Consider the following 57671-nt stretch of genomic DNA (forward strand, 5'->3'; position numbering starts at 1 on the left):
AAAATTAGATTCCGCTGTGGCTCTGAATACCCATTCTAGGAATATTGGCCCTTCATACCACCAGTGTCCGTATAATTCAGCATCATAAGGCGATACTACAATTGGTTTTCTATATTTCATTTTTGAAGCCAGAAACTCAATTTGTTTTGAACGGTTGAATACAAAGTTGTAGGCGTGCTCTTTGGCTCTGGCCGCTGCCGCTTCTGGATTGTAAACTGCTTTATAAGTTCCTTTTTTATCAGTTATTGCATGATATTTTACTCCAATGTTTCTTCGTACTCCATCACTGTGTAAATATGGTTTTACAAGTTCATAGTCAAGTTCATATCCCGCATCCTTGTGGAATTCTCTATAAACTCCATCTCCTGGATAACCAGACTCTGAACTCCAGACTTGCTCAGATGATTCCAAATCTCTGGCAAACGCAGCTACATAGTTTTTGGTATAAACTGGCGAGTAGATACCGTAAACTGGACGTGGATCACTGTGCATAATCCCATGTGCATCAACTAGGAAATATCTTATTCCATGTTTTTCCAAAAATTTATCCTGTCCTGGATAATAAGCGCACTCTGCTAGCCAAATTCCTTTTGGCTCTCTTCCAAAGTTTTTGATGTAATCTTTTTTAGCCATAAAAACTTGAGCATTCACTGCTTCTGGATAATCTTTCATAACTGGTAAAAATCCATGTGTCGCAGTAACTGGAATGATTTCCAAATTGCCCTGATCTTGGAATTTTCTGAAGGCTCCGACCAAATCTCTATTGTATTTTTCTTCAAATACTCGTTTTGCCCTTGTATTAAACCATAAATTATGTTTTGCAACATTTAGCATATCAGGATATGGACTAAGTCTTTCCACTTCTTTCTCGCAAAATTCAATCAATTTGTCTATGTGACGAACGTATCTTTCCCTTAATAAACTGTCGTTCATCATATTAACAAGTGTCCCAGACATTGTAATGGTCATATTCCAAGGAATATTATCCCTTGTTAAATTTTCAAACATTTCTAGTAGAGGAACATATGTTTCTGTAATTGCTTCGTATAACCAATCTTCTTCTAAAAATTCTTTATATTCCGGGTGTCTTACATAAGGTAAATGTGCATGCAAAACAAGACTCAAATATCCATTCATAATTTTTCCTCCATACTTTATAAATTTTTATATATTATATTTATACCATATTTTCGCAGAAATTCAAAATTTTTTTATAGAAAGTTTACTGAAATTTTAAACTTTCTTTTTTTATTATAACCTGCTATTTCATATTTTAATTTTTAACCTTGTAACAAAATTTTCTCATATCAATCTATTTTATCTCATTAACAGCATAATTTTAAAATTAAAAAAAACCTGCCAGCTAAATTCAACTGGCAGGCAAAAGGTAGGACAATAAGACAAGAATTCAACTGCTATTTTTGACTGCTAAAAATCAAAAACAATATGATTATAACTGTCAAAACAGTCAAATCCCAATTTGCCATTATTACCATCCCCTGTTCAAGAAAGTGTAATCAAGGTTGCGTTCCTTGACAGACAATTATATCACAAAAAAAAGCCCTATTCAATAAAGAATAAAGCCCTTTTCTCGCATTTTTAATTTTACACTAACCTGAACAGGTTTTTTATTCAAAGTTATTATATCATTTTTTCTAAAAAAATTCAATCCCAAAATTTTCAAAAAACAAAAAAAACTTCTTTAATTAAAGTTTTCTTATATTATAAATTTTTTTAACAAAAAACTTTTAATTTCCCACTAATAAACTCAATTGTTACATCCACATTTTCTCCTTCTTCTCCATCAATGCTTACGTCAATTTCTTCTGTAACTTTTTTTATTTCGCATTTTTTGGCTTGTAAAGTTCGGATGTAATCGTTGTTTGTTAGGTTGCTGTTCATTAAATCTATTAGGATTTTTGGAATATCCAGCGGGTTGTCAATGTTTTTTACGATTAGAATATCCATAAATCCATCATTCATACTGGCTTCATCGATTACATTTTCAAATCCGCCAACACTTTTTCCGTTCAGAATTGCGTACAAAATAGCCTTTTCCTTTACTTTCTCATTTCCATCCAGCACAATTTCCAAGTCAAAAGTCTTTATATTTGTAAGTTCTCCAAGTCCATTTATATAATAGGCGACTTTCCCAAACGTTTTTTTCAGTGCCTTATCTGTATTGTAGGAAATTTTAGTAAATAGTCCCCCAGCATACGAAGACAAGAACACAGTTTTTCCATTAATTAATCCAAAATCAATATTTTTGGCAGTTTTATCTGTAATTTTTTCTATCCAGTTCCCAATGTTTTCTTCGATTTTCAATGCTTTTGCAAAATCATTTGATGTTCCTGTCGGAAATATTGCAACTTCTGGAAATTCAATGTTTTTAGAATAAAGTTCGCTCAAGCAACGGCTTAATGTTCCATCTCCACCTGATAAAATCAAAATATCATATTTTTCATTTTTTAAAATTTCTGTAAGCAAATCATAATTCTGATTTATGCTGTAAAGTGTCAATGTAATCCCTTTTTCCAGCAGTTTTGTCGTGATTAAATCAAAATTGCTTAAAATTATATTGGCATTTCCAGATTTTGGATTGTAAACCAAAATAGCCTTTTTTAGTTTTTCCATATTTCCTCCTATTTTTTATATTCTTGTCACATAGATATTATCTCACATCACTTTTTTTATAATTTTTTACAACAAATTAAGATTTTTGCTACTCAAATATTTGTATCATCATTTACTTTTACAAAATCTCATTAACCGAATAATCAGAATAAATCTTTTCTCCATCAGTAAGCAACTTTTTCAATTTAATTTTTTCTTCAATCGGTAAATATTCTACAAAAATATTTTTTGCATTTTTTCTCTCCTTCTTCGTTGAATTTTCTAAAAACATTATATTTTCTGGCACTTCAATTTTCGTATCTATCTCTTCAATATTATTTTTGTCCAAATCATCTGTTTTTACCATAAAATCTTCAGAATTTATTATTATGCAAAATCTGTTCTCTACTTCCTGTTTTCCAGCTTCACTTAACTTTTCAGTATTTTCCTGCTGTTTTTCCACAATACTCTCGGAGTTTTCCACATTTTCATTATTTTTAAACTCTATTTTTTCAATTTTCTTGTATTCCAGCTGTTTTGGCTCTTCATTAACTTCAAGATTTTGGCTGTTTTCCTTAATTTCATAATTGATTTCGTTTTGCATTGAAAAATCTGTTTTTATAATATTTTCCAACCGTTCTATATCTTTGTAATTATAAAATAATGTAAATGGATAGTCATTTTCAGAATATTCTTCATTTATATCAAAATATGATTTTATAAAATTGTTAAAAATTGGCTTTTTATCTGAACTTATTACAATTTGACTTTTTTTATCAGTCATTTTTTTATAATAAATTCCAACTGTCAGTAAAAAGTTTTCAAAATTTGACATTTTGTATTTATATTTTTCATTTTCATCAAAAATATTTTTTATAATCAAGTTTTTATTTTGTTTAAAAAACTGTGCCAGCAATTCTTTAGTCTGTGAATTATACTCCATTTTCCCAATCAAAAATTCTTTTATTTTCTTAAAAATACCAATTTGCGTGTGATCATAACATTTAAAATTATAATCTCTTTTTATCAATATATTTACAATATTATGATTTGAAGCCTGCTTCACATCCTCCATTTTCACAGTAAAATTCCAGTTATAATACTGATTTAAAAGTATTAACAAGTTGGAAATGCTGTAATCAAGCCGTCCAATGAACTTTCTTCCTTGAAAAAGCGAAACCTGGTCAAATTCCATTTTCATTGTAATTTTCTTTTCCGTTTCCAGCTCAATATTTGTATAAAATACCGACTTCATCGGGAAAGATGTGTTAAAAAGCGAATGATAATAAGATAAAGTATCGTCCTTCAACTGCGACACTTTCACATCCTCAACATACACTTTCGTATAATATCTATCTTGAAACATTTCTGTCTTTAATTTATAAACAATGTCGTAAAACAAATTCTCGTTCAGTTCTTTAAAATACTCGCCAGAATTAAACCAGACAGCATTTTTATTAAAAAATCCCTTTTGCTTTATGTCAAACATTATATGATTTTTATTTTCTCCAATGAACTTTATATTTTCAAAAAGTACGTTATTTGTCCTGAACGTCGGCATTGGATTTCCAAATCCAAATGGCTTTAACAGTTCTATTATTTGGAAAAATTCGTAGGAAACCTTTTGAATTGGGATTTGCTTATCAATTTCTATTATTTTTACAAAATCCTCTTCCTTTAGTTTTGTTTTTGCAAATTTATTTATTTTTTTCCTAAATAATTCCAAATTTTTTATTCCAATCGTAAATCCAGCCGCTCCAGAATGTCCCCCAAATTTCACAAAAAGTTCAGGCATCGACTGCAACGCCTCCAAAATATTAAAGTTCCCAATGCTTCGGCATGATCCAACTGCTATTCCTTCATCTTCCTTCACTTCAATGATAATCGCAGGCTTGTAATATTTATCCACAATTTTAGAAGCTGCTATACCAATTACTCCGTGATGATATTCAGGCGAATAGTCTACAATCACATAATCTTCCTTTAAATCGCTTTCTTCAATATGTTTTTCCACTTTTTCGACGATTTGATTCTGCAATTCTTTTCGCTCAAAATTCTTATTAATCAATTCCTTTACGATTATCTCAATTTCCCTGTCATTATCAGAAATTAGCAATTTTACCACCATTTTTGCATCTTTAAGCCTTCCAGCCGCATTAAAGACAGGTGCTATGATAAAGCCCACATCATACGAATTATACTCAGTTTTTTCATTAAAATCTGAATTTTGCGTACTAAACAATTTATACAGCAAAAATCTAAGCCCCTTATTTTTAGAACGGCTCAGCTGCTCCAGCCCAAACTTAGTCAAAATCCTGTTTTCCTCCACCAGCGGAACAATATCCGCAACCGTACCAATTGCCACCAGATCGAGATATTTATATGCTTTTGCCTTTTTCCCAATTCTTTCATAAAGACAAAGAATTACCATAAAAATAGTCCCAACTCCCGCTAGAAACTCAAAGGAAAATTTATTTTCAGGACGTTTTGGATTCACAACTGTAATAGCGTCTGGAACTTTATCCCCATGTAAATTATGGTGATCCGTAATAATTATCGGCAAATTTATAGAATTTGCAAACTCCACTTCAGGAAACGCTGTAATTCCACAATCCACAGTAATTACCAAATCCGCCCCAGATTCTTTAATTTTCTTCAAAGCCTCATTATTCAGTCCATACCCTTCATCCCGAATAGGAATGTAGTAGTTCACATTTTCCGCCCCAAGCTCTTTTAATGCCATATACAAAATAGATGTCGAAGTAATTCCATCCACATCATAATCTCCATATATCCAAATATTCTTCTGTTCCTTTATCGCCTTTTCAATTTCCAAAACTGTCTTTTCCATATCCTGCAGTCCATAAGGATTCTGGATATTTTCAAGTTTTGGATTCAAAAACTCCCTTACTTCCTTCTCTGTCGTTATTCCCCGTGAATAAAGTATTTTCAAAATATCATTATCAATTACCGAACTTAAATTCATATTTTCAAAATTCTGTTTTTCAGTCTTACTTTTTTTCAATTTTTTTGTTTTTTCATCATTTTTCTGCTTGTTGTCTCTTTCAATATATTCCCTCTCCTGTCGTGGATTAGGAATAATTTTTGCAGCCCATTTTGTATTTCTCATAGTTTTCTCCTCTTTTATATTTTCCCCTCTTATTTTAAACTTTATTTTTATTATTGTACTCTCTTTTTAAGTATTCGAATTACTAAATTCTTTTAAAATATTCATTTTAATACTAATTTCTAACTAAAAATGGTACACAACCGATGTTTTCGCTAACTTAACTTTTTCATTTTCACAAGAGGTCAAGACCTCTTGCTTCAGAATATTTGTTTTATTAATAAAGACATATAGTTGTCGAACAGGTTTAATCAATAGCGACAATATATACTTTTTCCTAATTTATTATACATAGTTTAATTATATATTAGTATAAGCATTTTGATTAATATTTCTTTATTAAAACAGCCTTCATAATTAAATTAAAAATGTCGTGATTTTTTTGGAATGAAAACGACTAAACACATTTATGTGTTTCTTTCGCTAGAACCTTCATAGCAAATATATTTTGTAGAGTTGTTCTAATCTTTATCTGCGAAAGTGAGCGTCAGCGAGTTTCGTTTTCGTTTCAAAAAAATGCTTAGACAAGCCGGGTTTGAAAAGGGGATGGCGACTGTTCCCCTTTGCTTTATAATAAAGAAATAACATATAAATTTTAAAAAATATTTATTAACAATAATTCATCTTATGGACCTTAAATAAAAAGCATTAATTTGAATATCTACATAATTTTACCACATTTTTTTATCAAAATAAATGCCAGCTATTCTATTTTTTTCTGCAAAATAAGAAAAACCCCTAAAATAAAGGGGAATCTCTTTTTATAAAAAATAAATTTTATCTTAATTTAATTTTATTCTTCTGCTGAATAATCCATTGCTGCCATTCGTTTGTAGTAGTTCCAGTTGTCTTTGGCATTTTTTAAGTTTGCTTCAAGCAATTCTTTGGCTTTTTCAGGAAATTCTGCGGCTAAAGTTGCATATCTTCGTTCCCCTAGCAGGAAATCTTCATATTTGTCCCAAGCAGGATTTCGTGTATCTAACTGCAGTGGATTTTTCCCTTTTTCAGCGAGTCTTGGATCATATCTGAAAATTGGCCAGTATCCTACTTCTGTTGCAAGTTTTTCTTCTGTCTGGAATTTACCCATGCCAGCTTTTATTCCATGCTCTATACAAGGTGAATAAGCAATTATTATTGATGGTCCTGGATAAGCCTCTGCTTCTCTTACTGCTTTTAGTGTCTGATTTTGATTTGCACCCATCGATACTTTAGCAACATAGATATTTCCATAGGTCATTAGTATCGCAGCTAAATCTTTTTTCTTGATTGGTTTTCCCGATGCTGCGAATTTTGCAACTGCTCCTGCTCTCGAAGATTTTGAAGATTGTCCTCCTGTGTTTGAATAAACTTCCGTATCAAGTACAAGAACATTTACATCATCTCCAGAAGCCAGGACGTGATCAAGACCTCCAAATCCGATATCGTAAGCCCATCCATCTCCTCCAAACATCCACATTGATTTTTTTATTAAGTATTGTTTTAACTCCAGTATTTCTTGAGTATTCTTTTTTACTTTTTCATTCGGATTTTCATTATTTTCCTTTTCTAATAAGATTACCAGTTCATCTCGAATTTCAGTAGTTTTATCTCCATCATAAAAATTTTCAGCAAAAATGGTAAATAAATCAGCTAATTCACTTGAAACATCTGCTTTTATTTCTTCCATTCTTTTTAAAATTCTGAGTCGAATTGTATTTACAGCCTGAAACATTCCATATCCATATTCAGCATTATCTTCAAATAGTGAAGAAGCCCATGCAGGCCCACAACCACTTTCAGCAGTCGTATAAGGTGAAGATGGTGCAGAAGCTCCATAAATTGAAGAACATCCTGTCGCATTTGCCACAATCATACGTTCTCCAAATAACTGTGTCACCAATTTAATATAAGGTGTTTCTCCACAGCCTGCACACGCTCCAGAAAATTCAAATAGAGGTTTTGCAAATTGTGAGCCTTTTACAGTATTTTTTCCTAAAATCTTATCTTTGTATGAAACATTATTAAATAAGTAATCTGTGTATTCAATTTCATTTCTTTCAATTTGAGATTGAGTAGATTTCATAACAATGGCTTTTCCACGTGGCGCAGGACAAACATCTACACAGGCACTACATCCTGTACAGTCCAGAGGCGATACCTGAATTTTATATTCAAGTCCATCCATTCCTCTACCAAGAGCTTTTATTGTAGGCATTCCTTCTGGTGCCTTTTTCATTTCTTCTTCATCAAGCAGAAACGGACGTATTACAGCGTGAGGACATACATAAGCACATTGATTACATTGGATACACATGTCTGGCTGCCATTCTGGCACTTCATCAGCAATTCCTCTTTTTTCATAATGTGCCGTTCCATGCTGGAAGCTTCCGTCAACCATTCCATTTTCTATAATTGAAGAAACTGGCAATTCATTACCTTTCATAAGATTAATCGGATCTGCAATCTTTTTGATAAATTCAGGTTTTGCATCGTCAATGATTTTTTCATCGACTTCAAGATCTGCCCATTCTGGCAATACTTCAACTTCTTCCAGACCGTCAATTCCTCTGTCAATCGCATTCCAGTTTTTTTGAACAATATCTTGTCCTTTTCTTCCGTAACTTTTCTCTGCATACTCTTTCATGTATTCCTTTGCTTCTTCATGAGGAATTACTTCTGAAAGATAGAAAAAGGCTGATTGCATAATAGTATTTGTTCTATTTCCTAATCCAATTTCTTTAGCTAATTTTGTAGCATTTATAATGAAAAATTTGATTTTTTTTCTAGCCAGTTCCCTTTTTATCTCATTCGGAATACTTGGAATCAATTTCTCTTTTTCCCAGATTGTATTTAAGAGGAATGTTCCTCCTTCTTTTAATCCAGAAATCATATCGTATTTCCCAAGATATGCAGGTGCCGAACAAGCCACAAAATTAGGTCTTGTAACCAAGTAAGTTGAGCGAATTGGATTTTTACTGAATCTCAAATGAGATCTTGTCACTCCTCCAGCTTTTTTTGAATCGTATGCAAAATAACCTTGTGCATACAAGTCTGTCTTATCTCCAATAATTTTTATTGAATTTTTATTTGCTCCAACCGTTCCATCTGAACCTAGCCCAAAGAATAGACAGCCTTTCACATCCTCATTTCCAGTAAACACTTCATCTTCCAGCGCCAGTGATGTAAATGTAACATCATCAATAATTCCTATTGTAAAGTTATTTTTAGGTTCTTTTTGTGCAAGATTTTTGAATACTGCCACAATTTGTTCAGGCGTTGTATCCTTTGATGAAAGTCCGTATCTTCCACCGACAATTTCAGGTGCATTTTCACGTCCATAGTAAAGTGCCTTTACATCCATATATAATGGCTCACCCAATGCTCCAGGCTCTTTTGTCCTATCAAGTACAGCGATTTTTTTCACGCTTTTCGGCATTGCATCAAAAAAATATTTGCTAGAAAACGGACGATATAAATGAACATTCAATGCTCCCACATTTTCGCCATTTTTATTAAGATAATCTACAACTTCCTTGATTGTTTCATTTACAGATCCCATTGCAATAATAACTCTTTCAGCAGTTTCTGAACCGTAGTAAACAAAAGGTGCATAGTTCCGTCCTGTCTTTTCGCTAATTTTTTTCATATAGTCATTTACAATATCAGGTACAGCTTCATAAAATTTATTTTGGGCTTCTCTTGCCTGAAAATAAATATCGTCATTCTGAGCTGTTCCCCTTGTTACAGGATTTTCTGGATTTAATGCTCTTTCTCTAAATTCCTGAACAGCTTTTTTATCAAGCAGGCTCTCAAGAAACTCATAATCCATAACCTCTATTTTATTTATCTCATGCGAAGTCCTAAATCCATCAAAAAAATGCATTACTGGCACTCTTGACTTAATTGCTGTTAAATGTGCAATTCCAGCTAAATCCATAACTTCCTGAACCGAACTTGTCGCAAGCATAGTCCATCCTGTCATTCTAGCAGAATAAATATCCTGATGATCTCCAAATATTGATAATGCTTGTGCAGAAATAGCCCTTGCCGCAACATGCATTACACCTGGAAGCAATTCCCCAGCTATTTTATACATATTAGGTATTTTTAATAGTAATCCTTGAGAAGCAGTAAATGTCGTGGTCAAAGCTCCAGTTTGTAACGATCCGTGTACAATCCCTGCAGCTCCAGCCTCTGATTGCATTTCCACAACCTTTACCGGCATTCCAAATAAATTTTCCTTTCCGTATGATGCCCATTGATCTACAAGCTCTGACATAGTTGATGACGGAGTAATCGGATAAATTCCAGCAACTTCCGTAAATGCGTACGCTATATGAGCTGCAGCCTGGTTACCATCCATTGTTTTCATATTTTTTGTCATTTTTCCCTCCAAATTAAAGAATTTTATAATTTCTCTGCTTAACTTGCATTTATAAAATTCTAGCTATATATAATTATATATTTTCTAGTCCAAATTTGCAATTACTTTTTAACTTTTCTTTCTATTATTTTTTATCTCCTAATTTCTATTTATTAATTTTTTTATTCTTATAGATTAGTTTTATTAATAACTGTTTTTTCTTAATTTTATTTATTTTAGTTTTTTTAACGCAGAGGTATCAGACGCCATACCTCTGCACTCCCGCTCTCGAATTTCAATTTTACAGCAAAAGACAAAACTCGCTTTTAACAAAAGTTATTTTCATCTCATTAAGTTGTTGTCTATTCAAATAAAATAGAAAAGCTCAAACAAGTTGTCTTTTACTGAAAAATTAAAATCTCGGAAATTTATAAAAAATATTTTTGCTTTAATAAAATTACCTGTTATGATTAAACTAAAAATGCTTAAACAAGCCGGGATTGTAAAGGGAATGGCGAGTAATCCCCTTTATGTATTCAAAAAAGAAAAACATAAGAATTACAGAAAAAATTTTTATTAACAACAATATATTTTCTAAGAATTAAGAAATAGTTATTAGTTTAAATTTTTAAAAATAAATTTAAATAAATTATTTAAGAAAATCATTTTTAAATTCCTTTTTTGTAGATTTATGTTCAATAATATTTTTTATAATCAGAATAAATATTGAAATTATTACCAAAAGTGAAGATACTGCAAATGCTGATACTATTGACTCTGATGAGCCTGACAGATATAAAGCATCTATTTCTAGTGGCAAAGTAAATGTTTTTCCTCTTGCTTTTGATAATGCGTTTACTGCTCCAAATTCTCCTAACGCTCTTGCTGTACAAAGGATAATTCCGTAAAGAAGTCCCCATTTTATTTGTGGTAATGTTATTTTTCTGAAAATCGTGAATCCGTCTGCTCCCATTAATGCGGCCGCTTCTTCCTCATCTTTTCCCTGTGCATTCAGAATTGGAATGATTTCCCTTGAAATAAAAGGAAAAGTTACAAATACAGTAGCTAAAATTACTCCTGGAATTGCAAACACTATTTTTATGTCAAGTACAAAAAATTTATTTAGATGCTCAATATAAGGTGCTGCCCAGCCCATTCTCCCAAAGGTCATAATGAAGGCAAGACCTGCTATTACTGGAGAAATCGAGAAAGGGATGTCTATTAGCGTTGCCAAAATATGTTTTCCACGAAATGAAAACTTTGTGAGAAGCCATGCCGCCGCTATTCCAAAAAAAGTATTTATAATTAATGCTGAGATTGTTGCAATCACTGTAATTTTCAAAGCTGAAAGGACGTATTTATCTGTTAAGCTTCTTATGTAAAATGTCCAGCCTTTTTGAAGCGAATTTGTAATAATCGCAATTAGCGGCAATACTAACATAATGCCGACAAACAGGATACTTACTGCTATTAATACATACTTTATAATGTTATTTTTTTTATCCATCACTCTTTCCCCTTTCCTAAACATTGTTTGTCCGCTTGAACTGGTTCATTTGAACTAAATTTATTAAAAATAAAAGTGTGAATGAAAATATTAGCATAACCAGAGCAACTACAGTCGCAGAAGGATAGTCGACATAATTTAATTTTTGCATAATTACATAGGAAACAACCTGTGTATGCTCTTTTAGGCTGTTTCCTGAAATGTAAATTACACTTCCATATTCTCCAAGCCCTCTTGAAAAGGCAAGTCCAAATCCTGTTAATAAGGCAGGTCTTATTTCAAGGAAAATTACTTTCCAAAAAGTCGTTTTTCCGTCTGCACCTAAGATGTATGCCGCTTCCTCATACTGATTGTCCAGCTTTTCCAGAATTGGCTGAACTGCTCTTACCACGAAAGGAATTCCTACAAAAATTAAGGCAATTATTATCCCAACGTGAGTATATGAAATTTTTATCCCAATTTTTGCAAAATATTTTCCAACCATCCCAGTATCAGAATACATTTTTGAAAGTGTGATTCCTGCAACTGCAGTAGGCAAGGCAAAAGGCAATTCAAGCATTCCGTCTAAAAATCTTTTTCCAAAAAAGTCGTATCTTATAAGCACCCACGCCAAAATTACTCCGAAAACGCAGTTTACAGCGGCAGCTATAAATGAACAGATGATGCTTGTAAAAAATGCATTCAAAACTGGCTTTTCTGTTACAAGTTTCCAAAATTCAAGAGGTGACAGCCTAAAGGAATAAACTAATATCGAGGCTAAAGGTATTAATATCAGAATTGACAGCATTGTCAATGATATTCCAAATGTAAGTCCAAATCCTGGAATTACAGGCCGCTCTTTTCTTTTTAATGCTAATATTTTCATTTTTTTACTCCTTTCATAACAATATCTCCAATTAAAAGATTTTTTGCCTATTTTCTTATATCAAATAAAAAGACTTTTGACAATGAACCTTTGCCGCACAAGTATTATTGCTATTTAATTTTGAAACAATTTATACTTCTAATTTTCATAAATTTTATCAAATAATGCACCTTCATTGAAAAATTTCTCGTAGGCTTTTTTCCAGCCGCCAAAATCATCTATTTTTGTTAGTTTCATCTTCAAGTCAAATTTATTTTCATATTTTTTCAGAATTTTCTGATTGTAAGGTCTGTAGCCACTTTCAGCGATTATTTCCTGCGCTTTTTCTGAATACAGATATTTCAAGTATTCTGTACTTATCTGATAAGTCCCGTTGTTTTTTGCAACTTTGTCAACTACTGCTACTGTCGGTTGTGCCAAAATACTCACACTCGGATAGACAATCTCATATTTTTCAGGATACTCCCTAACCGTAGCAATCGCCTCATTTTCCCACGCAATAAACACATCTCCCTGATTATTTTCCACAAAAGTCGTAGTTGCTGCCCTTGCCCCCGAATCCATTACTGCCACATTGTCATAAATATTTTTCACAAAATTTTGAATCTTATGCTCATCATTTCCAAATTTTTCACGTCCGTATGACCATGCTGCCAGAAAATTCCAGCAAGCTCCACCACTGCTTTTCGGATCAGGTGTTATCACTTTTATTCCCTTTTCTGTCAAACTGTTCCAGTCCTTAATATTTTTCGGATTTCCTTTTCTTACAAGAAAAACGATTGTAGAGGTATACGGAGAAGAGCTTCCGGGAAATTGGTTTACCCAGCCTTTTTCAAGCAAGTCTGCCTTCTCAAGAAGTGCCACATCATTTTCCAGTGCTAAAGTTACCACATCCGCATCAAGCCCTTCAATTACCGAACGTGCCTGTGAGCCTGAGCCTCCATGCGATTGGGAAATTTTCACATCCTGTCCGTATTTTTGCCTGTAATATTCCATAAACAGCTTGTTATACTTTTCGTACAGTTCACGGGTAGGATCATAGGAAACATTTACAATTTCCAATTTTTTCCTGCTTTTTCCAGATTTGCTGTTTTGCCGCATAATTCCGATAAAATAAAGAAAAATAACAATTATAGCAAATATTACTGGTATTTTCAGTTTCTTTAACATCTTCACGTTCCCCTTTTTATGAAATCTGTCTATTCAATAATCTGGTTAATATTAAATCATATAGAAATTATCCCCACTTACTACTCTTCTGTAAGTTTCAAATTTTGCCCATTTTTTGTGAATTTCCACTTTATTTACATTTTGATTGCAGTCTAAAAGATAATTTTTCATATCTTCTTTAGTTTTAATCTGCAATCCGAATCCTGCTGTGTCTAATATTGGCAGTCCTGTAAAATGATAATCTTCTAATTTAACAATATCAAAAATTTTACAGTCTCGCACTAAAACTGCCGCCTCACTTTCAAGTGATATAATGTCATAATATTGCGGATATTCAAAGCTATCTCCTTTTTGAGGCACTTCATCGCCTACATGGTATGTTTTTTCTTTTGTTCCTTCTTTAGACATTCTCGCATTTTCGAAATCGAAATACAGTTCTTCAAAAATGTATCCGTCAATTTTTATGTCATCCTTTTCAAAATAAGGTTTTTCTCCAATTGTATCAATATTTTCCACTACTCCTGCAGCGGCAGTCTGATGTGAAAGCCTGTCAATCAGTATCAATTCTCCCAAAGCCTTATTTTTTTTGAACAAATCAACAATAACTTTATCTGAAAATTCTATTTTGCAAAATGCAATTTCATTTTTTGTGATACTTTGTGTTTCAATTTTTTCTCCTGTATTCACATCAATTTTATATACAATTTCCTTTAATATTGCAGAAAGTTTCTTTGTTCCAAGTTTTGCCAAATATTCCTTTCCAGCTGTCAATTTGTCATCATCCATCCACAATAATACGGCTTCAACCGATTTTGCAACTGGAAGATTTTTGTTTTTTGTAATAACAGAACCACGGCTCACATCCACTTCCTTGTCCAGCTGAATTGTAACAGCCTGTCCAGAAAATGCCTCTTCTACATTTTTATCTCCATTCAAAATCGTTTTAACAATTGCAGTTTCATTACTTGGCAAAACAGTGATTTCTTCTCCAGTTCGTATAATTCCACTTTCAATTTGCCCCTGAAATCCTCTAAATTCGTGATTTGGACGGCATACACGCTGGATTGGGATATAAAAGTCTGAATTTTCGTTATTTTCTGTCACATCCACTGTTTCCAGATATTCTATAATGCTCCCGCCCTTATACCAGTCCATATTTTCAGATTTTTTGGTAACATTATCACCTTCAGTGGCACTCACAGGTATTATTTTTATATTTTCTAATTCCAGTTCCTTCGCTAATTCCTTCACTTCATCGACAATTTTATTAAATTTTTCTTCGCTGTATTTTGCTAAATCCATTTTATTTACTGCGAAAACAAAGTGGCGTATTCCAACCATTGAACAAATTCTTGCGTGTCTTCTAGTTTGAACAAGTACACCTTTTGTAACATCCAAAAGCAAAATTGCAACTTCCGCGAATGAAGCTCCAACCGCCATATTTCGAGTATATTCCTCATGCCCTGGCGTATCAGCCACAATAAAGCTCCGTTTATTTGTCGTAAAATACCGGTATGCCACATCAATTGTGATTCCTTGCTCCCTTTCAGCCATCAGTCCGTCCAAAAGCAGCGAATAATCGATTGCTCCTCCACGTGAACCGACTTTACTGTCTAAAATTAAGGCTTCTTCCTGATCCGCATAAAGCAGCTTAGAATTGTAAAGGATATTTCCAATTAACGTCGATTTTCCGTCATCCACACTCCCACAAGTTATAAATTTTAATAATCTTACCATTAAAAATACCCCTCTCTTTTTCTTTTTTCCATGCTCGCCGCTCCGCTATCCTTGTCAATAACCCTGCTTGTTCTTTCAGATTCCACCGAACTTAGCGTTTCATCTATTATTTCCTCCAAAGTTACAGCGTTTGACTCCACAGCTCCTGATAACGGATAATCTCCTAAAGTTCTAAAACGAACCATCCTAATTTCAGGCTCTTCGCCTTCTTCCAGTCTCATTCTCTCATCATCAACCATTATCAAATTTCCATCCCTTTCCACAACAGGACGTTCTGCCGCCGAATAAAGTGAAACAATTGGTATATTCTCCCTTTGAATATACTCCCAAATATCCTTTTCAGTCCAGTTGGAAATTGGGAAAACCCTGATACTTTCACCTTTACTAATTTCTGTGTTGTAAAGTTTCCACATTTCTGGCCGCTGGTTCTTAGGATCCCATGCTTGAGCTGCATTTCTGAATGAAAAAATTCTTTCTTTTGCACGGCTTTTTTCTTCATCTCTTCTGCCGCCACCAAATGCCGCAGTAAATCCATATTTATTAAGTGCCTGCTTCAATGCCTGCGTTTTCATAATATCTGTAAATGAAGCTCCATGATCAAACGGATTAATATTTTTCTCAACTCCTTCAGGGTTAATATACTCAATCATTTCAATCCCAAGCTCCTTTGCTCTTCTGTCACGAAAATTTATCATTTCCTTAAATTTCCATCCAGTATTCACATGAAGAAACGGAAAAGGCGGCTTTTCAGGATAAAATGCCTTCATTGCCAAATGCAGCATAACCGAACTGTCCTTCCCAATCGAATACAGCATGACAGGATTCTCACATTCAGCCGCAACTTCCCGAATAATATATATCGCTTCCGCTTCCAGTTCATCTAAATGAGATAATTCATTCATATATAAATCACCCTTTCTTTTTTTATTTTTTATTAAATTTCATCAATATTTATTCGCATCTTTCCTGTTTATATCAATTTCCTCCACAGTTCCGTCCCTTTTTTCAATAATCCATTTCAGAACATCTCCTTCTTCCTTAGTTGTCATTGTGCTTCCATTACCTCCAATATCTGCCCCAAGGAAAAATGAAATTGCCTGAACCGGGCATTCCTTCACGCAGGAAACACAGCCCCAGCAATCTTTCGGATACTGCATAACCGCCTTTTCGATTTTCATGTCATCCACTTTCTGCATTTCAATCAAAGTCCCCGGACATACCAGCGTACATTTTGTACATCCTATACACACATACGGATCAATTACTATGCTCATATTTCTCCTCCTTAACAATTTCTCTCATAAATACTTCCAGTTCTCCGTCAACTAACCTCGAATTCACATATTTAAAGTAATTTTCATCAGTTTCAGGATAATCCAGATTTTCATTAAACGAATGCCATCTCGTTTCCTTCCTGAAAAAAAGATGCCCAATTAGTGATTTACACACTATCAGTCTCTCTTTTAGCTCATAAGCAAACATTAAATCATGCATATTATCTGCCGAAAGCTCATCAGAAAGCTCTATAAGCTGATCAATTTTCTCTTTTGCCAAATTTAGCTGCTTTTCATTAAATTGATAGTTTGTAGAGATTCCACCTGCATATTCATCCATAATTTTTTGCATTCCTTCCTCCATATCTTCCGTTGAAAATCTTTTGGCTTCTGTATTTCTTATTTTTTCATACTGATTAATAATTTGGTTTTTTTGTTCATCCAAGAAGTTTTCCACATTTTCATCAATTTTTCCACAATTAATATTTTTTTCATCAGCTAACTTTGAAATTATATCAAGCGCTGCAATTTCACCTTCAGCCAATGCACCTGTAACATATTTCTGCGGACAGCCTCCAGCTACATCTCCTGCCGCATAAAGCCCATTAATTGTAGTTTCTCTGTTCGTATTCACCCAAAAGCCGCTTGCAGTATGCCCTCCGACAATATACGGCTCTGTTCCTTCAATTTCAACATCCTGCTCATTCGGATTCTTTCCACTTTCAATCCATTTCAATGTCTGACTTGGCGCCATATTCAAGTATGCCTTTAGCAAACTTTCACTTTCTTCTTCACTAATTCCACTTGTCTTCAAGTAACAAGGTCCATTTCCAAGTTGATTTTCTCTCACAGTTCCATAAACACGCTCACTAGTCGTAAGCCCGTATTTATCCTCATAAACAACCCCTCTTGAATTTACCTGCTTTGCTCCAACTCCCTGAGCAATCGTTCCAACTGGCGCAATTGTGTCCTTACATCTCAAAGCAATAAATCTCATTTCAAATGTTGTCATTTCTGCTCCAGCCAAAATTCCCATCGCATATCCCGCTCCAGTATTAAATGGTGGATACCACATCTTATGCCTTGAAAATCCAGGATTATTAGGCTTATAAAGTCCAGCCGCTCCTCCAGTCGAAATTATCACTTTTTTCGCCCTAATCACAATAGCTTCTTCTTTTTTTATAGAAAATCCAGCCGCTCCATAAACTTTCCCGTCCTTCACAAGCAAATCCGTAATATTAAGTGTATTCAGAACTCTCACATTTTTTACCTTTTTCACAGCATCAGCAAGTATCGGCTTAAAATTTTCTCCATTTATTTTTATATTTCTATTTCCACGTGCAACATACTCTCCATTCTCATCCTTCAAAATCACAAGCCCCAGCTTTTCCACTTCAGCGGTAATCTCATTAAATCTATTCGCGGCAGTAATTAACAAATCGTGCCGTACAATTCCATTGGCATCTTTTGCCGCATAATCCACATAATCCTGTGGCACACGTCCTTTCACATTATACGCATTTATTGCATTAATCCCAGCCGCAAGACACCCGCTCCTCTTAATATTCGCCTTCTCTGCTACAATTACTGATAAATCGGAATTTTTTCCAAGCGTAATCGCTGCATAACATCCAGCAGTCCCCCCACCAATAATCAATACATCCGTTTCCAATTCCTTTATTTCAAGTTTTTTTCTTCCCTTATTATTTTTATTTTTGTCAGCCTTATTCTCTGCCATAAAATTACCTCACAACCTACATCTATTTAACTTATTCTATAAACTTACTTTTTTATAATTTTACTGTTATAGATTATTGTTATTAAAAATATCTTTCCTATAATTTTTATACTTTTTCTTTTTTCTAAACGTAAAGGGGATCAACCGCCATCCCCTTTACAATCCCCGCTTGTCTAAGCATTTTTAATTTAGTTATAAACTGTTATTTTAATTAAAAATTATTATAGATCAAATAAATATTCTATAAAAGTTCAAAGACAAATTAACTTAAATATTATATAAAAAATTTTTTATTTTTTTTTAAATAACGACATCATTTTGATTTCTTGTATTTTCATTTTCCACAATTTCCACTTCCTCATTTTTCCCAAAGGCATAGGAACGGTATATGTAAATATTGACTTCTTCTCCCACAGATACAGCATCTTCTTCAATTTTACGATTTCCTTTTATTAAAGTGCCGTTTATTTGTACGCCAATTTCTACTTCTTTTCCACGAAACAATGTATATTTAACAATTCCACTCTCTGTTGAAGCTGAATATCTAAATTTTTCATTTGCCTTTATAATACTTACGTTTTCTGGACGAATTATTGCTTTTTGTCCATTTTTTAAGTTTTCAAAACCTTTAAATCTGTTTATATTTTCCAATTCTATTGGGTTTCCCATAAATTTGGCTACAAATGCTGTTTTGGGATTGGAATAAATTTCTTTTGGACTTCCAATTTGTTCGATTCTTCCCTTATTTGTTACAATAATTTCATCCGCCACTTCTATTGCCTCTTCCTGGTCGTGCGTTACGAAAATGCTCGTAATTCCTACTTTATCAATTGTTTCACGCAGCCAGTTCCGAAGTTCCTGCCTAACTTTAGCGTCAATTGCAGCAAAAGGCTCATCTAACAGCAATAATTCAGGATTGGGAGCTAATGCCCTTGCAAATGCCACTCTTTGCCGCTGTCCTCCTGAGAGCTGGTTTGGATACCGTTTCCCAAGCCCTTTTATATTCACAAGCTCCATCAGTTTTTCCACGCGTTCCTTTATAATGGACTTTTTCACTTTTGCAATTTTCAACCCAAACGCAATATTGTCAAACACAGTCATGTACCGAAATAACGCATAATTCTGAAAAACAAAGCCAATTCCCCTTTTGCTTGGAGAAATGTTATTTACAACTTTTCCGTCAATTATAATCTCCCCAGTATCAGGTGTTTCCAGTCCCGCAATCATCCGTAAAATTGTGGATTTTCCACTTCCGCTTGGTCCTAGCAAAGCCACCAGCTTTCCTTTTCTAATGCCTAAATTTATATTGTCTGACGCTTTGTAGCTATTGTACATTTTGTTAATATTTTTTAGTTCCACATACATTCATCTACCACGCCCTTTCCATATCAGCTTTACGGAAATCATTGAAATCAACCACTTCAAGTTCAAATTCCTTGTATTTCTCTATCAGCTCAATAAACCTTTCCTCATGTACAAACTCCTCAAATTCAATGTTTTCCTCTTTTATGATATTTGCAATGTCCTCAAGAAAATACGGAATTTTACTTGCCTTTATTTCTCCCACGATTTCATTCAGCTTAACAGTTTTACCTGTAAATTCTCCTCTTGCAAAAATTGCAAAGTATTCTCCGTCTTTTTTTCTTCTTCCGCTAAATCCAAGTTTCGCTATCTGCGGTGTCGCACAGGAATTTGGACATCCAGCAATCTTTATTTGTGGCAAATAATTTGTAAGCTCCCTTTTTTCCTCATTTTCAAAATATTTAAAAATATAGTCCAGTATCGGCGGAGTATCTAAAATTCCAACATTACAAGTTGTACTCCCAATACACGAGTATGAATTAAAAAATTCGTTTTCGCCATAATATTCTTCCATAATTTCTCTTAATTTTAAAACATCTTCTTTTTTCAATCCTCGAACCAGAATACTTTGAAAACTTGTAAGTTTCAATTCAACTTTATAGTCAAGGCTTTTTACAAACTTAATTAATTTTTCCCCATCTTCCTTGTAAATATTTCCTCTGGCAGGTCTTAAATAATACCCATATTCTCCTTTATGCTTTCCTGCCACGATATTTCTTTCACTTTTTATAAATTCATCATCTTTAATGCTTTCGTCTGTATTTTCTCCATTAGAAAATACTTCTATTTTTTCCAGCTCTTTTTCTTTATCTAAAATTTCTCTCTCATCTAGCAATTTTCTTGTATAAACTCTAAGACTATCCCCTTTTTCAGCATAAAAATTAGAAATATATTCGTTACACAGTTCTAAAAATTTTTCTTCCCCCAAATTTAGCAAAACATAACGAAGCCTTGCTCTTGCACGAATTTTACGGTTTCCATGATCATTAAATACATTTCTTATTGCATGAATATAATACAGAAAATCATCTTCCTCGATAAATTCCCTTAAAATAATGGCATTAGTTGAAATTGGTCCAATTCCTCCGCCAACATACACTCGAAATCCCTTTTTTCCATCTTGAATTACTGCTTGAAATCCGATGTCATTTATTTTTGCATAAAGCGAATTTTCTTCCTTATTTGAAAAAGCAACTTTGTATTTTCTTGGCAAATGCATAAATTCACGTCCATTTAAAATATAATCTGTCACAATTTTTGCATGAGGCGAAACGTCAAAAACTTCTTCTTCAAATCCAGTTGTTTCAGGAGTAATTACCGCTCTTGTCGAATCTCCGCAAGTTGCTTTCGTAAAAAATCCTCTTTTTGAAATAGCCTCTAATAAGTCTGGCAAATTTTCCTTTTCTATTCCATGCAGCTGAAAATCTTGCCTTGTCGTAAGATGAAGCCTTTTATCACAATACTTCTGCACAACATCCAGCAAATACTCAAAGTCCTCAATGTCAATTTTACTTTCAAAAAAACGAGGTCTTATCATATATGTCCCTTTTTTTCTTCCTTCTGTATAAAGTGCAAATGAAGTCCTAACTGCATTCCACTCCTTCTCCTTTTCAGGATCAGTTAAAGCCTCCCTTGTCAAATTTATAATAAACTCCAGCTCTTTTTTCTCTCTCTCAGCCTCATAATCCTTGATTCTTTCATAATTATTCAATTTCATATTCCAACATTCCTCTCTTCTTCACAAACCAAAAATTCCACCAATATTATTTGTATATACAATTATTTTAACATTTTTTGAAAAAAACTTCCATAATTAATATTATTTTGATATACAAAATATATTAAAAAAGAATTATCCACAAATTTTGTAAATAATTCTCAATCATAATTCTTTCTGCTAAAAATTTTACAAATCATCAGCAATATAATTTACATACAATAATGCAACTGCCACAGTATTCAAGAAGATTTTTTATGTTTGTTTCTTTCTATTAGATAGAGTACACCTAAAGTTAATATATATTCTAATTTTTTTCTTCAATTTTACTAAAAAATCCAACTTCTGTCAAATTGTAAATTATTTTCAGTTTTTTATACTTCAAAGCGAAAAACATTTGCTTATTTGTCGATTTTGGTATATAATGTATTAAGATAACTTAAAAATTTGGTTCATTCAACAAAATCTGCTTTTTAGTTATTATTCAAAAATAAAAATTTTGAGGTGATTATAAAAATGAGAAAATTAACATTACTTTTTATGACATTAATCTTATTTAATTTGTCATTTGCAGCGGGAGACACTGCTTTTACATTTCAAGGATTCAGTCCAGTTTCTCCAAGTGTCGTAAGATCTACAAAAAGAGTTAAGGCATTAGGAAAATCAAGAGTTTCATACCCAATGTTCTTTGGTAGAAACGGAGATGTTACTAAAAATATGAATAAGAACATGGAGAAATTTATTTCAGACTACAAGTCTTCAAGAAACAAAATTTACACAGTTACTTCTGAAATTAAAGGTGACAACAGTTCATTCGTAAGTGTTCTGTTCACAGTTGAAGAAAAAGATACTAAAACTGGTGAAAAAATAAAATCCTATGACGGAATTTCATTTAATGTAAAAGACGGAAAAGCATTAAAATTAAAAGATGTTCTTGTGGACGGATTTGAAAATGCGTTGACTGATGCTGTCAATGACAAGTTCAGACAGTTTGGACTGCCTCAGGTAGATAGATTCGACGCTGTTTCCAAAAAACAGAACTTCTACTTGGAGAATGACTCATTGGTTCTAATATATAATCAGGGAGAAGGGACAAATTTTGCTGACGGACAAGTATTTATTCCATTCATATTGACTGATTTAATAGGAATTTTGAGATAAGTACAAAAAATTTTATAATATAAAAATACACTGAAAAATAAATGTTACTTTATTATACAGTGTATTTTTTTGTTTATTTTGTCGCTTTTTCTATCATAATTTCTCTTTTTCCAGTATCCATTACTGCCTTTGCTCCAATTGGCACAGTGATAAATGGTCTTACATGCCCAGATTTGAAATTTTTTACAATTGGAATATTTAATCTTCCAAAGTTGTCATAAAACACTTCATCAATTGTCATATCTGTCGGATCAGACTGCTTAGGATTTTTAAAGTCCCCCAGGATAATTCCCTGAATCTTGTCAAACTTTCCAGCTAGTTTTAGCTGTTTTAACATTCTATCAACACGGTAGCTCGCTTCATTTGTTTCTTCCAGAAATAATATTTTTCCATCTGTATTGATTTCGTGATCCGTTCCAAGGGTCGCAACTACAAGAGACAGGTTCCCTCCTGTAATCCTTCCGCTTCCACGTCCACTTTTCATAATTGTGTAAGTATCGTCAAAGCCTAGCAAATTATATGATTCATTACTCGTAAAGGCTTTATTAAAGGCATTTTCCGTAACTAGTGGTATATTTTTCATATTGTCTGACATGGGTCCATGAAATGTTACAAGCCCTGTCTTTTCATTGATTGCAAGCAGTAAAGTGGTGTTGTCGCTAAATCCTGAAATAATTTTCGGATTTTTCTTGATTACATCATAATTTAACTTATCCACAATCCTTATTCCGCCATAACCTCCACGCACTGCAAAAATCGCATTGATATTAGGGTTTGCAAACATATCATTTATATCTTTTGCCCTCACATTGTCAGTCCCTCCAAACCCATACCATCTTGAAGAAAATGATTGACCGTAAACAACATTAAATCCTCTGCTTTTCAAATATTCCACTTCCGCATAGCTATTTTCATTAGTATAGTTTGCAGGTGCGATTAATCCAATTGTATCTCCTGGCTTTAGCCCTTTTGGAATGATAATTTCGTTTGACGGATTATTTTTTTGATTTTGATAAGTTGCAGTCGCAGTCTTTCTTGCAGGCGGATAGCTGCTTCTTGCTGTCCTGTACGTAGCCGCATTTAATGTCATGCCGCCCAGTACAAATCCTAGTGTTATAAATATTCTGCTTATTTTTATTGTTCTCACTTCCTTTTTTATGCTTTTGAACTCCTTAAAACTGGATATTGAAGAATACGTCGTTTCAAAGCAGTTCCATTGCATTAAATTTTTTCTAAAAAAATAGGCAATTTATCCCAGCGCTAAAAAGTTGTGGATGCCTTGCCTAATTATATCAAATAATTCTGTAGTTCACAGTTTGGTTTACCAATTTATTATTTCATAGCCTGAACTTGTTTCAAAATTTCTGAAGCTCCGTTTACTTTGTTGTTTACTGCTTCCTGTAAAATTTTAACTGCTTCAGCTTTTTTCCCTTGTCCTGCGTAAACTTGTCCCAAAACAACTTTTGCAGCGTTGTCCTTGTCTTCAGTTATAGCTTTTTGTAAATATTTTTCAGCTAACGCTCCTGCTCCAACTCCTCCGAAATAAGTTCCAATTTGTCTGTTTGTAACTTTAGCTGATTTTAACTGGCTGTAAATTGAATTTAATTTTGCAGTATTGTTTTGCACTTCATAAATTCCTAACAATAAAATTTTTGCACTTGTATTCTTAGGTTCTGCAGCTACAGTTTTTGCTAAATATTCCTCAGCTTTTGCAGGGTTATTTTGCTGCAGGTAGAAAGTACCTAGCATTCCTAAGATTTGTCCATTTTTACCTTTTGCGGCTGTATTCATTTCCAAAAGATATTTTTCAGCTTGTGAAGGATTTTTTTCGTTTATCGCAATCTCAGCCAGCAGGATTCCAGCACCATTTACACGGTCACTTGCTCCTGTGTATGCTTTTTGCAGATATGTCTTGGCTTGCGCGTTGTTATTTTTTGTCAAGTAATATTGCCCAATATTGTAGTTTACTTCAGCAACAAAGTCTTTGTTTGTAGACTGTACAGCTTTGTTATATCTTGCAGTACCTTTTGACTGTTCGTTATTGTCAAAATAGAAGATAATTAAGCTTGATGTAACATCAGCATTTGTTCCTCCTGATTTTTCATCTGTCCATAAAATATATTTTTCAGCTTCAGCCTTGTTTTTTTGCTGAATTCCCACTAAATACAAGAATCTTGCCGCTTCAACAGCTTCAGGAGTAGTTGATTGCCCATTTCCCCAAGCTGCCTGTAAATAAGGTTTTGCTTGAGATACTTTATTTTGTTGCAAGTAATATGCCCCTAGTTCAAGATTTGCTTTCTGCGCGTAAGCGGCATCTGTTCCTTTGGCAACTCCTTCCAATACTTTTACTGCTTCAGCTACTTTTTTCTCTCCTGCCAGTTTTACCGCTTTTTCATAATCTGATTTTCCATCAGCAAATGAAATTGCCCCTGTTACTAAAATTGCTCCTATTAGTAATAATTTTTTCATTGTTCCTCCTAAATTATATTTATCCTCTTAAAAATTGGATATTTGCTATTTAATTGTTATTGTATCACTTATAAATTTGATTTCACTTATAAAGTGATGTAAAATAATTTAATATGCTCTTTTTTATATATATTTTCTAAAAAAATGCTAAATATTTCTCAGTGCGTCAACTAATTCTGTTTTTGAAGCAGTTTTTGCATCTACTCCCTTTATGATTCTCGCAGGTGTTCCTGCCACAACCACTCCTTCAGGCACATTTTCCGTAACAATCGCCCCAGCCGCAACAACCGAGCCTTTTCCTACTCTTACGCCTTCCAGTACAACGGCATTCGCTCCGACAACTACATCGTCTTCAATAACTACCGGATCTGCTGAAGGTGGCTCAATAACTCCTGCAAGCACGGCTCCCGCACCTATATGGCAATTTTTACCAACTTTTGCACGTCCACCAAGCACAACGTTCATATCAATCATTGTCCCTTCGCCAATTTCAGCGCCAATATTTATAACGGCTCCCATCATTATAACAGCCCTCTCCCCAATGCTTACTTTATCACGAATAAACACTCCAGGCTCAATTCTTGCATTAATATTTTTAATATCAAGCATAGGAACACCAGAATTTCTTCTGTCATTTTTCAGATAATAATTAGTAAGATTATTTTCACTAATAATTTTTTCAATTTCTTCCCAATCTCCAAAAACTACCTTTAACCCTTCTTTTCCTATTACTTTACAAGAATAAGCATTTTTTATGTCTTCATCTGTATAAAGTTCCACAGGTGTCGTCTTCTTGGCATCAGCAATGTATTGAATAATCGCCTTTGATTTCTCCAATTCTGTCATTCTACTCCTCCAATTTTATTTTTGCATATTATGATTTTTTAATCATCGTACTTTCCGTATTTTAGCATTTTTTTCTAATTTTTACAACTGTAATTTATTTTTTAATCTTTATTTTTAAATATTATCATCTTTTCTAAACTTATTAATAATAAAATTTAAAGTATTATTAAATCCAATCTCAAAAGTTCAATTAAAATTTTTTATAAATTCGTATTTTATACTAAGATTCCATTTAAAAAATAAAAGTAAAATCCTATAATAATTAATTTGACAGACTTGTTAAAAAAATGGCTTTAATTTCATAAGTTTTTTGACTAATAATCCTTTTTTATTTTATTATAAATTTGTGATACATGTTACATAATATTATTAATTTTTATGATATAATTTTCACGATGGATTATTTTCCAATGTTTTTAAAATTAGAGTTAAAATATATTAGCAATTATTTGAATTCTGGCTCTTTTTAAATAAAAAATATCATAAAAGGAGATTAATATGTTTAGTTTAGATGATACACTTTATGAAATTATAAATAAATATCCTGAAGCACTGGATTTTTTTATTGCAAATGGATTTGAGCAGTTAAAAAATAAGCAGATGCTTGAGGTTATGGGGAAAAATATTACTTTGAAAATGGCTCTTATGTCAAAAAAACTTAATCAGGAACTGTTTGTTGAAAAGCTGGAAACATTTTTGCAAAAAGATGCAGATGTTGATGTTTCACTGGATGAAAGCAAAGCTGATGAAAATAGTGACTTGATAATTGAAGGAGTTCTGCCCTGTCCTATCAGAATCCCACTTTTAGAAGGTATAAAAGACTGGGTAAACGAACAGAACGAGAAAAATGATTATACTATTTCATATACCTTGAAATCAGCAAATTTAGGACTTGACTGGGTTGTAGAAAAAGTTAAGACAGGTAATTCTGACAAAGTTTCGGATGTGCTTCTTTCGGCTGGATTTGAACTGTTTTTTGATAAGAATTTGATGGGGCAATATATGGAAAATGGTATTTTTGAAACACACCTTGAAAATATGAATAAAGATTTCTGCAACGAAACTATTGACTTGCGGGATCCTAAAAAGCGTTACGCAATAATGGGAGTCGTGCCAGCAATATTTTTAGTAAACAAAACTTCTTTAGGCGATAGAAAAGTACCAGAAACTTGGGCAGACTTGTTAAATGAAGAATTTGAAGATTCAGTTGCATTGCCAATGGCTGATTTAGACTTGTTTAATGCCCTTCTTGCAAATCTTTACAAAGATTTTGGAATGGACGGGATACATAAATTGGCACGTTCATACAAAAAGAGCCTGCACCCTGCTCAAATGGTAAAAGCCAGAACGCGAACACCAGAAGCCCCTGCTGTCAGTATTATTCCATACTTCTTTTCTCAGATGATTGACGGAACAGGAGATTTGGAGGCTGTATGGCCAAAAGATGGAGCTTTGCTAAGCCCAATATTTATGATTACAAAAAAATCTAAGGCAGATAAAATCAAGCCATTTATGGACTTATTTATGTCAAATGAAATTGGAACAATTTTTTCTGCAAATGGAAAATTCCCGTCAACAAATCCAAATGTGGATAACCATTTAGAAGAACATCAGAATTTTAAATGGATTGGCTGGGATTATATCTATAGCCATGATATTGGAAAAATTATTCGTGAATGTGAAGATGAATTTAATAATGATGTGCAAAAAAGCCTTGCACAATAAAATTTAAAAAATAAAAAAGGAGAGATAACTATGAATTTGATAATATTTTCAGGCCCACCATCATCAGGAAAAACAAGCGTTATTCTAAAAACAGTAGAAGCCTTAAAATCACAAGGAATGTCAGTTGGAGTAGTAAAATTCGACTGCCTTTACACAGATGATGACAAATTATACGCAAAAGCGGGAATTCCAGTAAAAAAAGGAATTTCAGGAGCTTTATGCCCAGACCATTTCTTCGTATCGAATATCGAGGAAGTCGTGCAATGGGGAAATAGCCTTGGGCTTTCAATATTAATTACAGAATCGGCAGGACTTTGCAACAGATGTTCGCCATATATCAAGGACATCAAGGGAGTCTGTGTAATCGACAATTTATCAGGAATTAATACGCCTAAAAAGATTGGACCATTATTAAAAGCCGCTGATATTGTGATTATTACCAAAGGAGACATTGTTTCACAAGCTGAACGTGAAGTTTTTGCCTCACGTGTGAACTCTGTAAACCCAAAAGCTGTAACAATGCATGTTAACGGGCTTACTGGGCAGGGAGCGTATGAATTAAGCACACTTCTTTACGAAAAAGAGCTGGAAATAGACAGCGTTCAGGGAATGGAACTTAGATTTCCAATGCCATCAGCACTTTGCTCTTACTGCTTAGGAGAAAAGAGAATCGGTGAAAAATATCAGATGGGTAATGTCCGAAAAATGAATTTACAGCAATAAAAAAATAGATAAAAATAATAAAAAAGGAAAAAATATGAAAAATAACGATTTAATAAATAAATTGACTATTAGTGAACTTAGCAATAAATATCCCTTTGCAGAAAACTTTTTTACGGAAAACAACTTGCCTGTGGAAACTTTTCAGGATAAGACATTTCACGAGTTCATCGTAACTTTTGCAGAAGATAAAATTGAGGACTTTGCACTGGATGTGGAAAAAATTGAGGAAAGTCTTGTTGACTACATTGAGCAGATGAAACTTTTTTTGGGAATGGAAGAGGAAAATTCGATTGATATGCTTACAATTGTCGCTGGGCAAGATAAATCTGGGAATAAAGAGGGATTTGAGCGGCTTGATATTCATAAATCAGAAATTATTTCCATTGTAGGGCCTACAGGCTCTGGAAAATCAAGACTTCTTGCCGACATCGAATGGACTGCCCAGAAAGACACTCCAACACAGCGTCAAATCCTTATAAACGGTGAACTTCCAGATAAAAAATGGCGTTATTCCTCAAACAACAAATTAGTCGCCCAACTATCACAAAACATGAATTTCGTTATGGATTTATCAGTAAAGGAATTTCTAGAACTGCACGCTCAAAGCCGAATGATTGAAGACATTGATGAAACTGTAGAAAAAATCATTACTGCTGCAAACAATCTGGCTGGAGAGCAATTTGACTTAACTACTGCAATCACAGCCCTAAGTGGTGGACAATCCCGTGCTTTAATGATTGCCGACACAGCCATTTTAAGCTCATCTCCAATTGTCCTAATTGACGAAATTGAAAATGCAGGAATTGACAGGAAAAAAGCCTTGGAATTACTTGTTTCATCAGACAAAATCGTATTAATGGCAACACACGACCCAACATTGGCACTAATAGCAGATAAACGAATTATAATAAAAAATGGTGGAATCAGTAAAATTATTACAACAAGCCCTGAAGAAAAGAAAATTTTGAAAAAACTGGATGAAATGGATGATATTATTCAAAAAATGAGAAGTGATTTGAGAAAAGGGGAAATTTTGAAAGGTGATTTTTAATTAATAAATTTGTTTTTGAAAATTAGTAAGAAAAGTAAATTAGGGAGAAATATTCAGAATTTGTTTATTTTCTCCCTTTTTAAATAGAGAATAAAAAGAACTGAAACAACTGGAGAATTTGAGAAATTGATTGAAAATGAAGATAAAGTTCATATTACATGATATTAAGCCATAGCCTTTGTTAAATCGTTTTTGGGTACAAAAAATATCCTACCTGATGCAAAATTTTTTTGTTATAGGCCTAATATAAGCTTACTTCATAAACAAAAAAATAACCGCTGTCTTTTACAATAACGATTATTTGAAAATTTAGCTTTATTTTTTTATTTAGCTTTATTTTTTAATAATTTTTCCATTTTCCAGTATAATAGTGAATTATATTCCATTTCCTCAATATGTTTTTCTAAACTTTCTTCACCTTGTTTAAGTTTTATTTCTAAAGTATTTGCTTCTTCTAATGTATCTATAAAGAAGTCATATTTTTTTTCTACTTCTGGAAGTTTTTCATATTCTTCTTTTACTTTTTCAATATTTACTTGAATTTTTGAATATTTTTTAAATTTTGCAAAAGTAGTCGCCCTAAATAAATACTCATATATCTTAACTCCACGAAATATGTTTGAATTTTCAACTATTTCGTTTAAAAAAATATCTAAATTTTCATATTTTTGAAACCAAGGAATAATATCATTTTCTATTTCATTTAAAATTTTTTTCATTCCTTTTTCCATTTTTTCTTCTCCATCCAAATCTACAAACTTTGTATATCCTCCGTTTGCTATAGTATCCTTTAATATGCTACTATATATCGGTATTACTGCATATTCTAATCGTAACTTTTGGTAATATCTAAAAAAACCAATGTATTCAAATAATCCTAATTTATTTAATCTACAAAATGTCCCTGTCCCTTTTTTCTTAAAACCTAAACCTTTCATAGATTTACTAAAAATTTCCTTAAAATACTTTTTATACAATTCATTGTATTCTTGTGTTGATAATTCTTCCATTTTTCTTCCTTTCTATTTCCAAATTGTAATATCCGAATTTTTTATTGTTCCATTAGATTTTTCAATTATTTTCTGGATTATTTTTTGTTCTTGTGAATAAGTGATTCCTTGTCCTCTAGCGTCAATAATAATATAACGATTATTTGAAAATTTAGCTTTATTTTTTATTTAACTTTATTTTTCAACAATTTCTCCATTTTTCTATATAATAGTGATTTATATTCCATTTCTTCAATATATTTTTCTACGCTTTCTTCTCCTTCTTTTAATTTTTCTTCTAATTCATCTACTTCTTTTAATATAACATTATAAAAGTCATATGCTTTTTCTTCATCTGGAAGTTTATTGTATTCTTCTCTTACTTTATCTATATTCTCCTGTATTTTTGAATATTTTTTAAACTTTGCAAAAGTAGTCGCTCTAAATAAATATCTATAAATTTCTGCTCCTAAATATAATTTATCATTTCCTACTATTTCTTCAAAAAAAGTATCTAAATCTTCATATTTTTTAAACCAAGGGATTATTTTGTTTTTTATTTCTTCTAAAATACTTTTCATCCCTTTTTCCATCTTTTCTTCTCCGTCCAAATCTACAAATTCTGTCTCACTACCATTTCCTATAGAATTTTTCATTATATAACTATATATCGGTATTATTGCATACTCTACTCTTAATTCATGATAATATCTGAAAAAACCTATATATTCAAATAATCCTAGTTTATTTAATTTAAAAAATTTTCCTGTTCCTTTCTTTTTATATCCAAAATCTTTCATAGGCTTATTAAAAATTTCTTTAAAATATTTCTTATATAGTTCATTATATTCTTTTGTTGATAATTCTTCCATTTCTTCTTCCTTTCTATTTCCATATTGTTATATCTGATTTTTTTATTGTTCCATTAGATTTATCTATTATCTTCTGGATTATTTTTTGTTCTTGTGAATAAGTGATTCCTTGTCCTCTAGCATCAATTACAATATTTTGTCTTGTTCCAATAGATAATTCATTTTTTCTTTTTTCATATTGTTCTACTATAGTTTTAGCCATACTAATCTGTTATACCATATTTGTTTATAAATTCATCTGGAGTTTCATTAAATTTTACATTTCCAAATTTTTCCTTTATTTCTTCTTCAGAAACATTGAATTGAATATCAGTATTGTCTTTTTTTATATAAAAATACCCTGAACATCTTTTCTTCTTTAAATTTTTTTATTCTTTCAACATTGTTTATCATTTCCACAACCAGTATTATTTTATACCCCGATATTATTCTTTATTCAAGGTTGTCAAACAGATTTATTAATTCTAAAAATTAAATACATAACCACAAAAATAACAACTGTAACATTTATCACAAATAAATTAACAACACTAATTTTTCTTAATAATAAACTGGAAATAAATAACGTTCCGAACGAAAAAATCCTTGAAAAAAATGATTTCATTGAAGTTATTGCACTTATTTTTTCTTTTGACAGGATTTTATTAAAGTGAAATTCAAAATAATAGTTAATTATAAAAAAAATTGTACATAATATTAGGTATATTCCTGTAAATATTAGATTATTTTTTAATATTACTACAGTTATTGCCATTAAAAATATTAAAATTAATAAAAAATACAATTTTTTCGTATTTATAAGCAGAATATTTGTGTTGTATGCAATAATCACAATTATTTGAAACAACACATACATTACAAAAAAATTCTTTTCTCCAATCCCTTTATCTAAAAAAAGTTTTTGCCATAACTGAAAATGGCTTTGAATAAAAATTTGTATAATTCCAAAAAATATAAAATAATACTTCATTACTCTTTTTTCCTTCAATTCAGAAATGCACTCAATTATATGCCTTTTAAAAATTTGAAAGTTTATATTTTCATTTGCTTTTTTATTCTCATCGAAAAAAAATAAGGCTGTTAGCAATATATTGAGAAGTATCAAAGTAATAGAAATAAAATAAATATTTACACCTATCTTAAAATAAAGTAAAAATCCTATTCCTGAACCTAAAATGGAGGAAAAAGTCGAAATTTGCTTTTGATATTTTAAAAATTTTTGCAATCCAGTTTCATTATTTTTCAAACTATTTATTAAAACTACATCAATTGTTCCAGTTTCGAGTGCATTTGCTACCCCATATATTACATATGCCACCGATAACCAAAATAGGCTTTTGGAAAAAATAATCAGAAAAAACGTTATAACCAAGGTAACTAATGATAAAATATAAACTTTTTTCCTTGAATATAAATCCGACATTACTCCACTTGGAATCTCAAAAATAATCATTGAAAGGTTGAAAAAAGACTGCATTAGCACAATCTGCGACATTAACAAGCCTTTTTTTAGAAAAAGTACAGTCAGAATGGAATGTGGCATTGTGGAAGCTAAAAATAGTAAAAAGGTGCTTATATAGTAAACTTTGGTATTTTTATCTATAAGATTCATTATTTTTCCCACCTTTCCAATCCATTTTATCTTTTAATAATTCTTTCCGATTTCCTGTATTTCTGATTTTTACTGTTAGGTTTGTCAGGAATTGTCCTTTCAATCAATTTTGCCTCTAAGGCAGGATTTAAATAATTTTTTCTAAAAGTAGGTTTATGTACTAAATTTAATCTTTCCATAATTTCTGCTGCTGATAAAACATTATTTCCAAGGACACTAAGTAATTTTTCGACTGGATTTTTATCCTGGTCGCTATCTTGATCGGTTACTTGGTCGTTATCTTGGTCGGTTATTTTTTCAGAAGTTTTAATTTCTTTTAAACTGTCGTTTATAATTTTGAGCATAAACTCTACAAATATTGTACTCTCACCTTCTTTATCAGCTATTGCAAGAGTATCATAATATTTTTTCTGTTCTTTTTTTATCAATTCCTCTATTGGAAGCCAAAAAAATATTTTTTTCCATTTTCCAAGCAGTAAAGTATGCCACATTCTTCCAATACGACCATTTCCATCTGAAAATGGATGGATAAATTCAAATTCATAATGAAAAACAGCACTTTTAATCAATGGATGTACAGAAGAAGTTTTGTACCATGAAATTAAACTGCTTATATGCTTAGGCACTAAATCTGCTGGCGGAGCAATATGTACAACCTTTCTTCCAGCAAAAATACCAACCCCTTGAGAACGAAATTTACCATTTTCCTTAACCAGCCCATTCATCATCAATCTGTGAGCATTCAATAAATCCTTTACTAAAAATGGATTTAACTTAGTTAATAGTTCATATGCTTCATAAGCATTCTTTACTTCTTTTATTTCATTAGGATTTCCTAAAACTCTTTTTCCGTCCAATATAGCTGTAACTTGTTCCAGCGAGAGAGAATTATGTTCAATAGCAAGTGAAGAATGAATTGTTTTTATTCTGTTTTCTCTCCTTAAATGTGGATTTGAAATTTTTTCCTGAAAAATAGACATTCTTCCTATTTCTTCACTTATTTCACCTATTAATATTGTCATTTTTTCGGTTATTTGAAAAGGTGGCTTGTAATTATTCAATTTTAAATACCTCCTATTTTTCTAGAATTTTTTCCAATTAAATTACAACAACAAATTAAATCTTCTTACCCACAATATAAAATCTATGAATTCTTCCTTCCACTGCTCCATTTGACTCAATTATTTCCTGTACTTTATACAAATTGTCAAGATGGCTTTCGACTGAAAAATTTGGAAATTCCCATTCAATAATTTTTGCAAACCATACAAGAGCTCCTGTATCAAAAAACTTTATTGGTTGAAATGTTTCCCCACTTTCTAATATTTCAAATCCTTGTTCAGAAATTTCCTGCTGTTTAATATTGAGATAATGCTCAGCGTACGGTAAATCTTTATATTCAGGTAGTAACATTTCGACAAGTTCCCTATCATTTTCTGCCCCTACCTGCTGTGTAATAAAAATTCCATCTTTTTTCAAGACTCTTTTTAATTCTGTAACATTATAAGCCCCATGCCGATTGGTAATTATGTCAAAATATTCATTTTCAAATGGGATTTTTTCATCTCCATCCGCTTCTTTAAAATCTATTCCCAATGGCAGCAATACTTTTTTACACAGTTCAACATTTGGCTGATAACCTTCGATTGCTGATGTGTTATGTTTTGGATGATTTAATGAAAGCAAAAACTCTCCACCGCCTGTTTCCATATCCAGCAATTTCATATTATTTTTCAGATACTTATTTATGACGGTTCTAAAATCCCAAGGTAAATTTTCCTCTTCTGAATAACGTCCATAAATATGAGAAAAATCCCAGCCGTGTATATGTGCCATTTTTTCTTCTTTCAGCCACTCTTCTTTTAATTTATTTTTATCCATATATTTCCTTTTAATAAATTTTCTAAATAGTTTCCTTAAACATTATAATAAACACCGCAACCAGTAAAATACAGCAAGCAAGCAACGCTCCTATACCGTATATTTTTACTAAAACTACACAAAGCATTGCCCCTATAAAGAAAAATCCATCTAATCCCAAATATATCCAGAAATTCTGTAAATACGACTTGTTTTCTGTATTTATATATTTAAATAAGTTCTCCATTCCACTTCGTAAATTCCCAGTACACATTGTTGTCGCTCCTGCCAGTCCCCTAATTTTTCTAAATCCTTGATATTGAATTGCGGCAATAAACGACATAATCATATTTACAACAATATTCCAATTTCCGCTTGGAATGAATGAAATAAAAAACATTATTATAACTTGGTAAAATATAACAATTTGCTGCCATCTAAAAATTCTATGTTTTTCAAATTTCACTCTAATAAATTCAGTAAATAATATTCCAAATGTGAAAACCAGAATAGGCATAAAATAATTAAAGGCTTTTCCAAAATCTCCCCTTTGTAAATTTATAGCGAGATAAACAACATTTCCTGTCTGTGCATTAGCAAGCACCTTTCCACGCGTAACAAAAGTATATGCGTCCATAAATCCCCCAACCATGCACAACATCATTCCTAATCTAAATGTCTCTGGCGGATACTCCTCTCCATTAAAAAAAATCTTTTTTATTCTTTTACCCATTTTAAAAAACTTCACTCCTTTTTTATTTTTTTAAACTTTACATTTTTTATCCAATGATTTAATTTTTAATATTCATTAACAAAGTTATTTTTCTAAAACATCAAATTTATAGCCAACTCCCCAAATTGTCTTAATATTCCATTTCTCATGCTTATAATTATCAAGTTTTGCACGAAGCCTTTTTATATGCGTATCGACAGTACGGCTTTCTCCAAAATAGTCAAATCCCCATATCAAGTCCAATAAATTTTCTCTTGTAAAAACTTTGTTCTGATTTGTTGCCAAAGTCCATAAAATCTCTATTTCTTTCTTAGTCAACGAAATTATTTCATCATTTATCTTTACCGTAAAATTATTCAAATCAATCTCAAGATTATCAAATGTGAAAATTTTTGCACTTTCATCATTTTTAGGTGTTATTCTACGTAAAATTGCATTTATTCTTGCAATTATTTCTCCTGGCGAGAAAGGTTTTACTATATAGTCATCTGCTCCTATTTCCAGTCCCATTATTTTCTCATAATCCTCTCCACGTGCTGTAATCATTATAATTGGAACATTTGAAAAAGTACGCACTTGCCTGCATACATCAAAACCATCTTTTTTTGGCATCATTACATCCAAAAGTATTATATCAAACTCATTTTCTTCAATTTCCTTTAATGCCGTTTCCCCATCAAAAACAGTACTTACAGTAAAATTATTTTTTTTACAGTATTCTGACAGTATGGAAACAATTTGTTTATTATCGTCTGCGATTAATACTTTATACATATTTATCCTCACTTTTTATTTTTATTCTTATAAAATTTTATCATAATTTCTTTGAAATACAAACATTAAATTTTATTTGACAAAATAATTTTTTATGGTATAATGTAATCAAGAAATATTTGTAATCATTTCAAATTAAAAACAATAATATTATTAAATTAGGAGGAAGTTATGTCGTTAATAGGAAAAAAAATTGAAAATTTTACAGCTCAAGCTTATCAAAACGAAGAATTTAAAGAAGTGAGCTTTGAAAAGGATATGTTAGGAAAATGGAATGTTTTCGTATTTTACCCAGCTGACTTTACATTTGTGTGTCCAACTGAATTGGAAGATTTAGAAGACCATAGAGAAGAATTGGAAAAATTAGGATTTAATGTTTATTCAGTAAGTACTGATACTCACTTTACTCACAAAGCATGGCACGATCACTCAGAAGCAATTGGAAAAGTTAAATATGCAATGATTGGAGATCCTACAAAAGCTATTTCAAGAGAATTTGAAGTATTAAACGAAGAAAGTGGACTTGCATTCAGAGGAACATTTATCGTAAATCCTGAAGGAAAAATTGCTGCTTACGAAGTAAACGATGAAGGAATCGGAAGAGATGCATCAGAATTAGTAAGAAGAGCAAAAGCTGCAAAATTCGTAGCCGATAACCCAGGATTAGTTTGTCCGGCAAAATGGAAAGAAGGAGAAGCTACTTTAAAACCAGGATTAGATTTAGTAGGTAAAATTTAATAATTTTAAACTTAATAAATTAGAAGGAGGTAAAATGGCTTTATTAGATAGTAATATTGTAGAACAGTTAAAAGGTTATTTTGATAAAATTAACGGTAACATTGAATTAGTCGCATTTTTGAATGATAGCGAAAAATCAGCTGAATTAGATAGCTTCTTACAAGAAGTTGATGCAATTTCTGGAAAAGTGAACTATGTAAAAAAATCATTTGACAATGATAAGGCTGACTTAGAAAAAGCAAACCTTACTCGTCCAACATCTTTTACAATTTTAAAAGATGGAGAAAATACAGGTATTAATTTTTCAGGTATTCCTGGAGGACACGAATTTAATAGCTTTATTCTAGCAGTTTTGGGACTTGCAGGACTTGGGAAAAAACTGGAAGGAGAGCAGCTTTCAAAAGTTGAATCAGTTAATAAGCCTGTAAATATCGAAACGTTTGTTTCGTTATCTTGCACACATTGTCCAGATGTAGTTCAAGCATTAAATCTAATTTCAACAAATAATAAAAATATTACAGCAACAATGGTAGATAGTGCAGTATTTTTTGAAGAAGCAAAAGAAAAAGATATTCAGGCGGTACCAGTTGTATTTATAAATGGAGAGCAAAAATCAGTTGGTGCAAAAACTATTGAAGAATTAATAAATCTTGTTGTTAATGCTTAGTAACCAAAATTATAAATAGAGAGAAAATTGATTTATCTGAAAAGATGAGAGAAAAATAAAACTTGTGAATGAAGAAAAGAGAATATTTAGGGATTTACCCTTTATACTCTCTTTTTTATTTAAAATACTGATTTTCTATTATAGTTTGTTACATCGCTGTTTAATTTTTCATATAATTCTTTAACAGTTGTCTCTTTATTTTGAATTGCTTTCAGTTCGTTATCAGTTACTCCGATAAATTGTATAAATTCCACTTTTCCATTAACTGTATCAATTATTCCAGCTTTTTCATCAGGAATAGTAATAAATCCTGTAATATTTGACTTTTTATTTACATCCATTCCTTCCGTCTGCCCTGTGTATAAATATTCATACGGTCTAAATATTTCTCCGCTAGAAAACGTCGCTCTTGCAATTGTTTGTAAAATTCCACAAATTCCCTTTAATTCAGCTTCCTCATCAGCATAATTATCTTTTTTTAATTTTAATGTAAACTCCATTCCATAACCGCTATATTCTGTATTTTCACTTACTTTTTCATGCAGTTCAGACAATCCATAAGTAACAAAGTGCCAATAATCTCCCCCATCATAAATACTAATACCATCCAAAGGATCATTTCCACCAAATCTCCATTTTATCATTGCCGCATAATGCAATGGATTTTTCTGATCTGGATAAAGTCTGTTAAAAGTTTCTGTAATAGCATCCCAGCCATCTGTATTTATTTCTTCAGAAACTGTTTCAGCATCATTCTCTTTTTCATTTTCTTTCTTAAATAATTTGTCAAATAATCCCATAAAAATTTCCTCCTAAGTATCATCATTGCTAATTAAAAAAATTATTTTTTTCTAATTTTTCTGCTTTTTAAATTATTAATTTTATTTAAATTTTCTTCCACCTTGCTTCCATCTGGATTCATCTTTTTATCTAAAAATATACTTTTATCTCTAAATCCGGTATCATAGCCCTTTGTTTCAAACCATTCTGTTTTAGCTGCTTCAGTCTGAGCATTTATCTCTTGTTTTGTCATTTTGTCTCCATTTTTTATTTTAAAGTACATTTCCGGATCAACTCTGTTTATAAGTCCTTTTCCTCTCATTTCAAAGGCTATCTCAAAATGCAGATGAGGAGCATGTGTTCCGCTTGCATTTCCAGTTGTACCTGATTTAGCTATTACTTGCCCAGCCTTCACTGTATCTCCGATTTTTACATTCACTTCACTTAAATGGCAATATCTAATGTATTTTACTTGCATTGTATTAGGGTCATAATTTGGGCTGTATGCCCATTCTCTTGCACTTTCTTTAGGTTTGTAATTTTTTCTTTTTATTTTTTCAAGTTCCTTTGGATCGACTTCCAAGTAGAAATTTAATCCATATCCAGTTTTATCCACATACATATCCACAATTTTACCATCCAGCACAGCATAAACATCTGACCCTGGCAATGCAAAAATATCAATTCCTTGATGTCCTCTCGCTCCGTTACTTCGAGTAAGTCCAAATTTAGCCCAGTCAGGGTAAACTTCGCCACGAAAATTATAATAAGTAACTTGCGGGTTTTTTATCGGATCGATTCTAAAAATATTATCTTCTTCATCTCCATTCACGACATTACCTTTAGAATTAATATTTCTCCCATTAAAAATTATTCCTAAAATTATAATTCCCAAAATTAATAAAGCTGTTATTCCAAAAATAGTACCTTTTTTCCTGCCAGATTTGAAATTTTCCTTTTCTTCTTTTTTTTCATCCAAAATCTCATCTACATTTTTATTTTCATTTTCCATAATAATCAATTTGCTAAATTTGAATAGCCTCTCCTTCTTTTATTTATTTTCCAATTCACAAACAACTTCACTCAAAATATCATAAGCTAGCTCTATCTTACTTTTCTGACTAATTTCCACCGAAGTCCTATCTTTTTTAATAATCTCAATCACATTTTCATCACTGCCCATTACAGACGCATTATTTGCCACTATAATATCCAAATTTTTCTTTTCCAGCTTTTTCAAGGCATTTTCCTTTATATTGTTAGTTTCTGCGGCAAATCCAACTAATAGCTGTTTTTCCTTCTTCTTGCTCATCTCTAGTAAAATATCAGGATTTCTAACCAATTCTATAACAAAATCTGAATCTGATTTCTTTATTTTTTCCTTTTTGTATTCCTTTGGTCTGTAATCAGCAACTGCCGCACAAGCTATGAAAATGTCAGTATTTTTAAAATACTCATCCACTTTCTCATGCATTTCCGACGCCGATTCTACAGAAATAAAGTTTTCAAGCCCATTCGGAACTTTCAAATCCGTAGGCCCGCTAATTAACGTTACTTCTGCTCCCATATCAGCCGCCGCCTGAGCAATTGAATATCCCATTTTTCCGCTTGAATTATTTGACAAATATCTGACTGGATCAATATTTTCCTTTGTTCGCCCACTTGTTATAAGAATTTTTTTACCTTTCAAGGCTGTATCAAAATTCTCAAATTTTGAAAAAATACTGTATCTTCCTATTTCATCGACAATATCTTCTGGCTCGCTCATTCTCCCCTTCGCACTGTAATTGCAGGCAAGCAGTCCTTCTTCTGCATCAATAAACCTATACCCAAAAGATTTTAGCTTATTAATATTTTCTTTTAAAATCGGATTTTCATACATATTCACATTCATTGCCAAAGCAAAAAATACTGGCTTTCTTACCGAAACAGCAGAAAGGATTGTCGTAAGCATATCGTCTGCAATCCCGTTTGCCACCTTTCCAATTATATTATAAGTCGCAGGTGCAATCAAAACCATATCTGCCCAATCCGCAAGTGAAATATGCTCCACTTCATAATGCGGATTGCTGTCCCACATATCCACATAAATCCTATTTCTTGATAAAGTTTCAAGAGTCAAAGGTCCAATGATTTTTGTAGCATTTTTAGTCATCACAACTTTCACATTATATCCTTTCTTTTTCAAAAGCGATACAATCCCAGCCGATTTATATGCCGCAATTCCCCCTGTAACTCCTACTAAAATATTTTTCATTTTTCCCTCTTCTTAAATCAAAAATTACAATAAATTATAATCTGTACTTCCATCCTTATTATCCTTAATTTCCACGCCAAGTTTCTTCAACTCATCCCGAATTTCATCGGATAATTTGAAATTTTTCTCGCTTCTTGCTTCACTTCGTAATTTTATCAGCAATTCAATTAATTTTTTTGTCAATTCCATATTTTCCCCTTCTTCCTCCTTCACAGCATTTTCTACTTCAATCGCTATTCCAAACACATTTTCTAATTTTGCCTTCAAAGAATCATAAGATTTTTTTATTTCATAATAAATTGTGGAAAACTCATTTTCATTTGTGGAAATAAATTTATTCGTTTCCCTAATCTGATCAAAAATAGTCGCTAGTGCCTGTGGTGTGTTCATATCCTCATTCATCGCCTCTTCAAATTTTTTATCAAATTCATCAATTTTTTGAGAAAACTCTGAATTTTTAATATTTTCTATTTTTTCATTCTTATATTTTTCAACAATATTTTCAAATTTATTCATTGATTTTACAATATTTTGTAAGGCTTTTTTTGTATCCTCCATATTCTCGAATGAAAAGTTAATTGGCTTTCTGTAATGAGTGCTAAGAATAAAAAGTCTTACTACATTCCCAGAAAATTTTTCAAGTATTTCACGAAGCAAAAAGAAATTTCCTAGCGATTTTGACATCTTGTCGCCATTTATCTGAATAAATCCGTTGTGAAGCCAGTAATTTGCAAAATTTCCGTGATAAGCACACTTGCTTTGAGCAATCTCATTTTCATGATGCGGAAAAACTAAATCTTGTCCACCGCCGTGAATATCAAATGTATCCCCTAGATATTTTTTTGCCATCGCACTACATTCTATATGCCATCCAGGACGCCCCTGTCCCCAAGGCGACTCCCAAAACGGCTCTCCATTCTTCTTTTTTTTCCAAAGTGCAAAGTCTACTGGATTTTTCTTGATTTCCGAAACATCAATCCTAGCCCCAAGTTCCAGCTCCTCAATTTTCTGATTTGATAATTTTCCATAATCTTTATATTTTTTTACCTCAAAATAGACATCCCCATCTTTCTCGTAACCAAACCCATTATCAATTAATTTTTGAATAATCTCAATAATTTCTGCCATATTCTCAGTAACCTTAGGTCTTTTCACACTATCAAGAATATTCAGCTTACTGATATCCTCAAAAAAATATTTTATATATTTTTCCGAAACCTCACTCGCAGAAGTCCCTTCTTCCATAGACTTATTTATAATCTTATCATCCACATCCGTAAAATTCTGCACAAACTCAACTTTCATGCCCTTATGCTCAAAATACCGTGCCAACGTATCAAAAACAACAATCGGACGTGCATTCCCCAAATGTATGTAATTATAGACAGTAGGCCCGCAAACATACATTTTTACCTTATTTTCTTCTATTGTCTTAAATTCTTCGATTTTATTCGTCATTGTGTTGTAAAGTTTCATTTTTTATTCTCCCTTGAACATTCTGATATTGTAAACTAAAACTTTGATTTTTAAATATTTCCAACTTAATCATTGAAACTCTCAATCAAAAAATTTCTCAACGTTGGAAAGTCTAAATCCTCAGATATTTCTTTTAATATTTTCTCATCTTTATATATCTTTTGATATTTTTGTAAAATTTTTATTACACTTTTTCTTCCTTTAAGCAATCTTTTATCATCATTCAGATTTAAAATTTCAATTGTATAATTTGCTTTTTTTAAATCTATATCAGTAATATCTTTTTTAGGGATTATCTCTCCTGTCATTCTATCATATGAAAAATATTTGCTTGGTTCATAAATTACTGGATTTACAAATAACTCACTCCATTTACTGCCTTTCTTTGAACCACAACTCTCAATATTAAGACAACCTGTAATAAAATTTTCATAGTTTGAAAATAATTGTGGAAACTGATCTTTTGGTTTAATATGTTCTATCTGACTTTTCTCTATTGTAATTTTTCTCTCACAATAAGGACAAAAATAATTATCTTTTATTTTTTGCTCATTTTCCAACATATGATTTTTCAATTCACCTTTTATTTTAAAATTGAAGTCTTTCCAAGTTTTAGGTTTCTGATTTTTTTTAAATCCTTTCAAAAAATCAGGTTCTGAAGTTTTACATATTTTTAACATTCTTCAATCCTTTCTTCCGAATTTGAATCTCCATATCTATAAGCATAATATCTTCATCTGTCGTTCCCAGCAAATTCTTTAACTCTGTATAATCTTTTTTGAATTCATCAGTTTCATATTTATTTTCATTTACTATTTCCCTAATTTTTTTCAATCTATCAAATATTTCCTGATTCCTAGTTGTTTTAAGCCCCATTATATCTTCTAATATTCTCTCTGTCGGCTGTCCATAAGAATCATACAATTCATCCCCAGTTCTAACCACAATTTTCCCATCCTCATTCTTATCTAGCAACATAATATTCTCTTTTCTTACACTTCCTAAAATATGTGGAGAATGTGTCGCAATAATAATCTGATTATTTTTTCCAATTTTTCTATAAACATCGACAATTCTCTGTTGCCATTTTGGATGCAATGAAAGTTCAGGCTCATCAATCAGAATAACAGAATTTTCAGGATTCAACATTTTTATAGCCAAAGTACGTAAAAACAACTGCTTTTCTCCAGAAGATAATTCATTTATATCAAATTTATCTCCCGAAGAATTTTCAAAAATTGGTATATTTTTACCATCTTGCGAAATATCTTCAGCTTTTACATCTATATCTAAAATTTCAAATATTTCATTTATTTCATTAAAAACCTTTTTTTGTACATCTCTAACTGTTTCATTTTTATTTTTGAACATTGCTGAAATCATTTTTGTAGCTATGTAAGATGGAATATCTTTTATTAAATTCGTATCTACAATATTAATAAATTTATATTCTTGAACTAAAGTAGTCGAAGCTGTTTTCATTTTTTGAAAATTAATTTCTATTGGAACATAAATTATTTTAGGAAGAATTGGTAAATTTTCTTTGATGGCTAAATATGAAGTATCCATAACATTCTTTTGTTTATCATCAAAAGAAAAAGAGTTTAAAGCTTTGTAAAAATACTTCTCATTTCCTATTTTATTTTTACACTCTTCTTCTTTTTCTTCAAAAAACATTTCTAATTCATTACTAATTTTTAAATTTATAATAGCAATATTATTCTCAAAACATTCTTTTATACTTTCCAATATTCGAGTTTTTCCACTCCCATTTGACCCAGCTAAGATTACTAAATCTAACGGCTTATCATTTTTTTCAAAATTTATAGATATATCTCTTAATCCTTTAAATTCCTTTATATAAAGATTTTTGATTTTCATAAATTTTCATTCTCCTTTAAATCAAATGTCCTATTTCAAAGTAGCCACCGTACACCCAATTCCACCTTCATTCTGATTGGCATCCTTAAATTCTGTTACATATTTTGAAGTTCTTAGGTATTCGTGGATTTTTTTTCTTAGTACCATTGTTCCTTTTCCGTGAATTATGTAGATTTCGTGGTAGCCTGTAAGCATTGCTCTGTCCATGTATGTTTCAAGTTCTGCGATTGCTTCGTCAGCGTTCATTCCACGTAAGTCGATTTCTCCTCGTACTTGTGAAGTTCGTTTTAGTGAGGCGAAGTTTTTGAATTTGTTTGTTTTTTTCTTTTGGATTTTTACAATGTCGTCAGTTGATACAACCAGCTTTAATATTCCAGTTTGCACTTGAATACGGTTGTTTGGCATTATTTTCAAAATTTTTCCATTTTGATTCATTGTTTTTACAAGTACTTCTTCCCCAACAGCAAAATCTACGTTTTGAGTAACAACTTTCTTTTCCTTTACATTTTTCTTTTTATCCGTAATGAATGATTCACGTAGCATATTCAGGCTTCTTTGAGCATTTTTGGCATCTTCTTTTTTAGATTCCTCGCTGTTAATTTTGTCAATTAAGTTTTTGGCTTTTGCCTGCATATTTTTCAAATAACTATCAGCTTCCTCGTAGGCACGTTTTATAATTTCATTTTTTTCATTTTCAAGTTTTATCATATTTTGCTCATAAATGCTCTTTTGCTTGTCAAGTTCAGTTCTTGTTGCTTCTAATTTTGCCTGCATTGTTTCCAGTTCATCATTTTTTTCCTTAATTGATTTTAACATTTCTTCGACACGCTGATTATCTTCACTTATGTAGCTTTTTGCATTTTCGATTACTTCTTCGCTAATTCCGTATTTTCTTGCAATTATAAGGGCGTTACTTTCCCCTGGTATTCCTTCCAGCAGTCTGTACGTTGGAGACAACGTTTCCACGTCAAATTCCATTGAGGCACTTTTAATTCCTGTTGTGTTAAAGGCGTATGCTTTTACTTCGCTGTAATGGGTTGTGATTATTGAAGTTACGTGTTTTTTATTCAAGTAATCAATGATTGCCATTGCAAAAGCAGCACCTTCCATCGGATCAGTTCCACTTCCCAATTCATCCATTAATACAAGTGATTTACTGTTTGCATTTTCAATTATATCTTTTATTTTGCTCACATGCCCTGAAAATGAGGATAAGTTTTGCTCAAGACTTTGTTCGTCCCCAATGTCAGCCAGTACATTGTGAAAATACCCAATTTCAGTTTTTTCATTCGCAGGAATTGGGATACCAGATAATGCCATAATTGTAAGAAGTCCAGCCACTTTCAATGTTACTGTTTTCCCACCAGTATTAGGCCCTGTAATAAGCATTATATTTTCAGGATTCCCAAGTTCAAAATTAATTGGCACAACTGTATTTTCATCAATTAGTGGATGTCTTGCTTCAACCAGTTTCAAATATTCCTTGTTAATAATTTTTGGAACAATACATTTCTTATTAACCGAATAAGTCGTTTTTGCATCAATAAAGTCCAGTCTTTCCAAAATTTCTTTAATTTCCAGAATTTCTTCCTTTTTCGTTTTTACAAGTTCTGTAATTCTAAGCAGTATTTTTCTAATTTCCTCACGTTCACGGGCCTCATATTCACGTAATTTATTATTTAATGAAACAACATTTAAAGGCTCAATGTAAACTGTGCTTCCTGTCGCAGACCTATCATGTTCTATTCCTTTAATAAGCCCTTTAAAATCAGTCTTTACAGCAATTACGTATCTATCATTTCTCTGAGTTATTATTCTTTCCTGAATAGCATTTTGGGTACTTTTATTGGAAATCAGCTCATCAAATTTCTCTTTAATATTCGCATTAATATTCTGCTTCTGCCTTCTCACATCACGAAGTCCAATCGAAGCCTCATCTTTTAATACTCCTTCATCATTAATCGCTTCTGAAATAAAGTTCTCAATATCCTTAACTTCCTCAACATCACTAAACAGATTCCAAATCGTTCTATATTTATCCCTAACATTCTTAGCCCTGCTTTTAGAAATTCTAAAAATCGTCAAATTTTTCTTCAGAACTGCCAAATCCTCAGCACTCAAATAAGAACCAATAATATCAATGGAATTCATCATTCTAGTAATATCCGCAAGCCCCGCAAGTTCCAATCCATCGTCATACTTATAAAAGTCAATCATCTCCATCATAAGCATAAGTTCCTTATCCAAAACTGATTTTTCCTTTATAATATCAATATCCAGAAACTTTTCTTTCGTCTTCTCTAATCTTGATAAATCAATAAGTTCATTAACTATCTTATAAAATTCCAATACATCATAATTTTTTTTCATTTTTTCCTCTTTTCTTTCCTATTTTTAAATCTTATCCTTATAGTTTTTCAATAAAATACTCTATAATTTTTCTTTTTTATTTGTATTAAAGTTTATTTTAAGCAGAGGTATCAGTCGCCATACCTCTGCACTCCGGCTTCTCGAATTTCAATTTTACAGCAAAAGACAAAACTCGCTTTTAACAAAAGTTATTTTCATCTCATAAAGTTATTATTAATTTAAGTACATTAGAAAAGCTCAAACAAGTTGTCTTTTACTGAAAAATTAAAATCTCTGAAATTTATAACAATTTTTTAATTTTTTGACATTTATTTTAATCAAATTAATTATTATAATCAAACTAAAAACGTCGTGATTTTTTTGAAATGAAATTGACTGTCTGAGCTTTTTCAAAATTTTTAGACTATAATTGGTTTAAGGAATTTTAATAACCTTTGTTAAAAAAAAAGCGAGTTTCAATTTCGTAGTAATCCAGGTTTATTCAAATAACAAATGTTTAGACTACTTTCCCAAATAAAATTTGGGAATATTTCAAAAAAAAATACTTAGACAAGCCGGGGATGCAAGGGGGGATGGCCATTGTTCCCCCTTGTCTTGTCTTATTTTGTTAAAATTATATCACATTTTGTAATAATTTAAAATCGCTATTTAATACGAAACGTTTTTGTGATATAATTTAAAAGGTGAAATACTTAAAATAATAGAATTTAGATAATAAGTAGAATTTTATATAAAGAAAGAGAGTGTGAAATAAATGAATTTAAAAAATTTACCGATAACTCCTTTACCGTCAGTAAAACTTGATAAGCATCAGGAGGATTTGCTCATTCATAATGAACTTTTTGCAACTCTTCTAGGTGAAACGATTTTTAGATATGCGGGTTTACATATTTATGAGGTTACTGAAAAATTGAAAGAAGCTTCTAGTAAATATTATAAGACGCAGAAACAGGAGGCTAGAAAAAATTTGTCGTCTTTTTGTTCGGATCTTACTGATGCGGAAATTTTGCGTGTAATAAGAGGTTTTTCGATTTTTTCGGCACTTGCAAATATTGCTGAAGATGTGTACCAGACTCATGAACAGCGATATGCAAAGATTTCCAACAAACTGCAGATTGGATCTCTTGAAAAATCACTAAAAAATTTGAAGAAAAAGGGAATTAGTCAGGATAAAATATTGAAGGCTATGAAAAAAGTCTCAATTGTTCCAGTCTTAACAGCACATCCGACACAAGTTCAAAGAAAAAGTATTTTGGATTTGACAAAAAAATTAACTGATATTCTTGATAAATATGAAAATGTAAAATCTCATCAAATTGATGAAAATGAATGGCTTAACGACCTAAGCCGTGGTATTCAGATCTGGTGGCAAACTGCGATGTTACGGGCTACCAAATTGCGTGTAACAGATGAAATAAGCAATGCTCTAAGTTATTACAACATTACATTTTTCAATGAAATTCCAAGACTTATGAATAAATTTCAGGAAATTTCAAAAACATTGGGAAATTCTGAAGTAAAATCTCAAGCTCTGCTTCCACTTACTATGGGAATGTGGATTGGTGGAGATCGGGACGGAAATCCTTATGTTACAGTAAATACATTGGAACAGTCGGCACAGGAACAGGCTATAAAATTATTCCAGCATTATCTTGATGTAGTTCGTGAAATTTACAGAGATTTATCAATGTCTATTTCAATGACAAATGTAACTGAGGAACTGCAAAAACTGGCTGATGCTTCTGGAGAAGTTTCGCCACACCGAACACATGAGCCATATCGCCGTGCATTGACAACAATAACAGACAGACTGCTTGCAACAGCCTACAAATTGTGTGATTACAACCGTGACTTATTACCGCCAAAAAGAAAAAATGGAATTGACCTTCCCTACAAGTCAGCTAACGAGTTTACATACGACTTGGTAATCGTAGCAGAATCCCTTAAAAAGAATAACAGCGAATTTTTAACACAAGGAAAATTAAACAATCTAATCAGTGCCACAAAAATATTTGGATTCCACCTTGCGACAATTGATTTAAGACAGGATTCCAGCGTTCACGAAGTATGTGTTGCAGAACTTTTGAAAAATGCAAACATTCTAGGAGATTACTTGAGCCTGTCAGAAGACGCAAGATGTGAAATTTTGCTGCGGGAACTGGAACATGACCCTAGAATTTTAAGCGATCCAACAATTCCACAAAGTGAAATACTGGCCTCAGAACTTGCAATTTACAGAAAGGCAAAATCTTTGAGAGAACGTTTTGGAAATAAAATTATTGAAAAAAATCTGATTTCTCATGCAACAAGCGTTTCAGATATGCTAGAGATAGCTATTTTACTAAAAGAAGCCAATCTTGCAAAAGGAAATGAAGGAAATGAGTTCTGCGATTTACAGATTGTTCCGCTTTTTGAAACAGTGGAAGATTTAATTGCGGCTCCTGATATTTTGAGAAAATGGTTTAATTTGCCATTAGTGAAAAAATGGATGGATAAAAAAGGGCGAAAACAGGAAGTTATGCTAGGATATTCAGACAGCAACAAAGATGGTGGATATTTAAGTTCAAGCTGGTCTTTATACAAGGCGCAAAAAGAGCTGACTGCAATCGGACGGAAATTTGATGTGGAAATTTCATTCTTCCATGGGCGTGGAGGAACAGTAGGACGTGGTGGCGGTCCAAGTTATGAAGCCATTTTAGCACAGCCTGAAGGAAGTACAGATGGAACAATAAGACTTACAGAACAGGGAGAAGTAATTGGTGCCAAATACGGAAATCCTGATTTAGGATTAAAAAATCTGGAGGCATTGGTTTCAGCAGCTCTTGAATCAAGTGCATTGACAGAGGAAGATGCAGACTGGGAAGAATATGAAAAAATAATAGAAAATGTTTCACAATTAAGTTATTATGCCTACCGTGACTTAGTTTACAATACAGATGGATTTTCAGACTTTTTCTTTGAAGTTACGCCAATAAACTTTATTGCAGGGCTGAATATTGGTTCAAGACCGTCTTCACGTAAAAAAACACAATCATTAGACAGCCTAAGAGCAATCCCATGGGTATTTTCTTGGTCGCAAGCAAGAATAATGCTTCCGGGATGGTACGGTGTAGGAACAGCGTTTACAAAGTGGATTGACAATGATGATAAAAAATTGGAAATTTTGCAGAAAATGTACAAGGAATGGCCATTCTTCCGTTCAACAATTTCAAATGTTGACATGGTTCTATCAAAAACAGATTTGTCAATTTTTGCAGAATATGTAAAATTAGCAAGTGATCAGGAAACAGCACAAAAAATCTTTAAAGAAATAGAAAAAGAGTGGGGTTTAACAATTGATATTTTGAAAAAAATTACAGGAAATGATGTTTTACTGGCAGATAATCCAGAGTTAGTGAGCAGTCTAAGAAATCGTCTGCCATATTTTGACTCGATGAATTATTTACAAATTGAATTAATAAAACGTTCAAGAGCTGGAGACGATTCAGAAGAACTGAGAAAAGCCATTCACATTTCAATAAATGGACTTGCAACAGGACTTCGTAATAGTGGATAATATAAATAAAAGGAATATTTCTAATTAAAATTAGGACTGTTCCTTTTTTTTTTGCAAAAATTTTTTTACATTCATTTTATATTCATAAAACTGTTTTATAATGTATTCAAGATAAGAGAGAAAAGTAAAAAAATAAATGAATATTAAAGGAGAAAGAAAGATGAAAAAGAAAATTTTAAGTATTACATTATTAGGAATTATGGTATTAGGAGTATCAGTAGCTGTAAACGCAAAGAGCAGAAATAAATACAGTAGAAATGTTTCTTCAAATAACTACATTGGAGTAAACAGGGCAATGAACATTGCATTGAAAAAAGTACCGGGAGCAAGCAATTCTCACGTGAAAAAAATCAATTTAGACAGAGAAAATGGAATAATGGTTTATGAAGGGGAAATTTATTATAATGGACAGGAATATGAATTTGATATTGATGCTGTAACTGGTGACATTGTAAAATGGAAAGCTGAGACAAAATCAACCCCTTCTTACAATAATAGAAGCGTGAATGCTACACAGCAAGTAACGCCAGAAAGAGCAAAATCAATCGCATTAGCACAAGTTTCAGGAGCAAACCAAAGCCATGTTGGAAAAGTTGACCTTGATTTAGATAACGGAACACCAGTTTATGAAATTGAAATTTTTTACAACAATTCAAAATATGAATTTGACATTGATGCAACAACTGGTGAAATTATAGGAACAGAAGTAAAGAACTACAAAAACAATTAAGTTATAAGCCATATAGCTTAAAAAATACAAAAAAATTTATAAATAGAAAAAATTGAAATCAAAGGAGAAAAATTATGAAAAAGAAAATTTTAAGTATCGCATTATTAGGAATTATGGTATTAGGAGTATCAGTGACTGCAAACGCAAAAAGTAAACACAAATATAACAGAAACGTTTCTTCAAACAGCTATATTGGAGTAAGCAGGGCAATGAATATTGCATTGAAAAAAGTGCCAGGAGCGAACAGTTCTCACGTAAAAGAAATCCATTTGGATAGAGAAAATGGAAGAATGGTTTATGAAGGAGAAATTTATTATAACGGATGGGAATACGAATTTGATATTGACGCAGTAACTGGTGCAATTGTAAAATGGAAAGTAGATAGAGATTAATAGCAATAAATAAAAATAGTGTTCTGGAGGGTTGATTGGAAATTTGATATTTTCAGTTTACCCTCTTTTTTATTTATTAAATTTATGTTATACTGACAAAAATGCGATTGAAAGGATTAAAAATGAAAATTTTATTAGTGGAAGATGAGATAGATTTGAACAACGTTATTACAAAGTACCTTAAAAAGAATGGATACAGCATAGACAGCGTTTTTGACGGGGAAGAGGCACTTGATTACCTGAGATACGGCGAATACGATTTAGTAATTCTAGATATTATGATGCCAAAAGTAGATGGATTTGAAGTTATAAAAAAGCTTAGGGATAAGGGAAATCACACTTCGGTTCTTATGCTTACTGCAAGGGATAGTGCAGATGATAAGGTAAAAGGGCTTGACTTGGGGGCTGATGACTATATTGTAAAACCATTTGACTTTAATGAGCTTATGGCAAGAATTAGGGCAGTTGTGAGAAGAAAATACGGAAATAGTTCAAATAAGCTTGTAATAGGAGATTTGATTTTGGATACTTCAGAAAAATCAGTAACAAGAGCTGGAAAGCAGATAGAATTAACAGGAAAGGAATATGAAGTTCTGGAATACCTTATGCAAAGCAAAAATCGGATTTTAAGCAGAGATCAGATTAAGGAGCATGTATGGGACTTTGATTATGAAGGAGATTCTAATATAATTGACGTTTTGATAAAAAATATTAGGAAAAAAATAGATATAGAAGATGGAAAACAGATAATTTATACAAAAAGAGGTCTTGGATATGTTATAAAAGAGGATTAGTTCAAATAAATTAATCATTAGGAATTTTTTGAAGAGAAAGGAATAATTGAGTTTTGAAAAATAAATTAAATAAAATTTGGGGGGACTTTCCAATTACTGTGAAGGTAACTCTTTGGTACACTGTTTTTGTGGTAATCTTAATTTCGATTATGCTAACAGTATCATTTACCGTTGCAAATAAGATGACAGGAGACTTGAACCATCGAGAATTGATGGAGGCTGTGATTGAAATGACTGTTGAAATGGTTTCAAATCCTAATGAGTTTGACGAATTTGATGACGGGATTTACTTTGTTAAGTACAATAGCGAAGGAATAGAAATGGGCGGAATGTCGCCACGAGGATTTGATTTGACATTAAAATATAAAGAAAACACTGTCAGAACTTATGAAAAGAATGGAGAAAAATATTATTATTTCGATAAAAAAATAGACAATTCTGAAGGAGAATGGATTAGAGGGATTGTTCCAGTAAATCAGCTATCTGATGAAGTAAGCAAACTGCTTATTATAATTTTAATTTTAAGTCCACTATTATTACTAATAATAGTTTATGGCGGATACAGAATTGTAAAAAAAGCTCTAAATCCTGTAGCCAAAATATCAGATACAGCTTCAGAAATTCAAAAAAACGGTGATTTTTCCAAAAGAATCAAAATTGATGAAGGAAAAGATGAAATACACAGGATGGCAGATACCTTTAATGAAATGCTAAATTCACTTGAAAATTCCTATACACGTGAAAAACAGTTCAGTTCAGATGTTTCGCACGAACTTCGGACACCTGTGAGCGTTATACTTACAGAAAGTCAGTATTCGCTGGAATATGCAGACACTATGGAAGAAGCAAAGGATTCCTTTTCTGTGATTCAGCGTCAGGCAAAAAGAATGTCAGAACTGATAAATCAAATAATGGAACTTTCCAAAATAGAAAAGCAGACAACGATTGATTTACAAAAAATAAATTTTTCAGAAACAATGGAAAAAATATTAGAAGATTATAAAAATCTTTTAAGCGAGAAAAATATAAAAGTTTCAAAAGATATTGAACAAAATATATTTATAAATGCTGATAAAGTAATGATTGAAAGACTGCTTGACAATTTGCTTAATAATGCAATGAAATTTACAAAGGATGAAATAAGTGTAAAATTGTATTCAGAAAATGAAAACTGCATTATGGAGATTGAAGATAATGGAATTGGAATATCTGATGAAGATAAAAAACTTATTTGGGGAAGATTTTACCAAGTAAATGATTCCCGAAACAAAAAAGTAAACAAAGGCTTTGGACTAGGTCTTTCATTAGTTTTAAAAATCATTGAGCAGCATAATGCAAGTATTGAGGTTGAAAGTGAATTGAATAAAGGGACGAAATTTATTGCCAAATTTATTAAAACTGAATAATTTAAAAAGGGATAATCTCTATCTTGAGAAAATCCCTTATTTTTTGACTTTATTTTTTTCATAAACTTAGATTAAAAACCTAAAATTTTTGCTACTCTTTCTTTTTCATTTTCCCATTCTTTTCCATAGTAAGCTTTCAAGTAAATTTCTCTTAATTCTTCCATTAACGGATATCTTGGGTTAGCTGGAGTACATTGGTCATCGAAAGCATCTAGTGACATTTCATCTACAGCTTCCAAGAAGTCTTTTTCAGGCACTCCCCATTCTTTAATACTTGCTGGAATTCCTATTTTTCTATTTAATTCATTAATTCCTTTAATTAAATTTTCTACTTTTTCTTCTTTAGTATTTCCGCCAAATCCTAGATAATCGTTCATTTCAGCGTATCTTTGCATTGCATCAGGGTATCTGTATTGAGGGAATAATCCCATCTTTGTTGGAGCCTCAGCTGCATTGAAACGGATAACTTCTTCAAGAAGCATAGCATTTGCGATACCGTGTGGAACGTGGAATTTTCCTCCAAGTTTATGTGCAAGTGAGTGGTTTATTCCTAAGAATGCATTTGCGAAAGCCATTCCTGCAAGGCAAGAGGCATTTGCCATTTTTTCTTTTGCTTTAATTGCTTTTGAACCTAATTCTACTGATTCTGGCAAGTATTTGAATACAAGTCTAGCCGCTTCTTTTGAATAAGGTTTTGTGTATTCTGTCGCCATAACTGAAACATAAGATTCAAGAGCATGTGTAAATACGTCAATTCCAGAAGCTACTGTAAGTCCTTTTGGCATTGTAAGCATAAGTTCAGGATCGTTAATTGCTACATTTGGTGTCAATGCATAATCTGCAAGAGGGTATTTGATTCCAGTTTCATCATCTGTAATTACTGAGAATGGCGTTACTTCCGAACCAGTTCCGGCCGATGTTGCTACTGCAACAAATTTAGCTTTTTTACCCATTTCAGGAAATTCAACGATTCTCTTTCTAATATCCATAAATCTCATTGCCAAATCTCTAAATCGAAGTTCTGGATGTTCGTACAATACCCACATAATTTTAGCGGCATCCATTGCAGATCCTCCACCAAGAGCAATAACAACATCAGGATTGTATTCAAGCATTGCTTTTGCTCCAGCCTGAGCTGAACTTAATGTCGGATCCTCTTTTACTTCTGAGAATATTCTATAATCGATATGTATGCTGTCAAGTACTTTTGTAATATGTTCTGTATATCCTAGTTCAGCCAATACTTTATCCGTTACGATAAATGCTTTTTTGTGACTTCCTTTCAATTCTTCTAAAGCTGTCGGAAGCGATCCGTATTTGAAATAAATTTTTTCAGGAACTTTGAACCATAACATATTTTCTCTTCTTTCTGCAATTGTTTTTACATTTAATAAATGTTTTACTCCTACGTTTTCTGACACAGAATTTCCTCCCCATGAACCACATCCAAGTGTTAATGATGGCTCTAATTTAAAGTTAAATACATCTCCGATTGCTCCAAGTGATGCTGGCATATTGATTAGTGTACGCCCTGTTTTCATCAATCTTCCAAATTTATCTATTTTTTCTTTTTCAGCTAAATTAATATATAATGAAGATGTATGTCCTAATCCTCCAAGTCTTACCAACTCATCAGCTTTTTTAAGTCCATCTTCAAAATCTTCTGCTTTATACATTGCAAGCACTGGAGATAATTTTTCGTGTGCAAAAGGCTCTTCAGTTCCAGTAGATTCCACTTCTCCAATTAAAACTTTTGAACTTTTTGGAATTTCAAATCCTGCCATACCTGCAATAACGTATGCACTTTTTCCAACTACATCAGCATTCAAGTTTCCATTTATAAACAATATTTCTCTTACTTTGTTTAATTCTTCTTCATTAAGAATATAAGCTCCTCTGTTTAAAAACTCGCTTCTAACTTTATCATAAATTTCTTTATCTATAATTACAGACTGCTCTGTCGCACAAATTACACCATTATCAAATGTTTTAGACATCAAAATATAGTTTGCAGTCATTTTTATATCTGCTGATTTGTCAATTACAACTGGTGTATTTCCAGCTCCAACTCCAATCGCAGGAGTTCCTGATGAATATGCAGATTTAACCATTCCTGGCCCACCTGTCGCAAGTATCAAGTCAACACTTGCCATAAGTTCTCTTGATAATTCCACACTTGGTTCATCAATCCATCCAATTATATCTTTTGGTGCCCCATATTTTACTGCTGTTTCCAATGCAATTTTAGCTGTTTCAATTGTTGCCTGTTTCGCTCTTGGGTGTGGTGAAAATATTATTGCATTTCTTGTTTTTAATGATATTAGTGTTTTGAACATTGCTGTTGAAGTCGGGTTTGTTGTTGGTACAATACCTGCGATAATTCCTATTGGAGTTGCAATTTTTTTAACTCCATAAGATCTGTCATCTTCCAGCACGCCACAAGTTTTTTCGTCTTTGTATTTATTGTAAATGTATTCAGAAGCAAAGTGATTTTTTATAACCTTGTCTTCCACAATTCCCATTCCAGTTTCTGCCACTGCCAAATTTGCCAATGTAATTCTTTCATCGTTCATTTTTTGGGCTACTTTTCTAAAAATCTTATCGACTCTTTCCTGATCAAATGTTGCAAATTCTTCCTGAGCCTTTTTAACTCTTTGAATAAGTGCCTTCAAACTTTCCAAATCTTTAACTGCTGCCATTTTTCCTCCTATAAATAAAGCATTAATTTGTTACATTCCTTATAAATTATATAATACTCTATTTTATCAAAAAACTCAAGTGTTTTTTTTCACTTTCTCATTATAATTTATATTTGTATAACAAAGTAAGGTGGTTTTTATCTTTAAAACTGTCTCCTATCTAAATAATAAAAATAAAAAAATAAAATATCTTGATATATAAAGTAGTTAAGCTCCCTAGCATATTTAGGTAAAAAATACCGAAAGTAAATAAACTCTTGGATAATCAAATAGAACAACGTTTTTTAGTAAAGCTTTTAAAAAATTCTACTTTCACTTACAACAAAATCCAAGACTACATCATGCTCTTCTGCCGGAACTTTTTCAATAATCTGAAAATCATAACAAATACCAATAAACAAAACTTTTTTATTTTCCCCTCGAATCTTTTTCAAAAAAGTATCATAATACCCGCCGCCAAATCCAATTCGATTTTTTTCCAAATCAAAGACAACTGCTGGAACAATTACAATATCCAAAATATTTTCGTTATAAAAATCGATGGAAGAAGATTCGTAATATCCAAATTTATGTAATACAAGCTCATTTTCCTCATATTTATTAATTTTCATTTCTCTATTTTTACTATCTGTAATTTTGGGGATAAAAAAACTTTTCTTAGGATAAAGTTCCATCAATTTTGTGATTCTCACTTCATTTTTCATGTCCATAAAAATCATTATATTTTCAGCATTTTTTATAAATTTTTCCAAATTTTGAATAATTAAATCACTTTTTTTTTCTACTTCTTCAGTGGATAAATTATTTCTTTTTTCCAAAATTTCTTTTCTAATTTTATCCTTTTCCAGCTGTAAATCTGTTTTTTTGTTTCTCATATTAAAATGCTCCTTTATTAATGCTCTTCAGCCATTGCAAAAGTATATAAATTTCAATTATATATAGTTTTTTATTCTATTATTTTTCTCTATTCTCTGAAAAGAGTGATTAATCTCTTGTACTTATAAATACCGCTGTCATTCAATAATTTTATTGCTTTTACTTTTACAATTTCCTATAATAATATTTTATACTATTTCCCATTAAAATAAATTAGTTATAAATTCTAAGTTCTTATAGTTACCGAACAGGACTATTAATTATTTAATTTTCATTGGAATACCAGATACTACAAAATAAACTTCATCAGCCCTTTTTGCCACAGCCTGATTCATTTTTCCTGCAATTTCACGGAAATAACGTCCCAATGGATAACTCGGCACAAGCCCCAATCCCAGCTCATTTGACACAATTACCGTATTTTCAAATTGACTCGTTATATTCAGCAGTTCATTTACTGTGTTTTCCACATTTTTGTTCAACTTTTCCACAATTTTTACATAAGATTTTTTGTCAAAATTATCCCAGTCAACATCCTTTTCCTCAAAAATTATATTAGTTATCATATTCGTAAGGCAATCCACAAGCATATTATTTTTAATTTCATTTTCTGTTTTAGGAAAATATTTATTTAAATTACTTTCAAAATTTTTATAAGTTTCCACAGTACCCCAATCGTTTTTCCTTCTTTCCTTATGCAACCTCACCTTTTCCTTCATTTCCTCATCAAACACAAGCGATGTTGCCAAATACACATTCTCCTGCTTCCCATTATTCAAACT

45 protein-coding genes (2 of these 45 only partly in view) are annotated in these 57671 nt (G+C 31.9%); 11 read left to right on the forward strand and 34 right to left on the reverse strand.

Going from position 1 to position 57671, the window contains the following annotated elements:
• The 13 genes from FVE77_RS09895 to FVE77_RS09955 all read right to left on the reverse strand — a co-directional run.
• Positions 1-1137, reverse strand: the 5' portion of a protein-coding gene (locus FVE77_RS09895) for a glycoside hydrolase family 57 protein (protein WP_026746871.1). It extends 453 nt beyond the left edge of the window; 1137 of the gene's 1590 nt are visible here — the first part of the coding sequence; the start codon lies at positions 1135-1137; its stop codon lies beyond the left edge, outside the window.
• Positions 1138-1734: 597 nt separating this feature from the next.
• Positions 1735-2634, reverse strand: a complete 900-nt coding sequence (locus FVE77_RS09900) for a diacylglycerol/lipid kinase family protein (protein ID WP_026746870.1) — start codon at positions 2632-2634, stop codon at positions 1735-1737.
• Between the two features lie 118 nt (positions 2635-2752).
• The gene (gene recJ, locus FVE77_RS09905) at positions 2753-5743 is read right to left on the reverse strand and encodes a single-stranded-DNA-specific exonuclease RecJ (protein WP_026746869.1); all 2991 of its coding nucleotides are present in this window, start codon (positions 5741-5743) and stop codon (positions 2753-2755) included.
• Between the two features lie 790 nt (positions 5744-6533).
• Positions 6534-10103 carry a pyruvate:ferredoxin (flavodoxin) oxidoreductase gene (gene nifJ / locus FVE77_RS09910; protein ID WP_026746868.1) on the reverse strand — a complete coding sequence of 1190 codons (3570 nt, stop codon included), beginning with the start codon at positions 10101-10103 and terminating at the stop codon, positions 6534-6536.
• Between the two features lie 628 nt (positions 10104-10731).
• Positions 10732-11589, reverse strand: coding sequence for a sulfate ABC transporter permease (locus tag FVE77_RS09915; protein ID WP_232052917.1), 858 nt, complete (start codon positions 11587-11589; stop codon positions 10732-10734).
• 16 nt (positions 11590-11605) lie between these two features.
• Positions 11606-12454 (reverse strand): sulfate ABC transporter permease subunit CysT, encoded by an 849-nt coding sequence (gene cysT / locus FVE77_RS09920; protein ID WP_026746866.1) that lies wholly within the window; start codon positions 12452-12454, stop codon positions 11606-11608.
• Positions 12455-12592: 138 nt separating this feature from the next.
• Positions 12593-13624: a sulfate ABC transporter substrate-binding protein gene (locus FVE77_RS09925; protein ID WP_026746865.1), complete on the reverse strand. Its 1032-nt coding sequence runs from the start codon at positions 13622-13624 to the stop codon at positions 12593-12595.
• Between the two features lie 51 nt (positions 13625-13675).
• Positions 13676-15361, reverse strand: a complete 1686-nt coding sequence (locus FVE77_RS09930; RefSeq protein WP_051254523.1) for a sulfate adenylyltransferase subunit 1 — start codon at positions 15359-15361, stop codon at positions 13676-13678.
• On the reverse strand, positions 15361-16263 hold the full coding sequence (gene cysD / locus FVE77_RS09935; RefSeq protein WP_018499671.1) for a sulfate adenylyltransferase subunit CysD: 903 nt from the start codon (positions 16261-16263) through the stop codon (positions 15361-15363). Before cysD ends, FVE77_RS09930 begins: the two co-directional genes overlap by 1 nt.
• A 42-nt stretch (positions 16264-16305) precedes the next feature.
• Positions 16306-16635, reverse strand: a complete 330-nt coding sequence (locus FVE77_RS09940) for a 4Fe-4S dicluster domain-containing protein (RefSeq protein WP_006805883.1) — start codon at positions 16633-16635, stop codon at positions 16306-16308.
• On the reverse strand, positions 16619-18373 hold the full coding sequence (locus FVE77_RS09945) for an adenylyl-sulfate reductase subunit alpha (protein WP_026746864.1): 1755 nt from the start codon (positions 18371-18373) through the stop codon (positions 16619-16621). Before FVE77_RS09945 ends, FVE77_RS09940 begins: the two co-directional genes overlap by 17 nt.
• A gap of 300 nt (positions 18374-18673) precedes the next feature.
• Positions 18674-19738, reverse strand: coding sequence for a sulfate/molybdate ABC transporter ATP-binding protein (locus FVE77_RS09950; RefSeq protein ID WP_026746863.1), 1065 nt, complete (start codon positions 19736-19738; stop codon positions 18674-18676).
• 4 nt (positions 19739-19742) lie between these two features.
• Positions 19743-21452 (reverse strand): nitrite/sulfite reductase, encoded by a 1710-nt coding sequence (locus tag FVE77_RS09955; protein WP_026746862.1) that lies wholly within the window; start codon positions 21450-21452, stop codon positions 19743-19745.
• 516 nt (positions 21453-21968) lie between these two features.
• Here FVE77_RS09955 and FVE77_RS09960 point away from each other — a divergent pair.
• Positions 21969-22613 carry an RsiV family protein gene (locus FVE77_RS09960; RefSeq protein WP_006805889.1) on the forward strand — a complete coding sequence of 215 codons (645 nt, stop codon included), beginning with the start codon at positions 21969-21971 and terminating at the stop codon, positions 22611-22613.
• 73 nt (positions 22614-22686) lie between these two features.
• Here FVE77_RS09960 and FVE77_RS09965 read toward each other — a convergent pair whose 3' ends face one another.
• The 3 genes from FVE77_RS09965 to dapD form a co-directional block, all read right to left on the reverse strand.
• Positions 22687-23835, reverse strand: coding sequence for a S66 peptidase family protein (locus FVE77_RS09965; protein ID WP_081690345.1), 1149 nt, complete (start codon positions 23833-23835; stop codon positions 22687-22689).
• A 110-nt stretch (positions 23836-23945) separates the two neighbouring features.
• Positions 23946-25082: a tetratricopeptide repeat protein gene (locus tag FVE77_RS09970; RefSeq protein WP_006805891.1), complete on the reverse strand. Its 1137-nt coding sequence runs from the start codon at positions 25080-25082 to the stop codon at positions 23946-23948.
• 147 nt (positions 25083-25229) lie between these two features.
• Positions 25230-25928, reverse strand: coding sequence for a 2,3,4,5-tetrahydropyridine-2,6-dicarboxylate N-acetyltransferase (dapD, locus tag FVE77_RS09975; protein WP_026746860.1), 699 nt, complete (start codon positions 25926-25928; stop codon positions 25230-25232).
• A 498-nt stretch (positions 25929-26426) separates the two neighbouring features.
• Between dapD and FVE77_RS09980 the strand changes: the two genes are divergently transcribed.
• The 3 genes from FVE77_RS09980 to FVE77_RS09990 are packed head-to-tail and all read left to right on the forward strand — an operon-like array spanning position 26427 to position 29427.
• Positions 26427-27653, forward strand: coding sequence for an ABC transporter substrate-binding protein (locus FVE77_RS09980; RefSeq protein WP_036088203.1), 1227 nt, complete (start codon positions 26427-26429; stop codon positions 27651-27653).
• Positions 27654-27683: 30 nt separating this feature from the next.
• Positions 27684-28376 (forward strand): GTP-binding protein, encoded by a 693-nt coding sequence (locus FVE77_RS09985; protein ID WP_006805894.1) that lies wholly within the window; start codon positions 27684-27686, stop codon positions 28374-28376.
• Between the two features lie 34 nt (positions 28377-28410).
• Positions 28411-29427, forward strand: a complete 1017-nt coding sequence (locus tag FVE77_RS09990) for an ATP-binding cassette domain-containing protein (RefSeq protein WP_026746858.1) — start codon at positions 28411-28413, stop codon at positions 29425-29427.
• A gap of 323 nt (positions 29428-29750) precedes the next feature.
• On the opposite strand, the gene FVE77_RS09995 is transcribed toward FVE77_RS09990, so the two are convergent.
• The 8 genes from FVE77_RS09995 to FVE77_RS10030 all read right to left on the reverse strand — a co-directional run bounded on the left by FVE77_RS09995 (position 29751) and on the right by FVE77_RS10030 (position 36267).
• The gene (locus FVE77_RS09995) at positions 29751-30437 is read right to left on the reverse strand and encodes a hypothetical protein (RefSeq protein WP_026746857.1); all 687 of its coding nucleotides are present in this window, start codon (positions 30435-30437) and stop codon (positions 29751-29753) included.
• Positions 30438-30601: 164 nt separating this feature from the next.
• Entirely contained in the window at positions 30602-31288 is a 687-nt protein-coding gene (locus FVE77_RS10000; RefSeq protein ID WP_026746856.1) for a hypothetical protein, read from the reverse strand.
• Between the two features lie 13 nt (positions 31289-31301).
• On the reverse strand, positions 31302-31490 hold the full coding sequence (locus FVE77_RS10005) for a hypothetical protein (RefSeq protein ID WP_026746855.1): 189 nt from the start codon (positions 31488-31490) through the stop codon (positions 31302-31304).
• Positions 31491-31733: 243 nt separating this feature from the next.
• Complete coding sequence (locus FVE77_RS10010) at positions 31734-32900, reverse strand: MFS transporter (RefSeq protein WP_036088200.1); 1167 nt, start codon at positions 32898-32900, stop codon at positions 31734-31736.
• Between the two features lie 26 nt (positions 32901-32926).
• Positions 32927-33961, reverse strand: a complete 1035-nt coding sequence (locus FVE77_RS10015; protein ID WP_232052918.1) for a Fic family protein — start codon at positions 33959-33961, stop codon at positions 32927-32929.
• Between the two features lie 55 nt (positions 33962-34016).
• Positions 34017-34781, reverse strand: coding sequence for a class I SAM-dependent methyltransferase (locus FVE77_RS10020; RefSeq protein WP_026746854.1), 765 nt, complete (start codon positions 34779-34781; stop codon positions 34017-34019).
• A gap of 22 nt (positions 34782-34803) precedes the next feature.
• A complete protein-coding gene (locus tag FVE77_RS10025) occupies positions 34804-35493 on the reverse strand; it encodes a YoaK family protein (RefSeq protein WP_026746853.1) in 690 nt (229 codons plus the stop codon).
• An 84-nt stretch (positions 35494-35577) separates the two neighbouring features.
• Complete coding sequence (locus FVE77_RS10030) at positions 35578-36267, reverse strand: response regulator transcription factor (RefSeq protein WP_026746852.1); 690 nt, start codon at positions 36265-36267, stop codon at positions 35578-35580.
• Between the two features lie 171 nt (positions 36268-36438).
• On the opposite strand from FVE77_RS10030, the gene ahpC reads away from it, so the two are divergent.
• Both ahpC and FVE77_RS10040 read left to right on the forward strand, forming a co-directional pair.
• Entirely contained in the window at positions 36439-37005 is a 567-nt protein-coding gene (gene ahpC / locus FVE77_RS10035; protein WP_026746851.1) for an alkyl hydroperoxide reductase subunit C, read from the forward strand.
• A gap of 34 nt (positions 37006-37039) precedes the next feature.
• Positions 37040-37672: a thioredoxin family protein gene (locus FVE77_RS10040; protein ID WP_026746850.1), complete on the forward strand. Its 633-nt coding sequence runs from the start codon at positions 37040-37042 to the stop codon at positions 37670-37672.
• Positions 37673-37791: 119 nt separating this feature from the next.
• On the opposite strand, the gene FVE77_RS10045 is transcribed toward FVE77_RS10040, so the two are convergent.
• The 7 genes from FVE77_RS10045 to FVE77_RS10075 all read right to left on the reverse strand — a co-directional run bounded on the left by FVE77_RS10045 (position 37792) and on the right by FVE77_RS10075 (position 46436).
• A complete protein-coding gene (locus FVE77_RS10045) occupies positions 37792-38472 on the reverse strand; it encodes a suppressor of fused domain protein (protein WP_026746849.1) in 681 nt (226 codons plus the stop codon).
• Between the two features lie 41 nt (positions 38473-38513).
• Positions 38514-39464, reverse strand: coding sequence for a M23 family metallopeptidase (locus FVE77_RS10050; RefSeq protein WP_026746848.1), 951 nt, complete (start codon positions 39462-39464; stop codon positions 38514-38516).
• 39 nt (positions 39465-39503) lie between these two features.
• Positions 39504-40709 (reverse strand): bifunctional phosphopantothenoylcysteine decarboxylase/phosphopantothenate--cysteine ligase CoaBC, encoded by a 1206-nt coding sequence (gene coaBC, locus FVE77_RS10055; RefSeq protein WP_026746847.1) that lies wholly within the window; start codon positions 40707-40709, stop codon positions 39504-39506.
• Positions 40710-40733: 24 nt separating this feature from the next.
• A complete protein-coding gene (cysS, locus tag FVE77_RS10060) occupies positions 40734-42185 on the reverse strand; it encodes a cysteine--tRNA ligase (RefSeq protein WP_026746846.1) in 1452 nt (483 codons plus the stop codon).
• 65 nt (positions 42186-42250) lie between these two features.
• Positions 42251-42865: a retron system putative HNH endonuclease gene (locus tag FVE77_RS10065; RefSeq protein ID WP_026746845.1), complete on the reverse strand. Its 615-nt coding sequence runs from the start codon at positions 42863-42865 to the stop codon at positions 42251-42253.
• Positions 42849-44066, reverse strand: coding sequence for an AAA family ATPase (locus FVE77_RS10070; protein ID WP_026746844.1), 1218 nt, complete (start codon positions 44064-44066; stop codon positions 42849-42851). The genes FVE77_RS10065 and FVE77_RS10070 overlap by 17 nt, the downstream gene beginning before the upstream one ends.
• Positions 44067-44096: 30 nt before the next feature.
• The gene (locus FVE77_RS10075) at positions 44097-46436 is read right to left on the reverse strand and encodes an endonuclease MutS2 (RefSeq protein ID WP_026746843.1); all 2340 of its coding nucleotides are present in this window, start codon (positions 46434-46436) and stop codon (positions 44097-44099) included.
• A gap of 754 nt (positions 46437-47190) precedes the next feature.
• Between FVE77_RS10075 and ppc the strand changes: the two genes are divergently transcribed.
• The 5 genes from ppc to FVE77_RS10100 all read left to right on the forward strand — a co-directional run bounded on the left by ppc (position 47191) and on the right by FVE77_RS10100 (position 53314).
• Positions 47191-49992 carry a phosphoenolpyruvate carboxylase gene (gene ppc, locus FVE77_RS10080; RefSeq protein WP_026746842.1) on the forward strand — a complete coding sequence of 934 codons (2802 nt, stop codon included), beginning with the start codon at positions 47191-47193 and terminating at the stop codon, positions 49990-49992.
• A 160-nt stretch (positions 49993-50152) separates the two neighbouring features.
• On the forward strand, positions 50153-50722 hold the full coding sequence (locus FVE77_RS10085; protein WP_036088197.1) for a PepSY domain-containing protein: 570 nt from the start codon (positions 50153-50155) through the stop codon (positions 50720-50722).
• 74 nt (positions 50723-50796) lie between these two features.
• Positions 50797-51114, forward strand: a complete 318-nt coding sequence (locus FVE77_RS10090) for a PepSY domain-containing protein (RefSeq protein ID WP_026746840.1) — start codon at positions 50797-50799, stop codon at positions 51112-51114.
• Positions 51115-51236: 122 nt separating this feature from the next.
• Positions 51237-51908 (forward strand): response regulator transcription factor, encoded by a 672-nt coding sequence (locus tag FVE77_RS10095; RefSeq protein WP_026746839.1) that lies wholly within the window; start codon positions 51237-51239, stop codon positions 51906-51908.
• Positions 51909-51961: 53 nt separating this feature from the next.
• Positions 51962-53314: a sensor histidine kinase gene (locus FVE77_RS10100; RefSeq protein WP_026746838.1), complete on the forward strand. Its 1353-nt coding sequence runs from the start codon at positions 51962-51964 to the stop codon at positions 53312-53314.
• 71 nt (positions 53315-53385) lie between these two features.
• Here the strand turns inward: FVE77_RS10100 and adhE are convergent, their stop codons facing one another.
• The 3 genes from adhE to cobU all read right to left on the reverse strand — a co-directional run.
• Positions 53386-56013: a bifunctional acetaldehyde-CoA/alcohol dehydrogenase gene (gene adhE, locus FVE77_RS10105; RefSeq protein ID WP_026746837.1), complete on the reverse strand. Its 2628-nt coding sequence runs from the start codon at positions 56011-56013 to the stop codon at positions 53386-53388.
• A 296-nt stretch (positions 56014-56309) separates the two neighbouring features.
• Entirely contained in the window at positions 56310-56888 is a 579-nt protein-coding gene (locus FVE77_RS10110) for a 5-formyltetrahydrofolate cyclo-ligase (RefSeq protein ID WP_026746836.1), read from the reverse strand.
• A 261-nt stretch (positions 56889-57149) separates the two neighbouring features.
• Positions 57150-57671, reverse strand: partial view of a bifunctional adenosylcobinamide kinase/adenosylcobinamide-phosphate guanylyltransferase gene (cobU, locus tag FVE77_RS10115; protein ID WP_026746835.1) — the 3' portion only. 69 nt of this gene lie beyond the right edge of the window; only the last 522 of its 591 coding nucleotides appear in the window; its start codon lies off the right edge, out of view; the stop codon is at positions 57150-57152.

The organism is Leptotrichia hofstadii, assembly GCF_007990525.1.
GTDB lineage: Bacteria > Fusobacteriota > Fusobacteriia > Fusobacteriales > Leptotrichiaceae > Leptotrichia > Leptotrichia hofstadii.

What these genes read in the sequence shown, in the direction of transcription:
- FVE77_RS10025 (WP_026746853.1), bottom strand. Translation starts at nt 35,493, where the DNA reads ATGGGTAAAAGAATAAAAAAGATTTTTTTTAATGGAGAGGAGTATCCG.
- FVE77_RS10085 (WP_036088197.1), top strand. Translation starts at nt 50,153, where the DNA reads ATGAAAAAGAAAATTTTAAGTATTACATTATTAGGAATTATGGTATTA.
- FVE77_RS10040 (WP_026746850.1), top strand. Translation starts at nt 37,040, where the DNA reads ATGGCTTTATTAGATAGTAATATTGTAGAACAGTTAAAAGGTTATTTT.
- FVE77_RS10090 (WP_026746840.1), top strand. Translation starts at nt 50,797, where the DNA reads ATGAAAAAGAAAATTTTAAGTATCGCATTATTAGGAATTATGGTATTA.
- ppc (WP_026746842.1), top strand. Translation starts at nt 47,191, where the DNA reads ATGAATTTAAAAAATTTACCGATAACTCCTTTACCGTCAGTAAAACTT.
- FVE77_RS09990 (WP_026746858.1), top strand. Translation starts at nt 28,411, where the DNA reads ATGAAAAATAACGATTTAATAAATAAATTGACTATTAGTGAACTTAGC.
- FVE77_RS10030 (WP_026746852.1), bottom strand. Translation starts at nt 36,267, where the DNA reads ATGTATAAAGTATTAATCGCAGACGATAATAAACAAATTGTTTCCATA.
- FVE77_RS10000 (WP_026746856.1), bottom strand. Translation starts at nt 31,288, where the DNA reads ATGGAAGAATTATCAACAAAAGAATATAATGAACTATATAAGAAATAT.
- nifJ (WP_026746868.1), bottom strand. Translation starts at nt 10,103, where the DNA reads ATGACAAAAAATATGAAAACAATGGATGGTAACCAGGCTGCAGCTCAT.
- coaBC (WP_026746847.1), bottom strand. Translation starts at nt 40,709, where the DNA reads ATGAAAAATATTTTAGTAGGAGTTACAGGGGGAATTGCGGCATATAAA.
- FVE77_RS09970 (WP_006805891.1), bottom strand. Translation starts at nt 25,082, where the DNA reads ATGAAAAAATTATTACTAATAGGAGCAATTTTAGTAACAGGGGCAATT.
- FVE77_RS10070 (WP_026746844.1), bottom strand. Translation starts at nt 44,066, where the DNA reads ATGAAAATCAAAAATCTTTATATAAAGGAATTTAAAGGATTAAGAGAT.
- FVE77_RS09950 (WP_026746863.1), bottom strand. Translation starts at nt 19,738, where the DNA reads ATGTATGTGGAACTAAAAAATATTAACAAAATGTACAATAGCTACAAA.
- FVE77_RS09980 (WP_036088203.1), top strand. Translation starts at nt 26,427, where the DNA reads ATGTTTAGTTTAGATGATACACTTTATGAAATTATAAATAAATATCCT.
- dapD (WP_026746860.1), bottom strand. Translation starts at nt 25,928, where the DNA reads ATGACAGAATTGGAGAAATCAAAGGCGATTATTCAATACATTGCTGAT.
- FVE77_RS10020 (WP_026746854.1), bottom strand. Translation starts at nt 34,781, where the DNA reads ATGGATAAAAATAAATTAAAAGAAGAGTGGCTGAAAGAAGAAAAAATG.
- recJ (WP_026746869.1), bottom strand. Translation starts at nt 5,743, where the DNA reads ATGAGAAATACAAAATGGGCTGCAAAAATTATTCCTAATCCACGACAG.
- cysD (WP_018499671.1), bottom strand. Translation starts at nt 16,263, where the DNA reads ATGAATGAATTATCTCATTTAGATGAACTGGAAGCGGAAGCGATATAT.
- cysT (WP_026746866.1), bottom strand. Translation starts at nt 12,454, where the DNA reads ATGAAAATATTAGCATTAAAAAGAAAAGAGCGGCCTGTAATTCCAGGA.
- FVE77_RS09945 (WP_026746864.1), bottom strand. Translation starts at nt 18,373, where the DNA reads ATGGCAGAGAATAAGGCTGACAAAAATAAAAATAATAAGGGAAGAAAA.
- FVE77_RS10110 (WP_026746836.1), bottom strand. Translation starts at nt 56,888, where the DNA reads ATGAGAAACAAAAAAACAGATTTACAGCTGGAAAAGGATAAAATTAGA.
- FVE77_RS10095 (WP_026746839.1), top strand. Translation starts at nt 51,237, where the DNA reads ATGAAAATTTTATTAGTGGAAGATGAGATAGATTTGAACAACGTTATT.
- FVE77_RS10005 (WP_026746855.1), bottom strand. Translation starts at nt 31,490, where the DNA reads ATGGCTAAAACTATAGTAGAACAATATGAAAAAAGAAAAAATGAATTA.
- ahpC (WP_026746851.1), top strand. Translation starts at nt 36,439, where the DNA reads ATGTCGTTAATAGGAAAAAAAATTGAAAATTTTACAGCTCAAGCTTAT.
- FVE77_RS10075 (WP_026746843.1), bottom strand. Translation starts at nt 46,436, where the DNA reads ATGAAAAAAAATTATGATGTATTGGAATTTTATAAGATAGTTAATGAA.
- cysS (WP_026746846.1), bottom strand. Translation starts at nt 42,185, where the DNA reads ATGAAACTTTACAACACAATGACGAATAAAATCGAAGAATTTAAGACA.
- FVE77_RS09960 (WP_006805889.1), top strand. Translation starts at nt 21,969, where the DNA reads ATGAGAAAATTAACATTACTTTTTATGACATTAATCTTATTTAATTTG.
- FVE77_RS09900 (WP_026746870.1), bottom strand. Translation starts at nt 2,634, where the DNA reads ATGGAAAAACTAAAAAAGGCTATTTTGGTTTACAATCCAAAATCTGGA.
- FVE77_RS09930 (WP_051254523.1), bottom strand. Translation starts at nt 15,361, where the DNA reads ATGGTAAGATTATTAAAATTTATAACTTGTGGGAGTGTGGATGACGGA.
- FVE77_RS09965 (WP_081690345.1), bottom strand. Translation starts at nt 23,835, where the DNA reads ATGCAATGGAACTGCTTTGAAACGACGTATTCTTCAATATCCAGTTTT.
- FVE77_RS10045 (WP_026746849.1), bottom strand. Translation starts at nt 38,472, where the DNA reads ATGGGATTATTTGACAAATTATTTAAGAAAGAAAATGAAAAAGAGAAT.
- FVE77_RS09915 (WP_232052917.1), bottom strand. Translation starts at nt 11,589, where the DNA reads ATGGATAAAAAAAATAACATTATAAAGTATGTATTAATAGCAGTAAGT.
- adhE (WP_026746837.1), bottom strand. Translation starts at nt 56,013, where the DNA reads ATGGCAGCAGTTAAAGATTTGGAAAGTTTGAAGGCACTTATTCAAAGA.
- FVE77_RS09995 (WP_026746857.1), bottom strand. Translation starts at nt 30,437, where the DNA reads ATGGAAGAATTATCAACACAAGAATACAATGAATTGTATAAAAAGTAT.
- FVE77_RS10010 (WP_036088200.1), bottom strand. Translation starts at nt 32,900, where the DNA reads ATGAATCTTATAGATAAAAATACCAAAGTTTACTATATAAGCACCTTT.
- FVE77_RS09955 (WP_026746862.1), bottom strand. Translation starts at nt 21,452, where the DNA reads ATGAAATTGAATAATTATGAAAGAATCAAGGATTATGAGGCTGAGAGA.
- FVE77_RS10065 (WP_026746845.1), bottom strand. Translation starts at nt 42,865, where the DNA reads ATGTTAAAAATATGTAAAACTTCAGAACCTGATTTTTTGAAAGGATTT.
- FVE77_RS09940 (WP_006805883.1), bottom strand. Translation starts at nt 16,635, where the DNA reads ATGAGCATAGTAATTGATCCGTATGTGTGTATAGGATGTACAAAATGT.
- FVE77_RS09925 (WP_026746865.1), bottom strand. Translation starts at nt 13,624, where the DNA reads ATGTTAAAGAAACTGAAAATACCAGTAATATTTGCTATAATTGTTATT.
- FVE77_RS09985 (WP_006805894.1), top strand. Translation starts at nt 27,684, where the DNA reads ATGAATTTGATAATATTTTCAGGCCCACCATCATCAGGAAAAACAAGC.
- FVE77_RS10050 (WP_026746848.1), bottom strand. Translation starts at nt 39,464, where the DNA reads ATGGAAAATGAAAATAAAAATGTAGATGAGATTTTGGATGAAAAAAAA.